Annotated in this window: 28 protein-coding genes and 1 pseudogene; 14 read left to right on the plus strand and 15 right to left on the minus strand. The window is 54.4% G+C overall.

Annotated features, from left to right (window positions below):
• Positions 1-401 precede the first annotated feature (401 nt).
• Positions 402-1,235, plus strand: coding sequence for a D-amino-acid transaminase (dat, locus tag ACI1P1_RS14475; RefSeq protein WP_416217105.1), 834 nt, complete (start codon positions 402-404; stop codon positions 1,233-1,235).
• Between the two features lie 263 nt (positions 1,236-1,498).
• Here dat and ACI1P1_RS14480 read toward each other — a convergent pair whose 3' ends face one another.
• Positions 1,499-1,918 (minus strand): hypothetical protein, encoded by a 420-nt coding sequence (locus ACI1P1_RS14480; protein ID WP_416217106.1) that lies wholly within the window; start codon positions 1,916-1,918, stop codon positions 1,499-1,501.
• A gap of 274 nt (positions 1,919-2,192) precedes the next feature.
• On the opposite strand from ACI1P1_RS14480, the gene ACI1P1_RS14485 reads away from it, so the two are divergent.
• Positions 2,193-2,744 (plus strand): hypothetical protein, encoded by a 552-nt coding sequence (locus tag ACI1P1_RS14485; protein WP_416217107.1) that lies wholly within the window; start codon positions 2,193-2,195, stop codon positions 2,742-2,744.
• A gap of 46 nt (positions 2,745-2,790) precedes the next feature.
• Positions 2,791-3,327, plus strand: coding sequence for a hypothetical protein (locus ACI1P1_RS14490; RefSeq protein WP_416217108.1), 537 nt, complete (start codon positions 2,791-2,793; stop codon positions 3,325-3,327).
• A 71-nt stretch (positions 3,328-3,398) separates the two neighbouring features.
• On the opposite strand, the pseudogene ACI1P1_RS14495 reads toward ACI1P1_RS14490, so the two are convergent.
• Positions 3,399-3,554: pseudogene (locus tag ACI1P1_RS14495) on the minus strand (IS256 family transposase); the annotation flags it as partial.
• 398 nt (positions 3,555-3,952) lie between these two features.
• Here ACI1P1_RS14495 and ACI1P1_RS14500 point away from each other — a divergent pair.
• The 3 genes from ACI1P1_RS14500 to ACI1P1_RS14510 all read left to right on the plus strand — a co-directional run bounded on the left by ACI1P1_RS14500 (position 3,953) and on the right by ACI1P1_RS14510 (position 7,894).
• Positions 3,953-5,761, plus strand: a complete 1,809-nt coding sequence (locus ACI1P1_RS14500; RefSeq protein ID WP_416217109.1) for a DEAD/DEAH box helicase — start codon at positions 3,953-3,955, stop codon at positions 5,759-5,761.
• Positions 5,762-5,768: 7 nt separating this feature from the next.
• Positions 5,769-6,797: a YqhG family protein gene (locus tag ACI1P1_RS14505; RefSeq protein WP_416217110.1), complete on the plus strand. Its 1,029-nt coding sequence runs from the start codon at positions 5,769-5,771 to the stop codon at positions 6,795-6,797.
• Positions 6,798-6,904: 107 nt separating this feature from the next.
• Positions 6,905-7,894, plus strand: a complete 990-nt coding sequence (locus ACI1P1_RS14510; RefSeq protein ID WP_416217111.1) for a hypothetical protein — start codon at positions 6,905-6,907, stop codon at positions 7,892-7,894.
• A gap of 115 nt (positions 7,895-8,009) precedes the next feature.
• Here ACI1P1_RS14510 and ACI1P1_RS14515 read toward each other — a convergent pair whose 3' ends face one another.
• Positions 8,010-8,219: a YqzE family protein gene (locus tag ACI1P1_RS14515; protein WP_416217113.1), complete on the minus strand. Its 210-nt coding sequence runs from the start codon at positions 8,217-8,219 to the stop codon at positions 8,010-8,012.
• 190 nt (positions 8,220-8,409) lie between these two features.
• Between ACI1P1_RS14515 and ACI1P1_RS14520 the strand changes: the two genes are divergently transcribed.
• Positions 8,410-9,327 carry a GNAT family N-acetyltransferase gene (locus tag ACI1P1_RS14520; RefSeq protein WP_416217114.1) on the plus strand — a complete coding sequence of 306 codons (918 nt, stop codon included), beginning with the start codon at positions 8,410-8,412 and terminating at the stop codon, positions 9,325-9,327.
• Positions 9,328-9,757: 430 nt separating this feature from the next.
• Here the strand turns inward: ACI1P1_RS14520 and ACI1P1_RS14525 are convergent, their stop codons facing one another.
• Complete coding sequence (locus ACI1P1_RS14525) at positions 9,758-10,156, minus strand: hypothetical protein (protein WP_416217115.1); 399 nt, start codon at positions 10,154-10,156, stop codon at positions 9,758-9,760.
• Positions 10,157-10,568: 412 nt separating this feature from the next.
• Here ACI1P1_RS14525 and ACI1P1_RS14530 point away from each other — a divergent pair, with 412 nt between their 5' ends.
• The gene (locus tag ACI1P1_RS14530) at positions 10,569-12,134 is read left to right on the plus strand and encodes an ABC transporter ATP-binding protein (RefSeq protein ID WP_416217145.1); all 1,566 of its coding nucleotides are present in this window, start codon (positions 10,569-10,571) and stop codon (positions 12,132-12,134) included.
• Positions 12,135-12,141: 7 nt separating this feature from the next.
• On the opposite strand, the gene argS is transcribed toward ACI1P1_RS14530, so the two are convergent.
• On the minus strand, positions 12,142-13,860 hold the full coding sequence (gene argS / locus ACI1P1_RS14535) for an arginine--tRNA ligase (protein ID WP_416217146.1): 1,719 nt from the start codon (positions 13,858-13,860) through the stop codon (positions 12,142-12,144).
• 668 nt (positions 13,861-14,528) lie between these two features.
• Positions 14,529-15,629 (minus strand): rhamnogalacturonan acetylesterase, encoded by a 1,101-nt coding sequence (locus ACI1P1_RS14540; protein ID WP_416217116.1) that lies wholly within the window; start codon positions 15,627-15,629, stop codon positions 14,529-14,531.
• Between the two features lie 262 nt (positions 15,630-15,891).
• Here ACI1P1_RS14540 and ACI1P1_RS14545 point away from each other — a divergent pair, with 262 nt between their 5' ends.
• Entirely contained in the window at positions 15,892-16,818 is a 927-nt protein-coding gene (locus ACI1P1_RS14545; RefSeq protein ID WP_416217147.1) for an AEC family transporter, read from the plus strand.
• A gap of 65 nt (positions 16,819-16,883) precedes the next feature.
• Positions 16,884-17,309, plus strand: coding sequence for a DUF3788 family protein (locus tag ACI1P1_RS14550; protein ID WP_416217117.1), 426 nt, complete (start codon positions 16,884-16,886; stop codon positions 17,307-17,309).
• 33 nt (positions 17,310-17,342) lie between these two features.
• Here ACI1P1_RS14550 and ACI1P1_RS14555 read toward each other — a convergent pair whose 3' ends face one another.
• From ACI1P1_RS14555 to ACI1P1_RS14565, 3 genes are all read right to left on the minus strand, one after another.
• Complete coding sequence (locus tag ACI1P1_RS14555; protein ID WP_416217118.1) at positions 17,343-17,840, minus strand: CBS domain-containing protein; 498 nt, start codon at positions 17,838-17,840, stop codon at positions 17,343-17,345.
• 169 nt (positions 17,841-18,009) lie between these two features.
• A complete protein-coding gene (locus ACI1P1_RS14560; protein ID WP_416217119.1) occupies positions 18,010-19,638 on the minus strand; it encodes an MDR family MFS transporter in 1,629 nt (542 codons plus the stop codon).
• Between the two features lie 39 nt (positions 19,639-19,677).
• On the minus strand, positions 19,678-20,112 hold the full coding sequence (locus ACI1P1_RS14565; RefSeq protein WP_416217120.1) for a MarR family winged helix-turn-helix transcriptional regulator: 435 nt from the start codon (positions 20,110-20,112) through the stop codon (positions 19,678-19,680).
• 749 nt (positions 20,113-20,861) lie between these two features.
• Here ACI1P1_RS14565 and ACI1P1_RS14570 point away from each other — a divergent pair.
• Positions 20,862-21,323: a MarR family winged helix-turn-helix transcriptional regulator gene (locus ACI1P1_RS14570; RefSeq protein ID WP_416217121.1), complete on the plus strand. Its 462-nt coding sequence runs from the start codon at positions 20,862-20,864 to the stop codon at positions 21,321-21,323.
• A 26-nt stretch (positions 21,324-21,349) separates the two neighbouring features.
• Here ACI1P1_RS14570 and ACI1P1_RS14575 read toward each other — a convergent pair whose 3' ends face one another.
• On the minus strand, positions 21,350-22,222 hold the full coding sequence (locus tag ACI1P1_RS14575; protein WP_416217122.1) for an AraC family transcriptional regulator: 873 nt from the start codon (positions 22,220-22,222) through the stop codon (positions 21,350-21,352).
• A 105-nt stretch (positions 22,223-22,327) separates the two neighbouring features.
• On the opposite strand from ACI1P1_RS14575, the gene ACI1P1_RS14580 reads away from it, so the two are divergent.
• The 3 genes from ACI1P1_RS14580 to ACI1P1_RS14590 all read left to right on the plus strand — a co-directional run bounded on the left by ACI1P1_RS14580 (position 22,328) and on the right by ACI1P1_RS14590 (position 29,978).
• Positions 22,328-22,978: a hypothetical protein gene (locus ACI1P1_RS14580; RefSeq protein ID WP_416217123.1), complete on the plus strand. Its 651-nt coding sequence runs from the start codon at positions 22,328-22,330 to the stop codon at positions 22,976-22,978.
• Between the two features lie 5 nt (positions 22,979-22,983).
• Positions 22,984-27,255, plus strand: a complete 4,272-nt coding sequence (locus tag ACI1P1_RS14585) for a glycoside hydrolase family 2 protein (RefSeq protein WP_416217124.1) — start codon at positions 22,984-22,986, stop codon at positions 27,253-27,255.
• 335 nt (positions 27,256-27,590) lie between these two features.
• Positions 27,591-29,978 carry a GH36-type glycosyl hydrolase domain-containing protein gene (locus tag ACI1P1_RS14590; RefSeq protein ID WP_416217125.1) on the plus strand — a complete coding sequence of 796 codons (2,388 nt, stop codon included), beginning with the start codon at positions 27,591-27,593 and terminating at the stop codon, positions 29,976-29,978.
• 721 nt (positions 29,979-30,699) lie between these two features.
• Here the strand turns inward: ACI1P1_RS14590 and ACI1P1_RS14595 are convergent.
• The 5 genes from ACI1P1_RS14595 to ACI1P1_RS14615 all read right to left on the minus strand — a co-directional run bounded on the left by ACI1P1_RS14595 (position 30,700) and on the right by ACI1P1_RS14615 (position 42,902).
• A complete protein-coding gene (locus ACI1P1_RS14595; protein ID WP_416217126.1) occupies positions 30,700-36,810 on the minus strand; it encodes an S-layer homology domain-containing protein in 6,111 nt (2,036 codons plus the stop codon).
• Positions 36,811-37,199: 389 nt separating this feature from the next.
• Positions 37,200-38,987 carry a hypothetical protein gene (locus tag ACI1P1_RS14600; RefSeq protein ID WP_416217127.1) on the minus strand — a complete coding sequence of 596 codons (1,788 nt, stop codon included), beginning with the start codon at positions 38,985-38,987 and terminating at the stop codon, positions 37,200-37,202.
• Positions 38,988-39,059: 72 nt separating this feature from the next.
• Entirely contained in the window at positions 39,060-40,730 is a 1,671-nt protein-coding gene (locus ACI1P1_RS14605) for an extracellular solute-binding protein (RefSeq protein WP_416217128.1), read from the minus strand.
• Between the two features lie 308 nt (positions 40,731-41,038).
• Positions 41,039-41,914, minus strand: a complete 876-nt coding sequence (locus tag ACI1P1_RS14610; RefSeq protein WP_416217129.1) for a carbohydrate ABC transporter permease — start codon at positions 41,912-41,914, stop codon at positions 41,039-41,041.
• Between the two features lie 13 nt (positions 41,915-41,927).
• Positions 41,928-42,902 carry an ABC transporter permease gene (locus tag ACI1P1_RS14615; RefSeq protein WP_416217130.1) on the minus strand — a complete coding sequence of 325 codons (975 nt, stop codon included), beginning with the start codon at positions 42,900-42,902 and terminating at the stop codon, positions 41,928-41,930.
• Positions 42,903-43,233 lie beyond the last annotated feature (331 nt).

The raw sequence follows: 43,233 nt of genomic DNA on the forward strand, positions 1-43,233 counted from the left end.
TCAATAAAAGATTGCGTCTTCTTCACCCTGCGTACCAATATGGGTCCCTGCACGAATTTTAACGGAAGACGGTTTCCGTTATTTGCTGCGGTAGGGCTCATGGCGGCACGTTAGCGGAAAGCTATTTCCGTTATTTCGCCTTCCTTAGAGGCTCCGAGTGAATTCTGACCCGGATAACGGAAACTCGCTTCCGCTATTTCGGGCGGTAGTAGCCTTGCAGGTGAATAGCGGAAATTCGGTTCCGTTATTTCCAAATATAGTGCCGTCCTCTATAGTAGATCGGCTTCATAAACAGCTATTGGGGACATTCAGCGCTGCCCATTCGACCCCCCTGTGCAATTCCGCGCGAATAGGGGTAAAATAGGGAAAACCTACTTTTGCCAAAAAGGAGCTTGTCCGCCATGAAATTTCTCCATAATCTCACCATTACGGATTACCAGGACGCGACGATACACCCGGATGACCGGGGTTATTACTTTGGGGACGGCATCTATGAGGTCTTCCGGATCTACAACGGACGCCTGTTTCAGGAGGATGCCCATCTGGTCCGGCTGGCCCGCAGTGCTGCTGAGCTCAGGATTCCTCTCCCCTACGGCCTTCCGGAAATCACCGGGCTGATGTACAAGCTGCTGGAGGAGGACCCGGTGGAAGAAGGGATCCTGTATCTGCAGATCACCCGCGGCGCCGCTCCCCGGGGCCATGCCTTCCCGCCGGAGGGCACCCAGCCCGTCTTGACCGCTTATTGCAAGCCTCTCCCCCGGAACCGGGACAAGATTACCGGCGGCATCCGCATCGTATCCGTGCCGGACATCCGGTGGCTGCGCTGCGACATCAAAACCCTGAACCTGCTGGGTAACGTATTGGCCAAGCAGGAGGCCGTTGAACGCGGAGCCGACGAGGCCGTGCTGCACCGCAGCGGAACCGTGACGGAATGCAGCTCCTCCAACATTATGATGGTCAAGGACGGGACGTTATGGACTCATCCGGCAGATAACCTGATTCTGCCCGGCATCACCCGCCAGGTTGTGCTGGAGCAAGCCCGTACTGTGGGTATTCCGGTACAGGAGGCGGTCTTTAGCCTGGAGGAGCTGTACAGCGCCGATGAGGTGTTGATCACAGGAACCACCACCGAGGTGACACCGGTCATTCTCATCGACGAAACACCTATTGCAGGAGGACAGCCCGGCCCGATCACGCGGCAGCTGCAGCGGGAATACCAAACCTTATTTATGTAGAAAACAGTCACTTCATCAGCATACTAAACAGGGACGCGGAAAGCCATCATCCGTTCGTCCCTGTTTTTTTGTGGGGAATTCAACCAAGTTTTTTGCCACATCTATAAATTAATAATAATTGATATAAGCTTATCTTGCTCCAGGCTATTCCATTGAAGATTGAGGTTCTTATCGATCCCCGCAAAAATTAATTTAACCGCTGCAAGCGAAACATTATGTACTAGTAAGGTGTTAGTAAGGGCTAAACGAAAAAGTAGGTTTTATTACTGATTGAGAAGCTCTGCTCTTCGTTTTGAACTTACTTCTATCTTTGGTCGTGAACCGGCTTTAGCAACATTAGTTCTAATTTCAGCAAGTAGTTGCTCTTTTTCTAGTCCGTTTGTAAATACACGATTATTTAAATTAACATTGGTTTTTTTGTTTACTAACTCAATGTAGCCTTGTGTTGGATTAACAAGTGTTAATGGCTCAGATTCGCCATAATATGCTAAATATAAAATATACTTTGCTGCTTGTTTTAGATAAACTTCATCATCAATAATATAATTTTTTCCGTTGTGCATTCCTCCAAGTTGTTTGATTTGAATTTTCTCTCCTGAATGGAAGCTTCCTTTTAAAACTTCATCTACTTCAAAATCAGAAACAGTGAAGACCTTTAAGTTAACAAGAAGGACACATAACAAATCAAGCTATTTGTTGATAAATTGTCATAATTCTTATGATTTTTGCATTACGATTCTTTAAATAATGTTATATAACTCTAGCTAAGAATTGTTTTGTAATTTTTGGATACTTAACCCGATTTTCGGTTTTAATTTCCGCAGAAACTTCAACATAAATCTGAATTATATCTCCCACGATAAGGTACGATCGCTTGTAACAATCGCATCTTGTGATTTTAGGCGGTTAAGTTATTATGATTTACAGTTTGTTGATGGCTTAAGGAGGTTAGATAATTTGGGAAAGATAAAGCGAAGAAAAAAGCTCTTATTGCCGGTCATATTTATTGCAGTTTTTGGTGTAGGGTTCGGGATAGGCCGACTGACTGATGGGCCGATTGGCCAAGTGATTCGAACGCTGCAGATAAGACGAGCATTTGTGCAAATTCGTGATGAAGTTCGAATTAACAGCATTTTGCCGCCTGCGCCTGATGTTTCAATAAATGCCCAGCCTATTCCGGTAGTGCTCGGTGAGTATGAGTGGGTCTCTGCATCCGGCCGGAAATCTAAGAGGGATGCTTACGGGGAGGAAGAAATAAAAAAACTGGTTCCGGTGATAGCCACTGCTGGTGCAAAGGTAATGATAGATCGCGGCGAAATAAATAATCCTGTATTCGGAAGGGGAATACATTCGTTACGTTTCGGCCTTGCTGACGAATCCGACATAGAAGAGAGTTCAAGTTTTATAACTGTGCCGGAAGCTCCAGGATTATACAGGTATCGAATTGATTGTGAATGGATGATGGATCAAGGTCAAGCCGTTTTCTATTTTGCTCTAGAGGTCCAATAATCATTTTGGCGGAACACAAAGCTAAAAAAGAGGAAGGAGGAAACAGATGAAGAAGAGGGGAGTGCGGGGAAGCTTCGTTGTCTTGATTTCGTTGCTGCTTTTAACTATAGGTTTTTTTATCGGAAAGCTTACTGATGGATCGCTTAAGGAACTAACGCAGAAAATGGATAAACAGCAGCAGTATTTTGCATTGCTGAAAGAGGTTTATATTGACGAAGGCTGGCCTCCTACACCGGAAGTTACCGTGAATGACCGCCTCATTGATTTGAAAGTAGGATATGTTAGCTGGTCTAATCGAGGGGGGGCTTATACACAGGATGCTTCCGACGTGCTGACAATGGATTTGCCAGCAGTAATAGTTCCAGGCGGAGCGACCATTCAGATTAAGCCTGGAAAAGTTAACAATCACGGTGCACCGATTGCTGGAATCAAGTCACTATCTTTGCGATATGCTGATGGAAAAAAAGAGAAGAACATATTTCAGGTTCCTGAACAGCAAGGTCTTTATAGGTATCGGATTGACGTTAAATGGAAACTGGATCAAGGTAATGCTTCTTTCTATTTCTCACTTCAAGTAGAGTAGTTATGGTTATAGACTAGCGTTCCTTTGCAGGTGACATCCATCGATACCAAACGATCTTGTTGATCACTTTGGGAAATGAGCGTAGGCGATACCTCAATACCATCGTTTCAGCAATGATTCTAAAATTCGCGGTTGCTCACCCCTTTGGCGTTCAAGGCGATAATCTGGTCCTCGATGCCGGTCACGTTTTTCTAGTGCTTTTTCACCACAACAGGCTTGACTCCACCCCATTCGGTCTCCGTAGTTGTTCTTTTGTCCAAAGTCCCATGTATTCTCCCCAACTTTAATACAGTACCACTGGTTGTAGAACCGCCACACGCTACTCTACTCAGGCTTCCGCAACCACATCCATCTCTCCGAGATGCTGCAGCCTCTGTCTGCTTCGTCACAGTCAAGGCATCGTCCTCCCACAACAATGATATCGAAATCTTCATTCCACCTCCCTCCGCGCCACATTATCTATCAAACATAACCTTGGCTCCATTCCATTATCTGCACAACTGAGACATTTCGGTAGCTTCCGCTCCCTCCCCGTTCCTTCCCCCACTCCACGTTATGAAAACCCAGCAATTGGTTCATACTATAGGATACTGCCTGATGTATGCTGACGATGGAGGTGTGTGGCATGAGCGAACCAACAGCGCCGGAAGAGACGGTCCGGGCCTTAAGCAGCATTCTGGAGATGCACATCGACCGCAGCTGGCTTACCGAGATGCGGCAGCGGGAGGAAAAAAACGGCCCCTGGGACGACTGGACCCTGTTCCAGCTGGCCTACGAGGCGGAGGCGTCCCGTCTGGTGGGAAGCTTCGACGAGCTGCTCTGCCTGAAGCATCTGACCCAGGTGGAGCCGATGGCCCATCAGCTGGAGACGGCACGCCGGGTGCTCCTGGAGATGCGGGGCCGGGCCATTCTGGCCGACGAGGTCGGTTTGGGCAAAACCATCGAAGCCGGGCTGATTCTGAAGGAATATATCGTGCGCGGCCTGGTCAAAAAAGCGCTGATCCTGGTCCCCGCCTCCCTGGTGCTGCAATGGGTGCGGGAGCTGAACTCCAAATTCGGCATCCCTGCCGCCGCCCAGAAGAAGGAATACATGTGGGAGCAGTGCGACATCATCGTCGCCTCCATGGATACGGCCAAGCGGGATCCCCACCGGGAGATCGTCCTGAACATGGACTATGACATGGTCATTATCGATGAGGCCCACAAGCTGAAGAACAAAAAAACAACCAACTACCAATTTGTCAGCGAGCTGCGCAAAAAATACTGCCTGCTCCTTACTGCCACGCCTGTCCAGAATGATCTGAAGGAGCTGTACAACCTGATCAACGTGCTGAAGCCGGGCCAACTGGGCGGCCAGGGCCAATTCCAGTCCTCCTTCATTCTGAGCAAACGCACCCCCAAAAACGAGCGTGGCCTCCAGGACGAGCTGTCCAAAATCATGATCCGCAACCGGCGCAGCGACGGCGGTGTGACGTATACCAAACGCAAGGTACGCAATGTCACCCTGGAGCTTTCCCCGGAGGAAATGGAGCTGTACAACGGGGTCACCGACTTTGTGCGGCAGCGGTACGAGGAATCCCAAGGGGATCTCTCTGGGATTCTGTCTCTCGTGACGCTCCAGCGGGAGGTCTGCTCCAGCCGGGATGCGGTGTTCCTGACCTTGTTCAATATGTTCAAAAAAATGCCCGAGGACTCCCCCGTCCGCGGCCGCATCAACGAGCTGGTCCAGCTTATCAAGGGTATCAAGGCCAACACCAAGGCGGAAAAAGCGCTGGAGCTCATCGAAGAAATCAATGACAAGGTGATTATTTTCACCGAGTACCGGGCCTCCCAGGAGTACCTCCTCCATTATTTGAAGGAGCGGGGCATCTCGGCAGTCCCGTACCGGGGCGGCATGAACCGGGGCAAAAAGGACTGGATGATGGACCTCTTCCGTACCCGGTCCAGAGTACTGGTGGCCACGGAGGCGGGCGGCGAGGGCATTAACCTGCAATTTTGCCACCATATGATCAACTTCGATTTGCCGTGGAACCCCATGCGGGTGGAGCAGCGGATCGGCCGGGTGCACCGGCTGGGCCAGACCGAGGACGTGATCATCCACAATATGTCCACCAAAGGCACCATTGAAGAGCATATCCTGTCCCTCCTGCATGAAAAAATCAACATGTTTGAGATGGTCATCGGCGGCCTCGACGCCATTCTGGAGCGGATCGAGAAGAAATCCGCCAGCCTGGAAAGCCTGCTCCTGCGGATGTCCCTGGAGTCCCGCAGCGATACGGAGCTGCGCAGCAGAATGGATGAGCTGGGAGCACAATTCCATAACGTGCGGCAGGAAGTGGAGGAGGAAGAGCACAAGACCGGAACGGGCTTGCCTGCAGCCTTCATGGCCTCTGCCCAAAACGCCCCCCCGCCCAACACCATCTCATGGAGGTGAGAACAGCATGAACCGGGAGATGATCGAAAGCTTCGTACACCGGTATCTGGATGCCACCGGCAGCCAGGTAACAGAGAAAAATGACGGCTGGATCACTGTGCAGCTGTCGCCGGAGGCGGACAAGGACCTGATGAACCGCTCCTATTATTGGGGCTTCGTGGAGCGTACGGGAGCAGCTCCGGAGCCTATGCAGTTCACCTTTATTTTTGACCCGGAGACGTACAGTGCCAAAACAGCACCGCCTCCACGCCAAGCCGTTCCTGTTCCTCCCCCGGCTCCGGCCGCAGGCAATGGCGTTCCGGGATCTGCTCCTGCCACAGGAGAGCCCGCAACCGCTGCCCCGCAGAGTGACAGCATTCTGGGTCGGTATTTCGGCGTCACGACCGTCATCTCCTCCGGTTATGGCCGCATCCCCAGCGATGTAATGGCCTTCGGCAGCCGCCGGATGGAGCAGCTGTTCGGCGTGGTCAAGGCACGTGGCCAGTTTGTCCGCCTGTTCGAGAGTCCGGACCCAACGGTGCTGAATCCGTATGCTTCCTTGGGCTACTCTACCTGGCTCTGTGTAAATTACAAGGTGGAGCTGATCTGCGATATGAAGCGGGACGAGCTCCATTCCCTGGGCATCAACATGGCTACGGGGCAGATTGTGGAGGGCTTTTATGACCGGGTCAAAAAACGCCGCCTCACGCCCCAGATTCCGCCTACTATCCACCTGCAGCATGCCGCATTGTCCGTGGACCGGGCCGTAGCCCAGCTGGAGAATTTCCTCGGGGACAAGGTCAGCACCTATGATCAGACATGGTCGGTGGAGGCCTGGAAGCGGCTGAAGGAGGAATGGAGCCGGATCGACAGCTACTATGGTGAGCTCCTGCGGAGCGTGGAGCCCTCCCAAAAATCGGAGGTAGAGGAGCAGTACAAAGCCCGGGAGCAGGAAATCGACTGGCAATACCGCCCTCGGATTGCAGTGTCCGTCACGAACTGCGGTTTCTTTCATCTCTATGAGGGAATGCGGACACCAATTGACCCCAGTCGCTAAATGTTCTTAAAAAAAGCAAGGCGCTTGTCCGCAAAAACAAACAGTCTTTTTGCCGCCGTTCCGCTAAGCTGAATATAACGTTTTCAATTGAAAGTTGGTGTAAAGCTTTGGCACATTGGACAAGAAGAATGGCCTCTGCTGTCCTTCTGGGCAGCCTGCTGGCGGTTTGGTCCCTTGCCCCCTCCGCTTTGGCAGAGCCTCCTGTTGCGGAAGTGACGGCAGGACAAGCCACGGTACAGAATGGACAAGTCCTGGCTCTGGGAAACACGCCTGACAGCACCCGGCAGTCTCCCGAAGGGGAAGCAGCTGCATCCGGCATGACTCCGGTTATCCGCTCCTGGGTGGACGCATTGGCGGGTGAACCGGGCTTCGAGAGCTGGTCTGCCGCATCCTGGACCGTCTATCCCCTTGGCCCCGGCACCCACAGCTGGGTGGTGCTGCTTCAGGCAGATGCCCAGGAGGTCGGTTACCTAGTTCTAACCGCCGACGGGGACGGCTACCGTCTTCAAGAGTACGGGCAGGGCGAATATCCCCTGTTCAGCATGAATACGCTGCAGCGCAGTTTGGCGCAGCGGGGACTTATTTCCGAATCCAATCCATCCATGACCATATCCCGCATCTATGCGGCGCCTCTGCAGGGAGTCTGGCGGATCGAAGGCGCAGCAGATGAACCGCTTTATCTGGATGCCAAAACCGGAGAGGAACTTCCTCCTCTCGATAACTGGGTTCAAGAACAGAAAGCAGGAGCAGGTCAAGCCTCCTCTGCTTATAATAGATCAGCGGCAGAGCAGCCCGGCAGCTTAAAACACACCTTGATCAAAATGTCCTTCGACCCGTTCCTGAAGCCTGTTTGGCTGAAGGGCAGCCCACAGCCGGAGCTGGACTTTACTGCGTGGAAGGCCGGGCCGATCAGCTCGGAGGAAACACCTGTCACCTATCTGGGCAAATGGTACGGCGGCAAAGCCCTGTACCCTCTGGCTGCAACAGGCTTCCATGAATGGAGCCACGCCGGGCCTTTTCTCCGGCTGGAGCATGAGGGTGCCCGGTATGTGCCTTACGCCGCGGCAGTGAAGCTGGGCCGCTTTTTTACCCCTTAATGGTTCTCCTCCTATTCACATATAGAAAAGCTGCAGAAGCGCTGCCGTCACCGGCTCATGCTTCCACAGCTTTTCATCACCAGTCCGTCCCATAAGCGGCTGCTCCGGCAGCTCCTTAATCGGGAGTGGGCTGTTTTTTTCGTTTCTGCTCCCTCCACACCTTAATGGACAACGGCAGCAAACCAAACCACCGGACCGTCCAGGGGGTGCTGTTGCGGATGGTGCGCCGCTCCTGACGGTGCTGCTTGCGCACCTCCGTAGGGGTGTCGATATACGTGACCACCTGCTGGGTAATGTATTTGACCAAGTCATCGCTTTTCGCCATGTGCAAACTCCTTGTCATCTGGGATGTGATTGCCTATCGTTTTCAGTTTCCCCAGCATCTCCCCTCCCTAAACTTGTCCTGCCTGCCGCCGGGGTGAAGGGATTCTTTAGTTAAAGCTGTTTTCGGTATAGCTTTTGCGGGATGGCCTGTCTAAACTGGTGCTATTGGAGTGAAAAAGGAGGATGTTACGATGCGGAACCGTTTGCGGATGGTGTCCCATTACCGGGATCAAGAGGGACTGCGGCTGAGCTTTAACCGGCTGGCGCAGCTGACCTTTGGCATAGATTTTGAGGCGTGGTATCAAAAAGGGGCTTGGAACGACAGCTACACCTGCTATTCCTTCGCGGACGGAGAGGAGATTGTGGCCAATGTGTCCGTTACGGCCATGACCGTGCTGCTGAATGGAAACGAGGTGCCTGCGCTCCAGGTTGGCACAGTAATGACTCACCCGGATTACCGCGGTTTGGGTTTGTTCAAGAAGCTTATGGAGGAAGCGCTGACCTCCTCTAGACAGCCTGGGAACAGCTTGGTTTTTCTCTTTGCCAACGAGTCCGTTGTCAACCTGTATCCGAAGCTGGGGTTCACACGCAGCCCTTTTTACCGGTATGAAACAGATCTGAAACTTCGTGAGCGAGATGCTTCACCGCAGCTGTGGAAATTGGATGTGAGCCGGGAGGAGGATTGGGCTCTTCTTGTCCGTCTGGCCCAGGGACGGGGTCCATTGCCAGCGGAATGCTCCGTTTCCGGCGGCGCCTCCATCTTCCTGTGGTACTGCCTGAATATCTTCCCGGATGCTCTTTATTATGCGGAGGACCGGGAGCTGCTGCTCGTCTATAAGTGGTCTGAAGGGAAAATCGAGGTGATGGATATCGTCTGCCCTCGTCCGGTATTGTTTGCGGAGGTTGCGGAATGTTTGGCCGCCCACCCGGGGGAGGAAGCCGTCTTGGACGGAAGCTGTCAGGTAGAGTTCCACTTCACGCCGGATTTTGCGGACCTGGCAGACGAGAACATCCGGCGCAGGGAGGACGAGGAAGAATTCTTCTTCGTCAAGGGAGCGGCTTTACCGTTGATGCAGAGCTGCATCATTCCCTTGTCCGGGCGGACGTAACCGATAGGGTAGCGCTCCTTGTAAAACAAAGGAATGTGGACCGGCAAGTGCAGGGTCTTGCTCCGGGAGCTTATGCTTCTGGCGATGGCTCTTCCAGTCGCCAGGTCGTCCGGCAATCTGGCTGTAGGCCTCCGGACCCTGGCTGCCGGACCCCCGAGCTGCCAAGCCGTGGGCTCCTACCGCGGGCTCCTTCCTATACCGCGAGCCGATTCTAACGGCGGTGGAAGCCCTTATTTCCACAAAAACACCACTTCAAGAAATCTAACGGTGGCCACAGCCTCTATTTAGGTCATTTGCCGTGCTTCGAGCCTATTTTACACCTAATAGCGGCCCCTGCTTCCGTTAGATCTGGCACCCCCCCGTTTTAGGCCAAATAGCGGCTCTCACCTCCGTTAGAAATAAGCCGCCTTGCGCTTCACCTAATAACCGCTTACTTCTTGTCGTTCATAAGCACAAGCCATTTTTTGACCGGTTCCGGAGCCCGGATGATTCCATAGATCCGGATGTTGCCAAAGGTCTCTTCTGCCAACTCCTTTGTTACATCATTGGCTATTATGAGTGCGCCCACGATTTTAACATCGATTTTCACACCCTCTTCTTTGGCCTCCACTAATCGATTCCGATCAAATTCCAACGCTCCGAAAGCAAAGTACTTCCTATGCTTAAACTCCTTGATCTCCTCCGAATGGCTGTCTAGTTGTCTTCTGATGGCAATCCGAATAAAATCGCTGCGGTTTGTATAAAAGCCTTGATCTACCAAAAGATCAATTTGGCCAAGATCCATCGGTCCTAGATTTGTCGTAATTTTTTCTAAATCCGAAATATTCAACACACCCCTTCTTCTTCCCTTATAGCTTCCAATATGCCTAAATCTTTTTAGCCTGTCAAGCAAAATAAAAGAAAATGAGCATTGTACAAAATGGATATATAAGGTACTATAACATCCATGGGGATGTTAATAGGATGTTTAACGGATGTTTTTTAACTTTATCGTCCTCTAGGAATGTAAACTCCTACGCAGGGGGAAGGCGATCTGATGAATCAACGCAAAACATTATGGCGGCTTATCGGTTACTGCTTGAGGCACAAGACCATCTATCCGTTTTTATTTATGACCATGTTCGTAGGTATAGGCCTGAATCTTGGTACCGCATGGTATCTAAACAAAATCACGGATGCTGCAGTCGCCCAAACGCAGACGCATTGGTTACTCCTTATTGTCTTAGGCCTGATCATCCTTGTTGGCCACAGCTGCGAATGTTTATTGGGATACCTATCTAAAATCCAAGGTTTCCTCCAAAGTCAGGAAAAGTATTCGTATCGATACCTTGAAGAAGGTACTCTGCCTGCCGGTAAGTCATTTTGATGACCACCATTCCGGAGAGCTCTTGACCCGGATGACCAATGACAATCAGGCCATCGGGAAGGCATGCAGTGACACCATGCTTTCTTTAATCCGCAATCCAATCCTCGCATTATCCTCCTTTATTTATTTACTTACAATCAATTGGAAGCTAGCCATCATTTGTGCCTTGGTTGGTCCGATGACACTGCTTGTCGGAGGGGGATTCGGGAAGGTTCTCCGTCACAATTCTCAACTGCTGCAGCATCGGGTGGGAGGCTTAACCTCTGTCCTGCAAGAAATTTTGGGATCCAGCCAAATCTTTAAACCTTTCGGCCTGGAAAAGAAATTGCTTCAGACGTTTACTCAGAATAGTGATGATGTCAGCAAGTTCGAAATTCGTGGAGGAAAAATCCAGGCTTCGCTATCTGCTGCGGCCAATGCGGTTGGTCTTTTGTCCTTTATCGTAACGTTCATTGTGGGGGCTTATTTTACAGCGTCAGGATCCATGACCGTAGGCGGGTTAATCGCATTTATACAGCTTATGAATCACTTAACGTGGCCCTTTACCGGTTTGGCGTCCTCATGGGGAGAGCTTCAACAAGCGCTGGGTGCCGCGGACCGGATTTTTAAGACAATGGATGAGCGAACAGAATTTACGGATATTCCCACTCACAAAGTAAATCATGAATTTACCAATATGAAAGTGGACGGGTTGAGCTTTGGGTACACTTCCAGTCGTTCTATCTTGAATAATGTCTCCTTTCATGTTGAAGCCGGACAAAAAATTGCGTTAGTCGGTCCAAGCGGGGGCGGGAAAACAACTATTTTCAAAATCCTGTTAGGTCTGTATGAACCCAGTGGGGGTGATATACAGATTAACGAAAACAATATCAGGGATATGAAATTGCAGGAGTTAAGAGGCTACTTCTCTTTTGTGCCGCAAGAAAATGTTATGTATTCGGGGACGATCCGAGAGAATATTGCCTGCGGAAGACTTGATGCATCGGAGGAGGAGATCGTAGCAGCTGCGGGAGATGCCAATGCGTTAGGATTCATATTGGAGCTTCCCGAAGGTTTTGATACACATATGGGAGAAGGAGGGATACGTTTATCAGGAGGTCAAAAACAAAGAATATCCATTGCCCGGGCTTTGCTCAGGAATGCGCCGGTTTTGCTGTTGGATGAAGCAACTGCAGCTTTGGATAACGAATCGGAGCGGCTGGTTCAAAAAGCGTTGGAGCGGTTGATGGCCGGCAGAACAACGATCATCATCGCCCACAAACTTTCGACAGTCCAACAGGCGGACCAGATCATTGTTATACAAAACGGAAGGGTTGCAGAAAAAGGGAGGCATGACGAGCTATTACAATCCGAAGGGCTTTATCATACCCTTTACAAGGGCATATACTCCGAAAGCCATTTAAAAAAGGGAAAGCCTCTGTACGAGACCTTCCCTCTCTAATTCATAATTAGATCATTTCCGGCGATTCCAGGCCGATCAGGGCCAGGCCGTTGCGCAGGGTGATCTGCACGGATTTGACCAGCGCGAGGCGTGCGTTGCGCACCGCTTGGTCCTCCACCAGAATGGGGCATTCGTGGTAGAAGCGGTTGAATGCTTGAGCCAGATCAACCAGATAGCGGCTGATGATGGACGGCTCCAGCTTCCACATGGCCTGCTGCACCTGCTCGCCGAAGATGTAGAGCTCCTTCAGCGCCAGCTGGGCTTCCGTGTTCAACAGTTGGCCGGCATCCACCTCTGGGGCGCCGCCAAACTCAATGCTGGAGCTGCCGCCGTTGGACTTACGCAGCACGCTGCATGCCCGGGCATGGGTGTATTGCACGTATGGGCCGGTTTCCCCTTCGAAGTTCAGGGCGTCCTCCCAGGAGAAAACAACGTCCTTGATCCGGTTGGTGGACAGGTCGTTGAACACAATGGCGCCGACGCCAACCTGGCGGGCCACCTCTTCCTTATTGGGCATATCGGGGTTCTTCGCCTCGATAATCTCCCGCACACGCTCTACGGAACGGGTCAGAAGCTCGTCCAGCATGACCACGTTGCCCTTCCGGGTGGAGAGCTTGGCGCCTTCCAGGCTCACTTGGCCAAAAGGCACGTGTACCATATCCTTGGACCACTCATAGCCCATTAGCTCCACAATTTTGAACAGCTGCTGGAAGTGAAGATTTTGCGCCGCGCCGGTGACGTACACGCATTTATGGAAGTCGTAGGTTTGTTTCCGGTAGATGGCTGCTGCCACATCACGGGTGTGATATAGAGTTGCGCCGTCCTTTTTGATCATCAGGGCCGGGGGCATATTGTACTCATCCAGGCGGACCAGCAAGGCGCCTTCGTCCTCCTCCAGCAGTCCCTTGTCCTTCAGCTCCTGGACGGGCTTGTCCATCTTGTCGTTGTAGAAGCTTTCGCCGGCGAAGGAATCGAATTTGATGCCGAGAAGGTCATAAATTTTGTTGAACTCCTTCAGGCTGATGTCCACAAACCAGCGCCACAGGCGGTGCGCTTCCTCATCCCCCTGCTCCAGACGCACAAACCAGGAACGGGCAACCTCCTCCAGCTCCGGAGTTTTGTCGGCTTCATCGTGGAACTGTACATACAGACGGAGCAGCTCAAGAATGCCCCCTTCTTCAACAGCTGTTTCGTTGCCCCAGTTTTTGTAGGCCACGATCAGCTTGCCGAACTGAGTTCCCCAGTCACCCAGGTGGTTAACGCCGACACAGGTGTAACCCAGATATTGATGAATCCGGTACAGTGCATTGCCGATCATGGTCGAGCGCAGATGCCCTACGTGAAACGGCTTAGCGATATTGGGCGAGGAAAAGTCGAAAACAACGGTTTTACCCGCGCCTAAATCAGAGGAACCGTAGCGGTCACGCTCGGACAGGATGGTCGACAACAGATTGGCTGCGAAGGCTTGTTTGTCCAGGAATACATTCACATAACCCGAAACGGATTCCACCCGGCCGAACAGACCGTCGGTGGCCAGCTTGGATTTGATCTCATCGGAAATGGCCTGGGGAGATTTGCGGAGGGCCTTGGACAGCTTAAAGCAGGGCAGCGAAAAGTCCCCCAGCTCCGGGTTAGGCGGATATTCGATCATGTCCCGCAGGGCGGCTGCCTCCACACCCTCGAATCCTTCCGCAATCTGTTTGGCCAGTTCGTCTTTGTAATTGATCATAGTACCCTTCCTCTCCTATATACAAAGGCTACCCCTCGCAGCAGAACTCCGCCGCCACAGGGTACCCGAAACTTAACTTGGATGAATGCTGCTGTACACTTCTGTAAACATGTGCCCATCGATTGAAGGGCTTACGGATGGACCGGATGCAGAATGAATGCAATTTGGATGACTGGGCAAGTGGCGAGGCCGCTAACGGAACTTAGAAGCGCTTAGCCTGCATTTTCTGATCAATTCCCCGGCTAACGGAACTCAGAAGCGCTTACGATGTGGAAATCAGCCCAGGCAGGCTTCAGCACCTCTGTTAGAGCTTCTCAGTTCCGTTAAAAAATCTAAACCGCCGATTTTGTGCTGTAAGAGTCGCATAGTTCCGTTACACACTCAACGAAACTTGATCGCCCACCCAGGGGGTTACGACATCAGACCAAATCACCAGTCATCATAACAACAGAACACCCCTTGCGGGGTGCCCTGATTAATAGCCAATCATTACGTCAAACTCCGGACCCTCATCCGAAGCTTCATTATACAGCAAGCGGGGTTTTATGGCAAATAGCCGACTTGCCTGGCGACCGCGCGCGGTTTGATCCTCATGAGACAGTCCAACACCCCCTGTGGCCCGCACCCCAAAAGCCGCCCCTATCCCGCGCCTCTCCCCCTCCGCCTTACCGCAAACAATCAGACAGAGCCGGCAGGTTCAGCTCCCGGATGCCCTCAGCCACCAGCCCGGCGATGGCCAAGGCTCCCTTCTCCGAGAAGTGGGTATTGTCCGTGGTGCCGTCCGGGAGCCCGGCATATTCCCCCGGTGCCGTCCACATAAACAGGACCTTGGAGGGTTCATCCCCCACCTGCTCCAGCAGCGCTCTGCTTTTGGCCGCCAGATTAATGTAAGGCACCTCCAGCTCACGGGCCAGCTCCTCCATAGCGGGGATATAATCGCCGTGGGTATCCTTGATGGTGCCGTCCTCCTCGAAGAACCGCCGCTGCATGGCGGAAACCAGTACAGGCAGCGCCCCGCGCTCCCGGGCACCCTCAATGTAACGGGTCAAAAACTCCTTATACGTGGAATAGGCTTCCGTTCCGCGTTCATCTTCCTTCTCATCGTTGTGGGCAAATTGGATTACCAGCACATCCCCGGCTTTGATCAGCTTCCAAATCCGGTTCAGACGGTCTTCCACGATGAAGCTCCTGGAGCTGCGGCCGGAGCGGGCATGGTTGTCCACCGCAATATTGGCGTTCAGGAACTTGCCGATAGCTTGGCCCCATCCGGTATACGGATATCCTGCCGATGGCTGGTCCGTCACCGTGGAGTCCCCGGCCAGGAACAAGGTAGGCAGCATGGGTGCATGAACGATCTCAATGGTTTCCACCCGTACTCCCTCTGCGTCCCAGGCTAACTTCAGTTGTCCGTCGCATACATGCATGGCAAACTCCTCACGGATACTTTCCCCAGCTCCGGCAGGAGCGTGGTCCAGCACAATGCGGCCGCGCCCTTCCTTCACAGTCAAGGCCGCCCCTTCAGCCAAACCCGTATAGGACACCCCAACGGTATAATTGCCTTTGGGCACATTCACCAGGAAGGACGGCTTCATCGGCACAAAATAATCCCCCGGCCAGGAGTCCATCAGGTCTTCATAACGGGAAAACGCTGGCGGCATGGAAAAGCCATACCCTGTATTCCAACTGAAGCCGGTCTCCTGCTCCAGTACAATCCAATCCTCTCCCCGGTTCTCCGGGCTAAAAGTAAAGCGGTAACTCAGACTCAAACCCAACACCCTTTCGCTTATATTAATGAACAAACGGAGATGAACAAATGCGTTCAAAACCTTACGCTTTTAGAATATCCTGATCCATCCCCGATGTCCATGGCGAAATCGCGTCAATCGTCACCGGTTCCGGTGATCAGGTTCTTTCTCCGTCTCCCCCTCCATACCAGCTATAAAGGCAATAGGTTATGGGTCTTGGACGGGGCAGCTTTCTTTTGTTATCTTGAAAAGAGTGCCAGTAAGAGAGGAGCTGCCGTTTGTCATGTTCGCCGCCGTATTCAGCACGATGTTTCAGGTGATTGTCCCCATCTCCATCCCCGTTATAGCCGGAGCCCTGCTCCGCAGGTTCACTCAGCTGGATGTGAAGCCTTTATTGACCCTTTATCTGTATTTCCTGAGCCCTGCCATTATCTTCGATACCTTGTCCAAGGCGTCCATCAGCTCCAGCGATATTTACCAGACCTTAGGCTTTTGCCTGCTGAATCTGCTTCTGCTGTGGGCCTGCGCCCAACTGCTCAGCCGTGCGCTTAAGCTGCCTCAGCCCGAAACGGCAGGCCTGACGCTGATGTCCACCTTCACCAACAGTGTGAATTACGGTCTTCCGCTGGTGCTGCTGGCCTTCGGCCAGGCGGGTCTGGACCACGCCTCCGTTTATGTCATCACCCAGATGGTTATTGTGAACACAGTCGGGATCTATTTTGCCGCGCGCTCCCACTTTTCCTTCCGCAATGCGCTGGTGTCCATCTTCCGCCTGCCCGCCATCTATGCCGCCGCTCTGGCTATCCTGCTCCGGACCACAGGCCTGCATCTGCCTGAAGGGGTGGATAAGGGAATCACCATGGTGGCTGGCGCTTATTCTCCGGTAGTGCTGGCCATCCTCGGCGCGCAGATGGTGCGGGTGGCCGGAGTGAAACTGGAGCCCCATGCCAACAAAACCTTCCTGGCGGGTATGGCCGTCCGTTTGCTGCTGTCCCCTCTGATTGCTGCGGCCGGATTATGGGTCCTGCGTGTGGAAGGAACCCTGTTCTCCGTGCTGCTGGTTCTTGCCTCCATGCCTGCCGCCGTAAATGCGACGGTTCTGGCAGAGAGATACGGCGCTGCGCCGCAAATTGTGTCCAAATGTATTCTGTGGACCACCTTGGCTTCCTTTTTGGTTTTGCCCATCCTGCTGGCTCTGGCACCGGGATAACATTTTCCTCAAAAAAACCGGAAAAAGCCATGTAGGATTTGGTAAAATGGGAAGGAAAGAGGTGAATGGCTGTGGCAACAAGCATATTCGATGTGAAGGCTCAAATGCCCGACGATGGCAGTATCGCGTCTGTTCTGGGACAGGCTAAACCCGCCTGGGACAGTGTGGAGGACATACTGAAGGAGACTTGCGGGGAGATTGCGAAGGAATGGAAATTTTACAGTAAAAAATCCGGATGGTGCCTAGTTTACAAACACAAAGGAAAAACCCTGCTCTACACCCTTCCATGCCGGGAGTACTTCAAGGTTTGGTTTGTATTGGGCGCGGTGGCCTTGGAAGCCGCCAAACAAGCCCCGCTGCCGGAGCCTGTGCTGGAGGCGGTCCGCACCGCCATAACGTATGCAGAAGGCACCTCATTTGGTGTGGATGTACACGCAATGAAGGATTTAGATGCGGTGAAGCTGCTTTTGTCCATCAAAATGGAAGGGTAAGCAATCCTGTATAAGGCCGCAAGCTCCGGACTGCTATGGAAGCTGCCTGTTCAAGGTTGGCGTTTGTTCTTCTTCGGCAAGGGTGCTCTGGAAGGAATGGCGGATCACATCGCCGCGGCTGATAATCCCCACCAGAACTCCGTTTTTCTCCACCGGCACCTTCTTGATCTGCCTCTTGCCAAGTAAGGAAGCGATGTCCTCCACCTCTTCGTCCCAATCCACCTTGTACACCTTTTTTTGGGCGATGACCATCACATTCAGACCGAGAATACGCTTGATCCGATCCTCATATTCATCCTGATCTCCCCTGAATACCATGCTGAAAAACAAGGAACCCACCACCTGGTCCTCCTGGCGCCCTACATACCGGAGTATATCCCCGTCGCTGATATAAGCGACGATTTCATTGCGCTCATTAACTACGGGAAGGCCGCTGATGCGGTACTTGATGAACTTCTCGATCACCGCCCGGACAGAGTCCGTTTCCTTTACCTTATAAGCGGGGTTGACCATAATTTCATGGGCCTTCATTTCCCATTCCTCCACGAATGTAATCTATATTTGTATTATACAACTATACCCCCGACTGTCAACGGACATCTATGGAATCCGGCCTCTTTGTCCGAAAATCCTACCATCAACAGAAAAACAGCCTGGACATAAGTCTCCAGGCTGTTAAAGCTGCCGATCCTATTAAATATTAATGAATGGACACCGGCTCCTGCTGAACCGCACGCTCTGCCTCCGGCATTTTGTTGGAGGTGCGCAGCGGGATTTCGCGGATGAAGAAGGTCAGAACCAGCGCCAGCACCAGGAGGGCCGTACCCGACAGGAAAACGGTGGTCAGCGCGGAACTGAGGGAGTCCTTAAGCATATCGACCATATGCTGGATAACAGGCTGGATATCCGCCGGCAGAGAAGCCATCAGCTCCTTCAGCTTGGGCTGGTCGAGAAGCGCCTGAGGACCTTGGAGATCCTTCAGCGATGCGGCCAGCTTCGGATTGGCGCTTGCCAGATTGGCGATATTGGCCGTTCCGGAAGAACCGGTTGCAGCCGCCGCGCTTTGCATGTGGTTCTTCAGGGACGTGGTCATAATGGTGCCCATGACGGCAACGCCGATGGTCCCGCCCATGTTCCGGAACAGCTGCGAGGAAGCGGTGGCGACCCCCAGCTCATTCGGCTTGACGGCATTTTGCACAGTCAGGGAGAAAACCGGCATGCCCAGACCCAAACCGGCTCCGAACACGATCATGGCGATAACCGCCATCCATACGGAGTCCATGTACGCCATAATCAGCATGCCTGCTACCATGATGGGGAAACCTAGGACGGCAAACTTCTTGTATTTGCCCGTTTTAGTGATCATCCGACCGGTCATGGCGCTGACGAATACCATAGCCAGAGACATAGGCATGGTCACATAACCCGAATAGGTAGGCGATATGCCTTCTACACCCTGCACGAAAAACGGCAGATAAATCAGCGCGCCCATCATACCGGCGTTCATAATAAAGCCGATCACATTAGACAGGGTAACGATGTCATTACGGAACAGGGACAGCGGCAGCACCGGACTTTTGGCCCGCATTTCCACCAGAATGAAGATGAGCAGGAAAACAGCCGCAGCTGCGAACAATCCGATGGTTTGCGCAGAACCCCATGCATACTTGGTGCCAGCCCAGGAGAAGCCCAGCAGAAGCGGGACAATGGTCAAGGTCAGGAAAAGCGAACCCCAATAATCGATGCTCTCCGATTCCTTGCGGGGAACCTTCGGGAACAGAGCCAGAATCATGATGAAGGCCACAATTCCCAGGGGCAGGAAGATCCAGAACAGCCATTTCCACGGCATGTTATCCACCAGCCAGCCGCCCAAGGTAGGGCCAAGCACACTGGAGAAGCCGAATACGGCCATCATTACACCGGTCCACTTGCCTCTTTCACGCGGGGAGAACAAGTCGCCCACCGCTGTGAAGGCTGACGACATGATGATACCGGCGCCTATACCCTGGATACCGCGGTACGTAATCAACTGGAAGATATCCTTGGAAAATCCGCTTAAGAATGCACCGATCATAAAAAATACGATACCTGACAGAATAAATGGCTTACGCCCGTAAATATCCGACAGCTTGCCGACCAGTACGGTGGCAATGGTAGAGGTCAGCATGTAGATGGTAATGACCCACGTGTAATATTCCATGCCGCCCAGAATGGCAATGATCCGGGGCATGGCGGTACTGACTATAGTCTGGTTGATGGCGGAAAAAAACATGGCGCCGATTATGGCGATCATGATAGATAATTTCCGTTTGTGTGAAAGTTCTTCCATTCGTCTCTTCTCCTTTAATTGGTCTTTCTTACTAAGCCCCTATTCTTTGTCTGGGGGGGCCAGCTTTTCCAGCAGTCCGGTGAGGACGATTCTTTCCTCTGGCGTGAGCCGTGAAAAATAGTCATGGATAAGCTCATTCCGGATGGAAACGGCCTGCGCAAGCATTTCCTCCCCGGAAGCGGTGAGCTCCACCAGGATAGATCTTCGGTCAGCGGGATCATCCCGGCGTACCACGTAGCCCGCACGTTCCATGCGGTCGATCATCACTGTCACGGCGCTGGGCTTCACCTCCACTTTGTCGGCGATGTCGCTAAGCTTGCATTTTCCCTTCCGCTTGACATAGAAGAGCACATACATCTGCGGCGCGGTAATGGAAGGGCCCATCCGCTGCAGGAGCTGGCATTCGAAGTTGCGGCGGAATCGCAGATTCGCCGTATGGAACCGCTCAATGAGGTCATCGGAATCCTGTGACATTCGTCGTGGTCTCCCTGCTTTTTATTTAAACAATTTAAATATTAACCAGTTTCACTAATGTCGTCAAGTCTTATTCGGGAGTGTTTGTACACCTATTATTGACATAGCAGCTTATGATAGAGCTCCGTTCACGGTTGAAAATAATGGTGGGAAGCGGGTGCTGGCTGGATTCGTAGGAGGACTGGATAGCGGAAGGCATACTTACGTTATATCGCCACATGGCGGGGCAAATGGGAAAGAGCGGAAGGGTTTCTTCCGCTCTTCTTCCTTTGAAGGGTGTAAACGGCCCTGTTAGCTCGCAATAAGGGAAAATCCGCTTCCCTTATCCGGCCCCAATGGGGGGCCCCGCACTATTAGCGGAAGGTTACATTCCGCTATCCGTCGCTCCTCTGCCTGAGCGGCCCTAAGGACAAGAATAACGGAAGCCCGTTTCCGCTAATCCCGCCGCGCGGCCCAATCAAGCAGCAATAGCGGAAGCATTGTTCCGCTATTGCCAGCACCAATGGCAGCCTCCGGGTCCATAGGCCCGGATAACGGAAAACGGCTTCCGCTAACCATCCCGGATGCCACGCTGCAGCCCTCTTAGCGGAAATTCCCTTCCGCAAAATCCCCTTCCGACGCCTCTTTTCCAACAATCAGCAAGCTCCACCGGCCATCCCACCTGCTCCCCTACACCCTATTGTGTTTTCAAACCCCTGCACCTATGTTAATCTTGACATAAGCATACGCTACCAACGGAGGTCCTTACGATGAACCAACAATCCCTGGAGGGTGTGGAGCTGGAGCTGGCTCTGCTGATCCGCCGACTCACCTCCATGATTTCCTATCAGAAGGTAGGCAGTCTGGACCGGGCCGCTTACCTGCTGCTTACCCAGATTTCTCTGGGCGGAGCCTGCAGCATCAAAACCCTGTCCCATACCTTTCACCTGGACATCTCCACCGTCAGCCGCCAGGTTTCCGCCCTGGAGCAAAAGGGTTATGTGCGCCGCGTCCCCGATGAGCTGGACGGACGGGCTTTTATCCTCAGCATTACCGAGCTGGGGGAGCAGCTCCTGACGGATGACAAGGCCAACCGGATGGCCAAGCTTGGCCATGTGCTGGATAACTGGACCGATGCGGAGATGCAGCAGTTCGGCGAGCTGCTCCAGAAATTCAACCACAGTGTGGTGGAAGCCGAATATATGGAAAAAGTGCCCCAGCATGATAGCTGAGGCACTTCTTTTTCTAGACGGTCACTCTACGAATGCAGCAGCTTCTGCCGCTCCCGGTACTCCGTGGGAGTGCAGCGAAACACCTTTTTAAACTGGCGGGCGTAATAATTCTGGTCGGAAAAGCCGCTCTCCATGGCCGCCTGCTGTACGGAAACCGCATCGTCCCGAAGAAGCGTGCAGGAATAATCCAGCCTGCGGCGGATGATATAGTCGATGGGCGTGGTCTGGTAATTCCGCGCGAACACGCGGCAGAACTGCCTCTTCGACAGATACGCCGCCTCCGCCAGCTGGTCCAGCGTAATCGGCTCCAGGAAATGCTCCTCAATGAACGTCACCGCCTCGCCGATCCGCAGGGCCTTATTCTCCTCCCCGCCGCTGTTGGCGGAATAATACCGGGACAAGGTGGCCACCAGCGCCGAAAAACAGGTCCGGATCATCAGCCGGTACCCCTCCTCCTTCCGCTCCGCCTCCTCCAGAATGGAATCCAGCATCCCCGATACCTTCGCCAGCTGCTCCGGCTCCAGAGTCAGCATGCCCTTGAAATTCATTTCCTTCCGATAAAACGGCTCGATATAAAACAGCGCCTGGAAACCCGGCAGGCATTTCAGCTCCGACAGCTGGAGCAGCTGGTCCCGGTGGAACATGACGTTAACGTACTGGATATTGTTCACATCCCGGTAACCGTGGGCCACATCCTCGTGGATCAGAAACACCTGCCCGGCTGAAACCGGGTACTCCCTTCCTTCAATCACATGGACGGCGCTTCCCTCCAGAATCACCACCAGCTCGGAAAAATCATGGCTATGCACAAAGTAGTCATGGGTTAACGGGCATTTTTGGATGCGGAAAATAAACCCCGGATCCAGATCCATATCCCTATAATAAATTTTTTTGGTCATGTCATTATTATGCTAAACAAAGACCGGATCGTCAAGGCGCCCGCCTCCCGCATGGCTTACCATAGAAGAGAAGACATAAAGCTTGTTTCATAGGAGGTGCATAGAATGAAGCGCTGTCAATTCAGAGCTCAGATGAAGACAGAAGCCGACATAAAGTCATTTTTGGAGCAAAATCAACCCTCCCTTCAGGAGCGGATGACCGGAAACGGGGTTAGCCGCCTCAGTCTTTTCCAATGGGACAGCCAGCTGTTTGTATATTATGAATGCCCCGGCGAGGGTCCGGCTGCAGATCCCCATATGCTGCTCCCGGGTGCTCCGGAAGTGCTGCGGGTTTGGCCCGGTGGTGCTGAGGATCGACGTTGGGCGCCGATGGCGGATATTTTCCACTATCAGGCACCTGTGGAGGAATTGCCCTGGCGGACTGCCCAAGGGAGCGGCACACCTTACGGAAGATTGGCCCGGCTTGAGCCGGACAAGATCGCCAGCTATATTTTTTACCACTACCAATACCAGGAGGAAAAACCTGGCGACGGCTGCAAATACGGCATCATTTCCCTGCATGAGGACCTGATGTTCTTTTATTCGGAAAAGCCTTATCTAGTGGAAAAAGCGCCTTACCGCGGCAAACTTACCACCTCCAATACGCCAACCGACTGGGGAGCCGTTATGGACCCCCACTTCGTCAAATGGCCCGACTCCCGCCCCTGGCTGGACATCCCGCTGGTTCTCCATGCGGAAATTGAACAAGGAAGGTGACGATTATGCGGACCACTGTCTGCTTAAATGGAGAATGGGATTTTATGCCCCTTTACTCCACCCCAACCGCTCTCGAGCTGCCGTATCAGCTGGCTTTTGAACCGCAAAAGGTGCTGGTGCCCTCCAGTTGGAGAAGTGCTTATGAGAATGTGCCCGGAAAAAAAATGGGCGATATCCCTGATCATGAATACCGTCCCTATGATCTCTTCGGTTACCCCAAGGAATGGGAGGCGGCCGCGGCAGGTGTGCTGCACCGGACGTTTACGGTTCCTGCCGGAATGGAAGGGCAGCGGATTTTCCTGCGTCTCGACGGGATCATGCAGCAAGCAGCCATTTATCTGGACCGGGAGCAAATCGCTTATTGGCAGGACGGTTATCTGCCCCTCCGTGTAGAAGTGACGGGCAAGGTGAAGCCCGGCGGCGAGCACCGTCTGCATGTGGTGTGCAGCAGCTTTCCCAAGGTGAAGATTCCATCCGGTTTGGAAAAGGTCACCGGCTTAACCGGCTCCTGGTTCGGCTACATTGCACGGGGCATCTGGCAGGATGTGTTCCTGGAGAGCCAGCCTGTGCAGGCGATTGAGGATGTGGTGGTCCGTACCTCCGTCCGGGAGAAACGTCTGGAGGTGGATGCGTCCGTTACTCTGCTGGCGGGTGCGTCTGTGGGTGCCGGTTCGGGTTTGGCTGGCGGGCAGCCGGTGCTGCGGCTCGCGGTGAAGCCTGCTGGTAATGCTGATGCTGCGGTTGTGCTGGAGGCGGCGGTTTCAGCGGCGGCGGGGGCGGCAGCCAACGGAGATGCAGCGGGCTTGGGAGGCGGGTCAACTGGTGGAACGGGCGTGAACCGGAATATCGGCCTGATAGACGGAACTGTTTTGGTGCGCTTTTCGCTGGACTGGGCTGACCCGGTGTTATGGAGTCCGGACCAGCCGTTCCTTTATATGTTGGAGCTGGAGCTTGTATTGGACGGGCAGGTGTTGGACCGCCAGGAGGTTCGTTTTGGCTTCCGGGAAGTGTGGACTGAAGGGCCGCGCTTTATGCTGAACGGGATTCCGGTGAATCTGCGCGGGGACTCCTGGCATTTCCAGGGGGCGAATCAGCAAACGGAAGCCTATGTGCGCACCTGGTACAGCATGTGCAAGGAAGCGGGCGTGAACAGTGTGCGTCTGCATGCGGAGCCGTACCCGGCGTACTATCTGGACATTGCCGATGAGATGGGTATGCTGATCGTGGATGAAACCGCCATCTACGGCTCCGGCAAAACCATGCAGGCCGACCATCCCGACTATATCGAAAACTGCCGCCGCCATGTGGAGCGTCTGGTACAGCGGGACAAGAACCATCCCTCCATTATCATGTGGAGCGTCGAGAACGAAATGCGCTGGGTGGACGGGCGGGATATTTTCAAAACCTTTATCCCCGAATTTATGGATATCATCCGCGGACTGGACGCTACACGCCCGATTATCGTGGAGGGGGACAACCGCCTTTTGCCCAAAGAGCTGACAGAGGTGGAAACCCGCCATTACAACATCGACGGCATCATCGATCAATGGGACCGGACGGTGCCGCTGGTATTCGGCGAGCATGGCGGCTGGTGGTACATTTGCCCGCAGAACAGCAGCATGTATGTAGGCTTCGATGCCTACCATCATACGGATGAAGCGGCCAAGGGACTGGCGGAAAAAGAGCGTCTCTTTGTGGAATATGCCCGCCGCCAAGGGGTGTCCGGCATCTCCACCTTTAACTTCGCCCACTATTTCATGCGGGCTATGCCGGAGCGGGACATTCCCTTGCCAACGCCGGAACGGCTGGACACGCCGGGACCGAAGCCCAAGGTGATTCCGCGTTACTCGCTATCGCTGAACAATGGGCTATTGCCTGCGGAATACCCGGCGTACAGGACGAACCCGTCCTTCGCGATTATGGCCGCGTCCTTCAAACCTGCTACCATTCTGGCGGCGGAGTATAACACCAGCTTCTTCGACGACCTGCCTGTCCGGCGGAGCTTCGATGTGTTCAACGATACACTGGTTTCGCGGGATGTGGAGGTGGCGTGCAGCATCCGCCAGGGTGGGCGGACTGTATTTGAGGAGACCTTCCGTTTTGTGCAGGAGCCGGCGGATCATCGGGTGGTTTACTTTGAGTGGACGCCGGGTGAAGTGTCTGGTGTGGAGGAAGCCGTGCTGACAGCTGCGCTGCGGCATGACGGACAGCCTGTGCATGAGCTGGTTGTGCCGTATCGGATTTATTCCGGGGCGTTGAAGACTTCACCTGCCGGAGTAGCGCGGTCTGCTGTTTTTGTAGGAAGCGGCGTGGATTATGAAGTTTTGTCGCCACTGGTTCCCGAATGCCGCCGGATTGGATTTGATGAGCTTGCCGGGCTTTCGCCGGAGACTCTGGTCATCGTCGGCAGCAAGCTGGAGGACCGGGATGGCGGATTGGAAGCGGTGCTGAAGCAGCATGTGGGCCAAGGCGGTCGTGTGCTTCTGCTGGAGCAGATCAGCCTTTCCCTGGGCAAGCTGGCCTTGAGCAGGCAAAGCTTCCTGCGGGCCCATGGCGCCGATTGGAAGCATCCGGTGCTGAAAGGATTGGGCAGCAGCGACTTTATGTTCTGGCATGAGGCACTCCATGAGGACGGACCGGAGCCGGTGGTGCATGCCGCCTTCGAAAAGCCGCTGCACGGCGACTTCACCATGATTCTGGAATGCAGCTCCGGGGATTTCGGGGATGGCGGCGATCTGTGGACACCGCTTCTGGAGTATAAGAGCGGCGGCGGGTTATTTGTGGCCAATCAGATGGACATGATGCCCCATATCGGGCGTGTGCCCCAGGCCTGCCTGCTGCTGCGGAATCTGTTGGCTTATGCCGGGCAGGCTGCCGAAGCGGAGCTGCCGGAAGCGGCTGCAGTAAGCGTAGAAATGGCGGAAGGACGGACTGTCATTTCCGCGGAAGCGAAGGCTCTGCCAGTGACAGCGGCCTGGGTGAAACAGGGTGGACAGGCGCATTCGTTCCTGGAGACGATCCAGCTGGAGCATCAGCTTGTGGCGGATGCTTCTGAGCTAGAGAATCTGCCGGCGGCAAGTTTGGTTATCGTGGAAGCAGCTCTTTTGAAGGAACAAGCAGATAGGGATGATGTACACGCCAACGCCCATGCCACTTCCCATGCGGGTGAAACTTCAACGGCGCAACCGGTTAACGCGCTGCGGCAGTTTGCTGAAAAGGGCGGTAAGGTGCTGGTGCTGCCTGCGCTGCCTGAGGATGCATCAGGCCTTGCCCGGCTGGCGGATGGTGCAGTGAAGGTGGTTGAACACGAGACCTACCATCTGGAAGCGGAGTATGTGTGCCTTGAGGTGTCCGGCATGAGTCCGGTGGATCTTTTCGGCTTCGATAAGGTGCACCTGTCACCGCGCAATGTGGTGAACAAGCCCTTGGCCTTGCACCGCCTGGAAATTCCAGGCGCAGCCATGCTGTGCCGGAGCGTGGAGGGCACCGCCTGGAAGGACTTCTTCGTCGGGCAATACGCGGCCGAATACAGCCGCTTGGCACTGGTAGAATTTAACCGGGACAAAGCCCGGGAATCCGGTGTCTTCCTGGCCGGTCTCCCCGCAGGAAACGGACAGCTGCTGTTCTCCCAGCTGCTGCTTGACACCGACAGCGCCAAGAGCATCCGGCTGTACACCCGTTTGCTGGCCAATCTGGGTGCAGCCTTCGGAGACGGCCTGCTGCAAACCGCCAAGGGTGACGGGGAATGGGCGGTCGAAAGCCTGATGGCGCTCCCCTGCCCGCCTTATGTGGATTTTGCGGCGATGAAGAGCTATTATACCGATCCGGAATTTTCCCTGAACAACCTAGGCGAAGGCCTCTACGGCTGGATGAAAAAGAAGGAGCGCAGCCCTGAGGACGGCACGGTACTGCTGGACAATCCGGGCGGAACCCCCTGGTTCCTAAGCTGCTTCGTGCATGTGCCGGTGGCGGCGACTGGTGCTGAGGGTGGTGCTGGTGCTGATGCAGGTGCTGCTACCGAATCCAGGACTGCAGCTGAGCGCATCGGCAAGCTGCGGATTAACACCAATGCCCCCTGCGAGATCTACCTGAACGGCAAGCTGGAGCCGGAGCCGCAGAACCGGATTACGCTGCTGACTGGAGTGAACCGTCTGATCGCCATCGTCCATTCCGCCAAAGAGGATGTCCGGTTAGGCCTGGTCTTCCTGAACGAAGACGGCCATTACATGAAGGACCTGCAATACCGCATGACCATGGACGAGGTTGAGCCGAAGTAAAGCTGGCTGCAGCTGTACAGTAACCTTGACACTTCTATAACCCAGGCTGGCCGCCGCTCTAACAACCATTCCCTTTTATATGCGGCGCCTGCTCGTCCACTGCTACCTGTCTGCCTGTAACGGAACTATCCGACTCTTACACGACATTTTACATCCTTCGGATTTTCTAACGGAACTATCCGGCTCTTAGAGGACAAACTTGGTCCGCAAAACCGCCCTATACAGGTTTAACGGTCTCTAAGTTCCGTTACAAAACGGAACATGCCATTTTCGACCGCTAAGAGCCGCTGAGTTCCGTTAACGTCTCCGGGGGACACCACAAAAGGAGCGATCCCATGAAAAAGCCCACCCATCAACCGCTGGAACAAACCTTCCGCTTCCACGACGACAAAAAAGAAGTGGAGTTTCTCCGTCACGATACCCCGACGCCCTGGATGAACTATTTGTCCAACGGTACCTTCCATACTATGATGTCCCAAGCCGGAGGCGGCGTAGTCTTCTACAAGTCTCCGCAGATCTGGCGGATCACCCGCTACCGGTTCTTCCATTTGCCCACCGACCGCTCCGGACCTTACATTTACCTGCAGGACCGGGACAACGGGGAATACTGGTGCCCAACTAACGAGCCGGCTTACGCCCGTCCTGCTTCCTGGAAAAGCGCCCACGGTATGGGCTACACCCGCTTTGAAGCGGAACGGGACGGCCTGGCGGCGAAGACCGTTTATTTCGTCGGCCCCTACGAAAACTCGCTGATCTGGAACCTGACCCTGACCAACAACAGCGGCAGCGCAAAATCCCTGAATGTGTTCGCCTATGCCGAATTTGGCATGATGGAATTTATGCGGGAGCTGCAATGGCAGTGCTATAACAAGCATCAGGTATCCGTGACCTATCTCGACAAGGAAGCGCTGGTCTACAAATACGGTGTGGAAAATCAGCCCAAACCCGACGAAACCCCACTGGTTTATTTCGCCTCGGATGCTCCGCTGTATGCCTATGACGGGGACCGGGACGAATTTATCGGGACCTACCGGAGTGAAGCCAATCCGGAGGCCATCGAAGGAGACGGCTGCACCAACTCCACTCTGCTGGGCGGCGACCCCTGCGGCGCGCTTCAATTCCAGGTCACCCTGCAGCCCGGCGAAACCCGGACACTAAACATGTTCCTCGGCTGCGCCATGACCGAAGAGGAGATTGCAGCAGCGCTGGACCATTCCCGGCAAAAGGACTTCGTCGCCAAATCCTTCGCCGCCCTCACCGCCAACTGGGCGGACTACCTGGGCAAGCTGGAATGCCAGCTGCCGGATGAGGAAGCTTCACGGATGATTAACATCTGGAATCCGTACCAGGCGGAGCGGAACTTCCAGTTTTCGCGGAACATCTCCTTCTACGCCACAGGTACCTTCCGCGGAGTGGGCTACCGGGACACTGCTCAGGATATTTTGTCTGTGATCCCCTTCGATCAGGAGCGGGCCAAGGATAAGATCAAGCTGCTGCTGGGTCAACAATACCAGGACGGGCACGTCAACCACTATTTTTTCCCCACGGAAGGTTGGGAGCCAGTCACCAGTATCCATTCGGACGATCATCTGTGGACCGCCCTACCTGTGTGGGACCTGGCTGCCGAAACCGGGGACGCCTCCTTCCTCCAGGAAACCGTGCCCTATTATGATGGCGGAGAGGATACCATCTACGGCCACTTGAAGCGCGCCATCGATTTCACCGCCTCCAAGCTGGGGCCCAATGGCTTCCCGCTGATGCTGCGTTCCGACTGGAACGACCAGCTGTTCCGCGTCTGCCGCAAGGGCAAGGGCGAAAGCATCTGGACGGCCATGCAGCTGGGCACCGTTCTTTTGAAGATGCAGGACCTGGCTGTTCTGGCCGGACATCCTGAGGATGTGGAAGGCTATCGCAAGATGTATGCGGAGCAGCAGGAGCTGGTGAATACACTGGGCTGGGACGGTAAATGGTTCCGGCGCGCCGTGATGGACGACGGGCGTTTCCTGGGCAGCGATATTCATGATGAAGCGAAAATCTGGCTCAACTCCCAAACCTGGGCCACCTTGTCGGGTATGGCGGAGGAGTCCAAGGGCATCCAAGCCATGGACAGCGTGCGCGAGATGCTGGACACCGAGCTGGGCATCAAAAAGCTGCATCCGTCCATCACCACCTTCCCTGATCCGGCGGACCCGCTTACCAATTACAACAAGGGTACGGGTGAAAATGGAGCTGTCTTCTGCCACGCCAATACCTGGGCGATTATTGCGGAATGTATGCTGGGCCGGGGCGACCAGGCGTATAAGTATTACCGGCAGCTCATTCCCCAAGTGGCCATGGAAAAAGCCGGCCTGAACCGCTACAAAGCCGAGCCGTATGTCTACGCCTCCAACCTGTTCGGTCCCGAGTCCGACAAATTCGGTCTGGCCAACGTGTCCTGGCTGTCAGGCACCGCCGCCTGGATGTATGTAGCCGCCACCCAATACATTATGGGCATCAAAGCGGACCTGGAGGGCCTGCGCATTGACCCCTGTATCCCCTCCGAGTGGGAAGGGTTCACCGCCAAGCGCCGTTTCCGCGGCTGCGAGTACCACATTACCGTCACCAACACCAGCCGCTCCTGCAAGGGTGTGAAGGAGATCCGGGTGGACGGACGGCTGATTGACGGCAACGTGCTGCCGGTTTATCCCGCCGGAACAAACGTTCAGGTGGAAGTGGTGTTGTAACAAACGGAGCAAGATCCAGCTACAGCAAAAAGCCGGCACGCCTTTGGGCATGCCGGCTGGTTGTTTTTCCGGTCGTTGCATTCCGGCCGGTGCTTTTCTGGTCGCCGTTTTTCTAACTTTCTGATCGTCGTTTTTCTAACGGAAGCTACGGCCCTTATTCCTTAAAAAAACCGGGTTCTCAGATTCTAACGGCGCGGAGAGACCTTATATGCTGCGTATTAGGGAAAATGCTCCCTTTTTCCCTCGAATAGCGGCTGTGGCCGCCGTTAGATTTTGGGAAGTGGCTTTTGGGGGGAAATAACGGCGCTGGCCGCCGTTAGAATTCTGGAGCAGCCCAGCGACCATCGTTGGAAGGGAAAATGCGGGTTCAAGTGTGGATTTTCTGAGAAAAATTCTAGGCGGCCCTCATTTCCCCATCGCATATAGCTCCAACGTTCCCACCAAACGGTGTGGAGCCGCATGGTATTGGTATTTTAGTAGATTCGATCCGAGCCCCGCCCTCTCCCACACCGTCGATCTATTCGATTCGCAACCCCAGTTACTTGTACCCTCAGCACCAATCCCCGCTCCTCCGATTTTTCCGGTCTTCCACTAGTCATTCCTCTTCTCACAACACCAAGAGGCTTGCGCAGCTGCAAGCCCCTTGGATTTTATGCTACTCCTTTGTTGTGTTCTGCTCCTTTGTTACGTGCTGCTCCTTTGCTACGTGCTGCTCAATTTCTTAATTCATAAACTCTACCGCTTGCAGCAGGCGTTTCACCACCACCGCTGCTTCTGCACGGGTAATGGCTGCTTCCGGAGCAAAGCTGCTCCCGTCCCGCCCGCTAAAAATCCCCGCTCCGCTCATCTGCGCTACGGCCTCCTTGGCCCAAGCGGAAATCTGCGCCTCGTCAATGTAGGCGGCTCGTTCCCGCTGCCCTGCGCCGGACATATGACTGCCTGCCGCAGCAACAGCCCTGGCCGCCATCACAGCCGCCTGCTCCCGGGTAATGTGCTCTGTCGGCCGGAATTCTCCGGTTTCGAAACCATCGGCAAGCCCTGCTTCCACAGCTGTAGAAACGGCCTCTGCGTACCAATCGGAAGCTGCCACATCAACAAAGGTTGTTTTTGAGTACGCGGCCGGGTCCAACCCAAGCCCACGAGTCAGCATCGCGGCAAATTCAGCGCGGGTGACAAGCCCATCGGGCGTGTATTGATCCTCCGCTGTTCCGCTTATCACCAGTTTGGAGGCCAGCAGCTCCACCTCCGGCTTGGCCCAATGTCCCTTCATATCGCTGAAGGTTTTGGACAGCTCCAGCACTGCATACAGACTGTTGCCCTTGCGCTTCAGCTCCGCTGCCGGCTTTCCGTCCTGTTGAGTAAATACCGCCGGTACAAAAGAAAGCTTGCCTGTAGCCGGATCAATACGAACTCCTGTGGCGGCAGCCGGATTTACATCCTGGGTAAGAGGCAGCCACCGGCTTACATACTCCTTCCAGGATGTCAATTCCAAATTCCGTCCGTTTATTACCATATCCACCTTGAACTCTACAGGAACACTGATGAGTTTGCCGCCTGTTTCCGCCGCTGCGGATTGAGCCATTTGATGAGTCTTAGATTGGGCTGAAACTAGTCCTATATGGACACGAAGCGTCCCATTTTCTCTCCCTGCCAGCAAAGCCAGTTGCTCCGCAGCTCCAGCCAACGGCAGCTCATAGGAACCGGAGCTGCTTCGGATGAACAGCGTCGACTTGCCGCCTTGGACGCCAGCCTTCTGTAAAGCAGCAGCCGGCAGCTCCAGCCTGATTGCACTGCTATCCGGCACTTCTACGATCAGACGGTCAACAGCCTCGGTGCTGCCGAGTTTTCCCAACGCTGCCTCCAGAATCGTGGAGGACAACGACAGCACTGTGACGGTTCCTCCTTCCGGCGTTTGTTCGATAGTCCCGTTCAAAGAAGCCGCATCCAGCACAATCCCTTCAGCGGTTACCGACACGGGGACTTGACCACTCCCGCCCCCTGTCTGCGGGTGATCTGTCCCGGCAGGCTCCTCAGAATCATCATCTCCAGGGCTGCCGGGGTTCCCGGGATTGCCCGGATTACCCGGAGTTGTCGCCGCTTTGGTGGTCACACTTCCCGTTAGGGCTTCACCCGCATTACCCTTTCGATCTACAGGAATAACGGCGTAGGTATACGTGGTCCCCGCCTTCAGGCCCGAGGCCAAATACTGATACACGGAGCCGGTGACCGTATCCAATACCTGTTCACCCAAACGGATACGGTACTCCGCCACTCCGCTTACATCCGCCGCAGCCGGCCATTCCAGCCTTACCGCCTCCTGCCCGATGCCGTCAGCCGGAAAATCCAGCTTGGCCCCCACGGGCCATTGCGGACCTGCTTGATCCACGGGAGGTTCGCCGGGACCCGCACCACCGCCGGGTTCCGCTGCCAGCACCGTCAGCAGATGCGAAGCCTTGCCCGCTCCGTACACTGCTGAGATAACCGTGGTGCCAGGCGAATGCGCCACCACCACACCATTTTCATAAACAGATGCCGTCACCGTATTGCTGCTGGTATACACCACACCTGAAGGAGCCGGCACAGCCTTACCGCTCCAATCTACACCCGTTGCCTGCACCAGTCCGTGCTCCCCTGCCTTAAGCGTTTCAGGACCACTCAGTACCAGCCCGGCCAACCGGTCTGCTCCAACAGCGCTTTCACCCAGCGTCAAACTGCCCGAGCGGGCAATCAGACCGAAGTAACCCGGACCGCGAAGCGCATTGGAGGCCGTATCCAGATAATTGAACACCTCCTGACCGTCCACTTTGAAGATCAGCCGGACACCATCCGCTTCCTCGATGCTTCCCAATTCCACATGCTTCTTCGTATTAAACGGCAGCATTGTATTGGGAATCGCATCCCCGGCGAGACTGGTGTGTCCCGCGATATTGCCGTAAATCACTGTCCGTGCCGTGCCGTTGTAACGCTGGAGCTCAATGCCTCCGGAACTGACCACCACCAGATAGTTGTCATCGTTGGAGTAGCTGGCGGTATCACTCTTTTTGCCGAACAGGAGAGCATACCAGCTTGTCGTTCCGTTAATCGTCAGATCGAAATCCAGCAGCTCGTTCTGGTATTGCCTTCCCCGGTAAATGCCGTGGCCGGTGTTGGGTGTGCTGATGGTAATAGAACCATCACCCGCGCTGACATTTTGATTCGTTGGATACACATACCAGTCATCGACACCGGAGATTTCCTCCTGCAGACCCGACACTGCCGTATCCCCGTAATTCCAGACCCGCACGTGGAAAATACCTGTTTTTTCCTCGCCCAGCCGTTCTCCCTTCACCGTCATGATCGTGGAACCCTCCCCATGCGCAGTCAAAACACCGTCCTCCGTTACGGAGGCGACTGCAGGATCGGATACGGCAAACACCGCATTGCCCAGCTCCACCGTATTGCCGAAGAAGGTTTTGCCCAAAACCTCAAGGGACTGGGTTGTACCGGAGCGCACCGCCAAAACATGGCCTGCCACATCCTTCAATTCCACCTCGGACAAGGTGTCCCCCACCGTCACCTCCGCTTCCAGTGTACGCAGCATGGATGCATTCAGGATATGGATGAGGACCGCTGTTTTGCCCACCGAAACCCCGCTGACCCGCCCGGAGGCGTCCACTGCTGCCACAGAAGGATTCATCGATTCATAATAGATCGTGCTGCTATCCAGGCTCTGGGGCATATCCTTGCCGTCCCTTGCCTCCACCACAACTTGCCCGCCTCCGCCAACCGGCAGATCCAGCCGCTCCGTCGACCAACGGCGCACCTCTCCACGGACTACACCCGCATAAGCGGACTCCAGCCCCGCCCTGGCCATAATGCTGCGCGCTTCCTCCGGCCACTGTCCGTCTGCTACCATTTGGTTGCCGGACTCATAAACATCAATGGCGTTATTAACAAAAACAGACTCCGTCATATAATTGTTCACCAGATCCAGGTTATGGATGCTGGCCTTGTAGGCCTGGGCCCATCGTTTGGAGCTATGCCAGGGTGGCGATTCGGAAAGATCGATGACGTTATTTTCATAGCGCCAGTACGTGGTGCCCTCATCCGCATACAGTGCTGCGCTGTCGTCCATCTGGTTGCGAATATAATTGCCCTTCACCAGGTTCTTGTTCTCCGCCGTTCCACCGGAAGCCCCCAGGCTGTAGATGGCTCCGCCGTCCCGCAGACCCTTGCCCATCAGATCGTAGATAAAATTGTTTTCAATCCTCACATTCCGCAGCACCGGGGTAAAAAGCTTATCCCAGCCATACCCGATATGCGTGCCGCTGTAAGGGATGTTGTAGATTTCATTGTGGCTGATATCCATATACTCGGGAAAACCCGCCGAAATAGCCGACGACGACTTATAGTCCACCCCGATATCGTGGATGAGATTGTTGACCACATCGTTGTTTTTCATGATCTTCCGGTGATCCGCCGGATTGTAGTTTTCCCGGTCAGAGCTGTTGGGCTCCCCCACACTGACGGCGTTGCCGGAGATGTCATAGAAGCGGTTGGCACGGATGAGGCTGTTCTGCACCGCCGTTTTCATCCGCACAGCGGTAATCCCCAGCCGGGAAAAATCATTGCCTTCAAAATTGACTGTATTGGCATAGCTCAAATCAATAGCCGCATCCGGCATATAATCCGGTGTTCCGGAGTAGCGCAAATAGTTATTTTGGGCATCGGAATGGCCGTATTCGCTGCTGGGCCGCATCCAGGTGGTGTAGCTGAAATGCAGATTGCGAAATTCCAGGTTGCGGACGGGGTTATCTGCCGACTCGCCACGGATGTCGAGCAGCTTTTCCAACACAGGTGCCACAATGGACGAGGTGCTCATATTTTCCCAAGCGCGCGGTTTGTAAAACAGCTTGCCCGCCTGTTCATCCAGATACCATTCACCCGGTTCATTCAACAGCTCCAAAGCATTTTCGTAGGTGACGGGAACGGTAGCGGAGGTTAATCCACGGTTACGGACCGTGTCCCAGGCCGGCTGGTCCAAGGTCAGCTGCGCTTTTCCTTCGGAGGTGAGTGAAACTGATGTAACACCTACGCGGGAATTGGTCCACAAATCGTTAAAAACCAATTCCAGATCATCAGGTTTGGCAAAAGCGGCAAGTTCCGGGTCATCGGAAGTATAACCCACATCTGTTTTGTCGGGGTTGGTCAATCCACCTGTGCTGGAAGCCCGGACAGCCCGGAAACCGTCAACAAACAGCTGGCGGGTCCGCAGACCGGCAGCATCGGCGGAATAAATGCCTTTTTCCGCATCGTACATCGACCAGCCGGTTACCTTCTTGCCGCCGCTTACCAGCGCCTCCTCCCCCGGATAGCTCCGGTAGGTGACAAAATACCCGTTTTCACCCGAGTCCTGCGGCGTAAAGGTCAACACCTCCGGCAGCACATAGGTGCCGCCCCGCAGCAGAACCTCAACATCCCCGGCCATGCCGTTTTTGAGAGCGCGTACCGCTTCCTGTGCCTTGGCAATGGTTTGGTAAGGAGCCGCCTCCGTACCCGGGTTGGTATCCGCCCCGCTCGGGGATACATACAGCCGGTGCGCCACATTGCGGGCCACTACCGTTACTTCCGTTTCCCCGCGCACCAATCCGTTGGGACTGGTAGCATACACCTTCACCTTGCCAGCGGAAACGCCCGTTAATTCGCCATAATGGTCAATGGTAGCAATTTGCGGGTCGGAGGTGCTCCATGTGATAAATTGGTCTGTGGTATGGGCAGGCAGGATAGCAGCCTGAAGCAGGACCCGTGAGCCAACAGGCACGCCGGCTGCCACCGTCCCGATATCAATGGAGCTGATCGGCTCCGCAAACACCCGTACCACAGTTGTTGCCGGCGGATTTCCGGCGAGCTCCTCGGGTGAGACGGAAATTACGGTTTCTCCTGGCGTAAGAGCCGTTACCACTCCGCTGTTCGTAACCGTCGCTACCTCGGGATGGCTGGAGGTCCACACGGCATTCCGGTTGGTGGCGTCAGCCGGATGGAAGACCAGCTCTAGCGGTTGGCTGGTGTTGGCGGCAATATCGTAGCTCTCCTTGGAGAAGGAAACGTTTTCCAATTTCTTGTAGGAGTAGACATGGAACTCGTCAAAATAGACAGTACCGATGCTGTCCTTGTAGAAGCCCATGGACATTTTGTCAAAGGTGCCCTTGGCCTTCAACGGCTCCCCGGACAGCTTTTGCACATCGTTAATGTAAAAATCATAAGTACCCGCTTCCGTATCCAACGCGATGCGAATGTTATACCAGGTGCCTGCCTGATAGTCCTCCAGCCCGGTCCAGGCGCTGGCGCCCGCTTTCATGTAGGAGATTTTCCCGCCGTTTAGGGCGAATTGAGCCAGATTGACGGTGCCCGCGTTGATGTAGGGCAGATAGATCACAGCATTAGTCTGCTCTGCCCGGAACTGGTAGGTCAGCACACTCTTGGGTGTGGCACCGGTGAAGGAGCGTGAAATGGTATAGGTGGCGCTGCGTTTGGCGGATTGGGCATATGCCAAAGCCCGCCCCGGATGACCGTCCACCTCCTGGACGGACACAGCAATCTCCGGATAGGAGGCGATGCTCCAGCCGGAGGGTTTGCCGCCGATGGCCGCAGCATCGAAGGTATCGGCCAGGACGTTGCCTGTTGCCGCCGACGCAGTTTGCAGCGAAAGGCCGGACATGGGTTTGAAGCCGGAAATTGAAGCAAAACCCGAAATTGGAGCAAAGCCGGTCAAGAGCATCAGCGCAGATAAGAAAGCGCATACAAACATGCGTAAAATGGAAGACTGCTTGACTGGTTTGGTGCTAGTAACCATAATTCACTCTCCTTTGAATATTTAAGCTTTACGCCCCACGGGGACACGTTGAACTCGGTTTTTCAAGAATAATGCGCCACTTTGGCCCATCCCTATTCCGCCCCCGGACCTTCTGAGGCGGTTTCTACTCGGTTTTTCGAGTATAATCCGCCACTTCGGCTCCCCTGAGGCACTTTATACTCGATTTTTCGAATATAATCCACCACTTCAGCCCCTCTGAGACACTTTATACTCGGTTTTTCGAGTATAATCCGCTACTTGGCCCCCCTGAGGCACTTTATACTCGGTTTTTCGAGTATAACCCGTCCCTCGAGCCTCCCCCCCCCCCGCCCCAGCAGAGACGCACCCAGCTTCCGGGCACGTCCTCCTGCCTCTTCACGCGGGGCGGCTTACGCGAAAATGTGGTACGGATCGGCGTACAGCTCCACAACCGGCTGGCCATCCAGCAAAAGTGTGCACCGTCTGGGCATAGCCCCCGCCATCTTCCGCGGCACCTCCGCCTCCGGTTCCGTCACATCGCGGATGGTATACCGGTTGAGATACGCTTCCAGCACCTCCACACCGTCTTCCCCGTCCACAGCTACCACTGCCCAGCCGGCCTCCAGTCTCCAGCTTTCCAGCCGGGCCGCTTCCGCCCGGGAGCTCAGCACCTGACGAAGCCTCAGGGTGTCCCCGTCCATCACCACAGCCACGGGCTGCTGCTTTCTCTCCGCATCCTCCTCAGCCAATCCCAGCAGAGCGGTTACTGCAACGGCGGCATGGGGATAACGCAGCACATGCCACATCCGACCTCCGGCTTCAGTCGCAATGGTCTCCAGCACCCCGTCGAAACGATGGACCACCCACTCATCCGCCAGCTCCTTCACCTGGTTGTTCACCCGGTTCATGCTCCGAAGCACCAGCGCCGCATTTTCCCGCTGAGAGGAAACCGTCTGTACGTCCGGATAAATGCTTTCTTTGAATAATGCCGGGCTGAGATATCCGCCATGGAAATCATGCGTAGGATGGGTGCGGATGGACTCCCCCTCGTCCACATACCAGCGCAGATACGACACCTGTTTGTCCTTTACGCTAAAGCTTACAGGAAAGGACTGCCACCCCAGACCCCAGGTAGGCCATTGATACGAGCCCGGAATCACCGGAAAACGGCTTAGGCTGCCCAAGCGGACATTCCCGCCGATCCAGCTGTAGGCGCGAGCATCGTCAAACACCCTCTCCTCCCGGACGCGCGGCAGTAACTGCTCCTCCTGTGCCCGGATCCCCGCCGCAAGCTCCGGCTCCAGCAGCAGCAAGGAAACCAGATCATTCAGGTTGAAGGTGTCACCGCTCATATCGGCAAAATCCCGTACTCCCGCTGCCGCCCACAGCAGGCTTTTGCGGATGGTTTCGCCCTTGAAGTTATAACTCCGGATGGCGGGCACAATCTCTTCCCCGGCATGAAACCGGAGAATCTCCTTCAGTTCCTCCATCCTGGCGGCTAGCCGTCCGGTCAGCTCCTCATCCCTGCCGCCAATGGCCCGCATGGCAATCCGAAGCGCATTCATCATAACGCTCTGGTATACCAGACTCAGGTTTTCCCCCCAGCCCCAGCCCCGCCGAGCGGTATAATCCTCCCACCGGCGGAAGAACTCCACACCCTCCCGGGCGTAGTGCTCCTCCCCCGACAGTACGGATGCAGCCAACAACATAGCCCCGTCGCTCATAATCTTATTGGGGTAATAAATTTCGGGATGGGCGCATTCGTGGCTGAACCAGACAGCGGCATGGCCCAGCATCCGGTCCATCAGCTCCACATGTTCTGCGGGAAAAACATCCGGAACGCATAACCGCACTGTCACCAGCGGCATCAGGATAAAAAACGCCGCGTTGGAGTCCTGGATTTCCGCCTCTTCCCGATACCAACGGAAGCCTCCGTAGTGGGGATGCGCCGGGTCGGTAATCTGCAGCGCCGCCACTGCCTGCAGAATCTCCAGCCCCTTTTCAGCCGGAAGCTGTCCGGTTAGCATTCCGAAGGTATAATATCCGGCTGAGTAACGCCCCTCATGGCAATAAGGCAAATGGGCAACCTGGCGCGTATGCCCAGGCCGGTCATACCGGACAAGCCCCTCTTCCAGCACGGCCTCGTGCAGAGCCGCCTCAAAGCTGCGCTCCAGAACTGCCTTTACTTCACTGTTCATCCTTGCTCCTCCTTACGTGCAGCAGAAAGGCGCACCCTGCGGTCCGCCCTTCTGGCTCATCATGCTGATGGTTTATTTCTTCTGGGCTGCTGCCATTTTGTAGATATCCGCCATCAGGATCGCGGTGCCCTTGTTTTCGTCGTACCACTTGGCGTAGAAATCATCCACCTTGGTACCGCCCGCTTTTTCCCAGGCTGCCTTGGAGTCAGTAATGAACTGGTCCACACTGTAGCTTTTGCCGCTGACAATGGTTTTGTTCGCTGCATCCAGAATGGTCTTGTTGGCATTGGTGTTGATGGTAACCAAGTCCTGAGGCAGGTTGGGCAGGTATGCCTTTTGGGTAATGCCCACCATCGGCGCTTTTTCATTGATGTACAGGGTTCTGGCCTGCTTCACCAGCTCACCCAGCTCCTTCTCGGTAGGAGTCGGATTCACCTTGTTGTCCAAACCGTAGCAAGGACCGACGATAGGCTGAAGCATGTTCATATCCCGGTTGTAGTCCCGCTCCTTCTTGTTCTTGTCAGCATCGATGACCTGGGCGCAGCCGTTGCTGGTAGGCGTATAGTGGACACCCTCCATGCCAAACTCGATGGTTTTGGTGAATTTCTCGGTGACCATAAAGTCGATTTGGCGCATAACCGCTTCCGGGTCCTTGGTAGCCGCGTTGACCATCCCCGTCATTTGGATGGGGTTGCTGGACAGAGGGCTGAACTGGCCGAATTCGGTTTTTGGCAGCGGGATGATGGCAATTTCAGCTGTAGGCACATTCTTTTTCAGGGTTTCGTAGATGGTAATATCCGCCCCGTTGCCGCCGTAAATCCCCAGCTTGCCGGTAATCCAGGCCTGCTTCTGCTTCTCGCCGTTTTTGTCGGTTACGAAGTCCTTATCAACAACGCCCGACTCGTACAGCTCCTTCTGGAAGCCGATGGCTGCTTTAATCCGGTCCCAATTGTGAACAACCTTGTCATTTTCCAGAATCCACGGAACCTGGTCTGTGCCGAACAGTGTGAATCCGGTTCCAAACATATGGTTAAGCACAATACCGGAAACGAAGCTCAATCCGATGCCTTGGGTATCCGCCTTGCTGTTGCCGTCCGGGTCCTGGGTGGTGAAGGCCTTGGCTACTTCAAGCAGCTCCGCCGGGGTGGTGGGGGTCTTCAGATTCAGCTTCTTCAACCAGTCGCTGCGGATAAAAAGGTAATGCTGCGGGTTTACATCCATCGGGCGGCCTACGGTGTAAAGTTTGCCGTCAGCCATGGTGCCTGCCTTTTTCAGGGCCGGATATTTCTCCAGCACCGCTTTGTATTCCTTGCTGCTTTTGTTGATCAGGTCATCCAGGGGCAAAAGCTGCTTCTGGTTGTAAAGCTGACCTTGATAAGCGGTATCGTATTCAAAGATCAGGTCCGGCGCGGAGCCAGAGGCAAATAGCACGTTAAACTTCTGCAGGGATTCGAAACGGGGAACGGTTACATACTTCACATCGTTAGGGCCGTTTTCGTTGACCCACTTGGTCCAGCGGTTATTATCCATGGTGCCTTCTTCGGCAGGGACTGTGCCCCGGTCGTACAGGGAAATGCTGATGGAGCCGCGTTTAGCCGGAGCCGTGCTGGATGTCCCACTGCTGGCGTTGGGGCTGGTATCGGATGCACCCTTATTGTCATCACCGCAAGCGGCGGCAGTTAATGCTAACGTAACGGCAGCGGCAGTAACGGCGGTGGTTTTCAACCATGTCTTTTTACTCATAATCTGTAATGACCTCCCTTAATGTCCTCATTATTGTAGTACAGTAAGGCTTGTTTTGCTCGTTTTCTAATTCCTCTTTCTTTACTCCGCAGAGTCTGGCGGATGAAAATGTTTGACAAATATTCGGGAGGAATGACTGGGAGGATATGGTGTGACTTGAGGGCGAGTTTTTTTGTCAGCTTTGAAACCTTGGAAAATCAATTATAATCAAAGCTGGCAAAATTGTCTGAGCATCCAAGTCACCCATATCCGGGAAGGAATGGATCTCCATGAATATATATTTGTCTTTTTTTCCTCCGAACAGACTTCTACCCCTTGATGGCCCCAATCATCACCCCCTTAACAAAGTAACGTTGCAGAAGCGGATACACAATCAGCATGGGAATCACCATAATCATAATGCCCGCCGCCTTGATGCCCTCCGGTGTAATATTGCTGACCTCCTCCTGATTCATCATGTTGAGCTCCTGAAGCACCGATTGGCTTTTGATCATCTGCTGGATCAGCACTGTCATATTGTACTTGTCGGCGCTGTTCATATAGATCAGCACGTTGAAGAAGGCATTCCAGTAATGCACTCCATAGAACAGAGCGATGGTGGCGATCATCGGCACAGACAGCGGCAGCATAATCCGCAGCAGCACTCTCCACTCTCCCGCACCGTCCATCCGGGCGGCCTCCACCAGTTCGTCGGGTATACTTTCGAAAAAGGAGCGCATGATCAGCATGTTGTACGTGCTCACCAGGGCAGGCAGCCACAAGGCGCCATAGGAATCCACCAGGCCCAGCTGCTTGATCACTAGATAGGTGGGGATCAGACCGCCGTTGAACAGCATGGTGAACACAATCACCAGCGTCAGATAACGACGCCCGTAGAACCAGCTCCGGGACAGGGGATACGCCGCGAACACGGTGAAGATCATGCTCAGGACCACACCCACCACCGTAATTTTCACATTGTTAAAAAAAGCATTCACAATCGGCGTGCCGTCGAACAGCAGCTTATAGGATTCCGTAGTAACATCCACCGGCCAGAAGGTGACGAAGCCGGAGAGCACCGCATCCTTGCCGCTCAGCGAGACGGAGGCCAGATTGAGAAGCGGCAGCAGGCAGATGAGGCCGGCCAAGGATAAGAGGAAGTAGTTGACGCCATAAAAGACTTTTTCTCCCGTTGTGTATTTCATTGTAAGCCTCCGTCTACCATAGGGATTTGTTAAAGCGCTTGGCAATGGCGTTGGTCAGGATCACCAGGCTGAAAGCAACCAGGGATTCGAACAAACCCAGCGCAGTGGTCAAGCTGAATTGGCCGCCCTGCAGGCCGATTTGGTAAATGTAGGTGCTGATGACCTCAGATATATTGGAGACGATGGGGTTCTGCAGCACGTAGATCTGATCGAAGCCCACCTCCATAACACGGCCCATGGCCAGGATCAGCATGATCACAATGGTGGGGCTGATGCCCGGCAGGGTCACATGCCACATCTGCTTGAACTTGCCTGCGCCGTCCATACCGGCGGCTTCATACAGGCTGGGATCGATGGTGGTCAGGGCTGCGAGATAGATGATGGCGTTGAAGCCCGTATCCTTCCAGATGCCCGAACCCAGAAACAGGGAGATCCACGACCATTCCTTAAACAGAAAGGCGAAGGGTTCCGCTCCCGTCAGCCTTCCCATCACGCTGTTGACGACACCGCTTTGGGCGAACAGGGTAATGACGATACCGCCGACAATAACCCAGGAGAAGAAGTAGGGCAGGTACACCAGGGTTTGCACAATTTTCTTGAACCACATCTTTCTGACTTCATTCAGCATTATGGCCAGAGCGATGGGGAAGGGGAAGCTGATGAACACGGATAACAAGCTCAGCATTAAGGTGTTGCGGATAATCTGGACAGATTGGGCCTGAGTGAACAAATTGCGGAAGTTCTCCAGACCGACCCAGGGACTGCCGAAAATCCCGTCATGGAAATTGTAGTTCTTGAAGGCGATGACCAGCCCCGCCATGGGGGTGTACTTGAAAATCAGATAAAATGCCACAACGGGCACAAACATCGTCCACAACGGAACGTTAAGCGCAAACCGCTGGGTTCTCCAAAATGGAACCTTTCTGGCGGGAGCCGTTGCGGCGCTGACAGCCTGATTTCCGGTTGCGTCTAATGAGTTTGGCTTCATGCCGGACCTCCTCTGGTGGATTGAATTGCTGCATGCCCCAACCTTACCCGCCCTGTCCCCAAGCGGCAATATTCAATATTCCGGTTAATCCGGAGTGAGCTTACCGGGCCGTTGCCCGATTCCGGTTAAGCGAATTCCCCCGTAATTACGGCTGGTCTGCCGCTTCTGCCCGAAGACAGCAAAAAGCCGCCAGTTCTGCGTCCTGACGGCATTTTGGGGATACACAATTTTCTTGTTAATGGGGGGCTAGCTAAGATGAACGTAAACAAAGGGCAGCCCTCCAAATTGCTACTGTCGTAGGTTAAAATGGAAAGTGACCACCACCCATTTC

Source organism: Paenibacillus mesotrionivorans, assembly GCF_046098205.1.
In the GTDB taxonomy this organism is placed as follows: Bacteria; Bacillota; Bacilli; order Paenibacillales; family NBRC-103111; genus Paenibacillus_AR; species Paenibacillus_AR mesotrionivorans.

What these genes read in the sequence shown, in the direction of transcription:
- ACI1P1_RS14570 (WP_416217121.1), top strand. Translation starts at nt 20,862, where the DNA reads ATGAACCAACAATCCCTGGAGGGTGTGGAGCTGGAGCTGGCTCTGCTG.
- dat (WP_416217105.1), top strand. Translation starts at nt 402, where the DNA reads ATGAAATTTCTCCATAATCTCACCATTACGGATTACCAGGACGCGACG.
- ACI1P1_RS14600 (WP_416217127.1), bottom strand. Translation starts at nt 38,987, where the DNA reads ATGAACAGTGAAGTAAAGGCAGTTCTGGAGCGCAGCTTTGAGGCGGCT.
- ACI1P1_RS14615 (WP_416217130.1), bottom strand. Translation starts at nt 42,902, where the DNA reads ATGAAGCCAAACTCATTAGACGCAACCGGAAATCAGGCTGTCAGCGCC.
- ACI1P1_RS14610 (WP_416217129.1), bottom strand. Translation starts at nt 41,914, where the DNA reads ATGAAATACACAACGGGAGAAAAAGTCTTTTATGGCGTCAACTACTTC.
- ACI1P1_RS14595 (WP_416217126.1), bottom strand. Translation starts at nt 36,810, where the DNA reads ATGGTTACTAGCACCAAACCAGTCAAGCAGTCTTCCATTTTACGCATG.
- ACI1P1_RS14565 (WP_416217120.1), bottom strand. Translation starts at nt 20,112, where the DNA reads ATGTCACAGGATTCCGATGACCTCATTGAGCGGTTCCATACGGCGAAT.
- ACI1P1_RS14550 (WP_416217117.1), top strand. Translation starts at nt 16,884, where the DNA reads ATGGCTGTGGCAACAAGCATATTCGATGTGAAGGCTCAAATGCCCGAC.
- ACI1P1_RS14560 (WP_416217119.1), bottom strand. Translation starts at nt 19,638, where the DNA reads ATGGAAGAACTTTCACACAAACGGAAATTATCTATCATGATCGCCATA.
- ACI1P1_RS14505 (WP_416217110.1), top strand. Translation starts at nt 5,769, where the DNA reads ATGAACCGGGAGATGATCGAAAGCTTCGTACACCGGTATCTGGATGCC.
- ACI1P1_RS14590 (WP_416217125.1), top strand. Translation starts at nt 27,591, where the DNA reads ATGAAAAAGCCCACCCATCAACCGCTGGAACAAACCTTCCGCTTCCAC.
- ACI1P1_RS14515 (WP_416217113.1), bottom strand. Translation starts at nt 8,219, where the DNA reads ATGGCGAAAAGCGATGACTTGGTCAAATACATTACCCAGCAGGTGGTC.
- ACI1P1_RS14580 (WP_416217123.1), top strand. Translation starts at nt 22,328, where the DNA reads ATGAAGCGCTGTCAATTCAGAGCTCAGATGAAGACAGAAGCCGACATA.
- ACI1P1_RS14555 (WP_416217118.1), bottom strand. Translation starts at nt 17,840, where the DNA reads ATGAAGGCCCATGAAATTATGGTCAACCCCGCTTATAAGGTAAAGGAA.
- ACI1P1_RS14500 (WP_416217109.1), top strand. Translation starts at nt 3,953, where the DNA reads ATGAGCGAACCAACAGCGCCGGAAGAGACGGTCCGGGCCTTAAGCAGC.
- ACI1P1_RS14605 (WP_416217128.1), bottom strand. Translation starts at nt 40,730, where the DNA reads ATGAGTAAAAAGACATGGTTGAAAACCACCGCCGTTACTGCCGCTGCC.
- ACI1P1_RS14585 (WP_416217124.1), top strand. Translation starts at nt 22,984, where the DNA reads ATGCGGACCACTGTCTGCTTAAATGGAGAATGGGATTTTATGCCCCTT.
- ACI1P1_RS14520 (WP_416217114.1), top strand. Translation starts at nt 8,410, where the DNA reads ATGCGGAACCGTTTGCGGATGGTGTCCCATTACCGGGATCAAGAGGGA.
- ACI1P1_RS14490 (WP_416217108.1), top strand. Translation starts at nt 2,791, where the DNA reads ATGAAGAAGAGGGGAGTGCGGGGAAGCTTCGTTGTCTTGATTTCGTTG.
- ACI1P1_RS14545 (WP_416217147.1), top strand. Translation starts at nt 15,892, where the DNA reads ATGTTCGCCGCCGTATTCAGCACGATGTTTCAGGTGATTGTCCCCATC.
- ACI1P1_RS14575 (WP_416217122.1), bottom strand. Translation starts at nt 22,222, where the DNA reads ATGACCAAAAAAATTTATTATAGGGATATGGATCTGGATCCGGGGTTT.